Source organism: Rothia sp. HMSC069D01, assembly GCF_001810135.1.
Lineage (GTDB): Bacteria > Actinomycetota > Actinomycetes > Actinomycetales > Micrococcaceae > Rothia.
The window spans coordinates 113,526-171,196 of sequence record NZ_KV800076.1; the positions used below are offsets into that span (position 1 = coordinate 113,526).

Sequence of the window (57,671 nt, forward strand, 5' to 3'; positions counted from 1 at the left end):
GAGGTCCCGGGATCGATTCCCGGTCGGGGCTCAGATAAGCCTGTCTCTTCGGAGGCAGGCTTTTTTGTTTTACCTATTTTGTTTGCCTAAAGCCCGGTCTGCAGGCGCTTAGTGCACGGGCTCTATACCGGATATAGCAAAGCCCCCGAGAAAAACTCGGGGGCTTCGTCTTTATGCTCTGATCTAAGCGTTAGGAGGCGCGGCGCACCACCGGCAGCTGGGACAGCAGCTCGTAGGAGCGCAGGCGGTCCTCGTGCTCCCACGCCTCGGTCATGACGATAAGCTCGTCAGCGCCCGTGCGCGCCACCAGGTCCTCAATACGAGCCTGCGCGGTGGCGGGAGAGCCTACGATTGCCTCAGCGGTCATGCGTTCAACGTGCATCTTCTCTGCGTCGGTCCAGACGGCGTCCATATCTTCCACGGGAGGTGCGAAAGACAAATTGCCGCGCACCACACCCAGGAAATGCTGCTGCTGCGTCGTGTACAGGTAGCGTGCTCGCTCGTCGGTATCGGCGAGCATCGCGGTTGCACCCACCATGACGTAGGGCTGTTCCAGATGCTCCGAGGGCTTGAAGTTCGCGCGGTAGGTGTCCACTGCCTCCTGCAGCATTGCGGGCGCAAAATGCGAAGCGAATGCGTAGGGCAGACCCAGCTGTGCGGCAAGCTGCGCACCGAACAGGGAAGAACCCAGAATGTACAGGGGCACCTTCGAGCCCTGACCGGGAATGGCGTGCACGCGGTGCATGGGGGAGGGCTCGCCCAGGAAACGCTGCAGCTGCTGCACCTCGGCGGGGAAGCTCATGGCGGCAGAATCGTCGCGGCGTAGAGCGGCGGCGGTCATCGGGTCAGTGCCGGGCGCACGGCCCACACCCAGGTCAATACGACCGGGATGGAACGCGTTGAGGGTACCGAACTGCTCCGCTACCACGTAAGGTGCGTGGTTGGGGAGCATAATGCCTCCCGAACCCACGCGAATACGCTCGGTTGCGGCGGCAATCTCCGCCATGACCACGACGGTCGCCGAGGACAGCAGGGAACCGGCATTGTGGTGCTCAGCGACCCAGAAACGCTCGTAGCCGTAGGACTCAGCCGCGCGGGCGGCATCGATGGTGTTGAGCATGGTCTGGTGCTGACGCTGATCGGGGCGGTGCGGCATCAGGTCAAGCACCGAAATTTTTACGTTGGAAGACACAACTTTTCCTTCTTGATTGATTGCGGGTACCCATTCAGTCTACGCCTGCTCAGGCTGTAGGGGTAGGGGCGCGCCGGGCGCCTTCGCTAGAAGGTAAACAATGCTAAGAAATACTGCGTGCATCCATGCTGGCTGTTTGCTGATGCGTCCACTCTGCGCGTTCGAGCTGAACACTGTGCACAAGAACGGTAGACTGAAACCATGAGCATTAACCCTGAGATTGTGGGCAGGGTCTACCCGTCCGAGAACACCTACGTTGTCGGCCGTGAAAAGATCCGCGAATTTGCCCGAGCAGTTCACGCAGAAAACCCCCTCCACCACGACGTTGAGGCAGCCCGCGCGGCAGGGTACGCAGATGTGATTGCCCCGCCGACCTTCGCCATTATCCTGGCGCAGGCAGCTGACGCGGCACTCATCAACGACGATTCCGCCGGTATTGATTTCTCCCGCGTGGTGCACGCCGACCAGCGCTTCACCCACCACCGCCCCATCGTTGCCGGTGATGAGCTGCGCACCGAAGTTCACGTGGACTCCGTACGCGTCATGGGTGCCGGCGCAATGCTGACCACCCGCGAAGAAATCGTTGACGCGCAGGGCGAGCCGGTCACCACCTGCATCTCTTCCCTGCTGGTTCGTGCTGAGGAGGAAAACTAATGGTGCGTTTTGAAGATCTTGAAAAGGGCCAGGACATCGGTTCGCGTACCGTGGAGCTCTCCCGCGCTTCGCTGGTGCGTTACGCTGGCGCATCCGGTGACTTCAACCCGATTCACTGGAACGAGCGCTTCGCTCAGTCGGTGGGCCTGTCCGGCGTAATCGCTCACGGCATGCTGACCATGGGTACCGCAGTGCAGCTTGTGAGCGACTGGGTAGGCGACCCCGGTGCGATTGTGGACTACCAGACTCGATTCACCAAGCCCGTTCCCGTGGCGGATGCACCCGGCGGCGAAAACCCCGACACCCCCACGAACGCCCTGACCATCAGCGGTAAGGTGGGCGCCCTGAATGAGGAAGAGCGCACCGCCCGCATTGACCTGACCGTCACCGCTCGTGATGAGGAAGGCAAGGAACAGAAGGTTCTGATGAAGAGCCAGGCTGTGGTTCGTCTCTCGGCATAGATTTTTCTGTGCGGGTAGATAACCGCGTGAAAGTAGCTATGTGAAAGCCCTGGTGCTACCGCGATGCGGTGGTGCCGGGGCTTTTGCATGCTCGGCTGTGTGTTCGGCTGCGCGCTCGCCGGCGGGTGGTGGCGCTTCTTTTGTGTGGGAGGCGCGCCGGAAAATGAAGGCAAAATCACCATAAGGTTTTTGTGACTTTAACGCGTGGCGGGTGTTGACCCCGCACAACGACCGGTATTCTTAACCTATGACTGAAAAGCTGTTGAGCGAACTGACCACCGCCCAGGTAGGCGGCCCCGCTAAGACCTACGTCCGCGCCACCTCCGAAGCAGAAATTATCGAAGCAGTCTCCGCTGCAGACGCCGCAGGCGAACCCGTCCTCATCGTGGGCGGCGGCTCCAACCTGCTGGTTTCCGACGAAGGCTTCAACGGAACCGTCGTGCACATCGCCTCCGAAGGCGTAGAGGTCCTGCCCATCCCCGCATGCGGCGGCGCGAACGTGCGCGTGCAGGCGGGCACCATCTGGGACGACTTCGTGAAGCTCAGCATCGAGAACGAATGGGTTGGCCCCGCGGCTCTCTCCGGCATCCCCGGCACCGTGGGTGCAACCCCCGTGCAGAACGTCGGCGCATACGGCGTTGAGGTGGGTGAGTTCATCGCCTCCGTACGCACCTGGGATCGTGAAAAGAACACTCGGAAGACCTTCGCGAGCGCAGACCTGCGCTTCGGCTACCGCGACTCGGTGCTCAAGCGCGCAACCGTCAACGGCTCGCCCCGCTACGTGGTGCTGACCGTTGATTTCCAGTTCACCCTCGGTAGCCTGTCCTCCCCGATTCGTTACGCCGAGCTGGCGAAGAGTCTGGGTGTTGAGCCCGGTCAGCGCGCCGAATCCGCCCTGGTACGCGAAAAGGTGCTTCAGTTGCGCGGCTCCAAGGGTATGGTGCTCAACCCCGAGGATCGTGACACCTTCTCCACCGGTTCTTTCTTTACCAACCCGATCGTTCCGCGTTCTACTCTGGAGTCCCTGCCGGAGGGCGCCCCGAACTTCCCGGTGGTCGTGAAGACTTCCCCGTTTACCGCGGGTGTCGAGGACCCCGATCGCGTGAAGCTCTCGGCTGCTTGGCTGATTCAGCACGCCGGTTTCGAGAAGGGCTTCGGCCTGGAGGGTGAGTCTCGCGAGATCGCTCAGGGTCGTGCAAGCCTGTCGACCAAGCACACCCTGGCGATTACGAACCGCGGCGGCGCATCCGCTGAGGATATTTTCGCTATTGCCCGCGCTGTGCGCGATGGTGTGCGTGAACGTTTTGGTGTGACCCTGGTTCCTGAGCCTGTCGTGGTCAACGGCGAAATCTAAACGCTTAACTTCTCGCCTCTCGTAGCGCGAGGACGTATAGAATAAACGCTTCGGGCGGTCTCTGATAAAGAGGCCGCCCGAAGCGTTGTATTGACCCGCTGAGCTAGTGGCGAGGGGAGGAGATACGTGCCTGCCCCGGCAGGTAGGGCCTGCGCTTGGGCGCTGTGCGCGTTGCAGCCAGCGGAGCGGCAGGCAGGTGCTCCATCAGCACCTGAATCGCCAGGGGAAGCTTCTGAGGCGGGCAGGGGGCGTGGAAAATCGGCTTGTGGCGCGTGGGACGGTACGGGTAGTATTCCGCGTCCTCGCTGTGGGACCAGACGAGATTTCCAAACTCGCCGGGAACGGGGGAGAGCACGTTGGCGTAGTAGGCGCGCGTCTGCAGGTCGGCACGCTCGGAGGTGCCGGTAGATACGCCGCTGGGTACGCGGTCTTGCTCGATGATGAGGGCGCGGACCATGCCGCCTACGGTGCTGACCGCGTTCACGTGCAGGGCGAGTAGGTCCCCGTCCTTGTGGTCGATCTGTACCTGCCCGTCCGCGAGGATTCGGGTGCCCATCGTGATGCTGCTGGCGACTCCTTCGCAGAGGGCGCGGATGAGCGCCATGCGTGCCGGGTAGGGGTCTGCGATATCCCAGCCGATGAGGGTGGGCGCGGCGGAAATGCCGGCGTATTCCTCGCAGGATTCGTAGGAGGCGACGTCCACGTAGCCGCGGGCGATGGGCTCACGGTCGTAGGGGCGGCCGTCGCGCTGCTCCCAGAAGCTGAGGGCGGTTGCGGTGAAGACAGCTTGGCCGTCGCGTACGGCGACGGTGAACATAAAGTCCTGCGGGTAGCCGTTCTTAGTGCGCGGGCGCAGGGTGATTGCGCGGGTATATTCGTTGAATTCCTCGGGCCAGTCCAAGTAGTAGCTCATTTTTGCCCCGTCGCCACGGTGCACGGTGAGTTCGCCCGGTAGCAGCATGGCTTCGGGCACGCCGCCGGCGCGTTCTGTGGCGTAGTGTTCGCTCACGGGCCAGGGGCTGAACTCTGTGCGGTAGGGGTTGGAGAGGAAGGAATCGAGCATAGAACGTATCCTCTCATAGTTTGAGGTTGTGGCGCACGGTTAGAGGGCTTAAATGACAAATGGGCTGTCCCTTCTGATTGCTCGGAAAGAGCGTTCAGGAGGGACAGCTCATATTGTATGGCGTGCCGCTCGTTTAGAGGGATTCGCCGCGGCGTTCAGGGAGGAAGAACACGGTGGTTGCCGCTACCAGGAACGCGGTGGAGAAGAGCGCAAAGAGTAGCGGGGTTCCACCGAATGCGACCAGCGGCGGCACAATGAGCGGTGCCGCGATGGAGGCGATACGACCGATACCGGCGGCGGCACCGGTGCCGGTTCCGCGCAGGTGGGTCGGGAAGATTTCCGGGCTCAGGGCGTAGAGGGCACCCCACGCACCCAGGTTGAAGAAGGAGAGCATGCATCCGGCGAGGATGATGAATACCTCGGCGTGCGCCATGCCGTAGCCAGCCGCCGCCAGCGCGGAGCCAAGCAGGAAGGTCGCCAGGGTTGTGCGTCGGCCCCACTTTTCGATGAGGTAGGCGGCGACCGCGTAGCCGGGCAGCTGGGCAAGGGTCATGATGAGCGTGAACGCGAAGGACTTCACGAGGCTGAATCCCTGGGCGTTCAATAGTGCCGGAATCCAGATGAACGCGCCGTAGTAGGAGAGGTTGATGCAGAACCAGATGACGCACAGGGCGATGGTCTTGCGGCGCTGACCGGCAGCCCAGATGGAGTGGATTTTCGCGGATTCTGCGTTGTCAGCACTTTCTGCGGCACCGTGTGCGGAAGCGTCTTCGGTCTGCTTCTTACCGGCTCGGGAGAAGAGCGCGGGAGAGGCCTCGAAACGTTCGACCACCTGGCGTGCCTGATCGTGCTTGCCGACCGACTCCAGGAAGCGCACCGACTCGGGGGTTCCCATACGGATTACGAGCGAGTAGATGGCGGGAATCAGACCAATGGCAAGCGCCCAACGCCAGCCGTTCGCCTGCGGAACGACGAAGGTGCCGATGAGAGCGGCGAGGATCCAGCCCAGAGCCCAGAAAGCCTCCAGCGCGACCACGACGCGGCCGCGGATAGCGCGAGGTGAGAACTCAGAAATCAGAGTGGATGCCACGGGAAGTTCCGCGCCCAGACCCAGACCGACCAGGAAACGGAAGACGAGCAACACACCCAGGGAGGTCGCCAGGGCGGAGGCGCCGGTCGCCAGACCGTATACCAGCAGGGTGAGGGCGAAGATGTAGCGGCGGCCGAGCTTATCGGCGAGTAGGCCGCCGAAGGTTGCGCCGAGCGCCATGCCGGCGAATCCGATGGATCCGAGCCAGGAGGCTTCGGTGGGGCTGAGCTGCCATTCCTTGATGAGTGCCGCCATGACGAAGGAGATGAGGCCAACGTCCATGGCGTCCAGTGCCCAGCCGAGACCCGAGATACCCAGGAGCTTGCCGTGGGCGCGGGTGAAGGGCAGGTTTTCGAGGCGTTCGTTGAGAGTCGGGGCGGCGTTGCGTTCAGTAGCGGGTGCAGAGGTACCAGCGGGTGCAGCAGCGTTGGTGCGGGGTGAGTCCGTTGATACGGGACGAGGGGAGGACACGGTAGTGGGTCGCTTCCTTAGTGTTTAGGCGTAGTGCCGGGCGAATTGTTCCCTTACAGTGTATAAAGGTACTTTCGACTTGAACACTATTGAAACGAAAAAATTGTGAAGATGACGGAAAAATCTCAACATGAAGAAATCTTTCACAGCCGCCGCCCAGCGGTAGGTGCTATTCTCTAACCACCGCCGCCCGGTGAAACTCACCTACGGCACGTTTGGAAGGACCACCCCTGAAAACCATTGAAGATGAAGTCAAGGAAAGCGAGACCAGCCGCTTTCACCGCTGGCTCGAAGCCCGCAAGGAGCGCATGCACGCGCATCCGGTCATGCGTCATCTCTACAAGCCCCTCGTCATCGGCGTGGGCGCCTTCTGCTTTATCGCCGGACTGATTATGCTCGTCACCCCCGGCCCCGGCTGGCTGTTCATCTTCATAGGCCTGGGCATTTGGGGTACCGAATTCACCTGGGCACGCCGCGCCAATATTTTCATGAAGCACGTGGTGCTCACCGCCTGGTACCGCTACCGCGCCTGGAGACAGCAGCGTAAGGAACGCAAAGCCGCCGCAAACCAGCGCTAAACTAGCTCACGCTAACCCGGCCAGCGCTAACCCCACACGCGCTATACGCAGGCACAAAAAGCCCTCGCTCCCATCCGAAAAGAATGGTAGCGAGGGCTTTTATATAGCTTGTCAGTGAGCTTTAGAGCTTGCCAACAGCAATCTGCAGCATACGGCGAATCGGCTCAGCAGCACCCCACAGCAGCTGGTCACCCACGGTGAACGCGCTAATGTACTCGGGGCCCATCGCGAGCTTACGCACGCGACCAACCGGAATTTCCAGAGAGCCGGAAGCAGCCACGGGGGTCAGCTGCTCCATAGACGCCTCACGCTCGTTCGGCACGAAGCGAACCCAGGGGTTGTCCTCAGCGATGATGCGCTCGATCTCCTCGATCGGCAGGTCCTTCTTAAGCTTGATGGTCAGCGCCTGAGAGTGCGAGCGCATCGCAGCGATGCGGACACACAGACCGTCCATGGTGATCTTATCGTCTTCGGAGCGGCCCAGGATCTTGTTGGTCTCGACCTCAGCCTTCCACTCTTCGCGGGACTGACCGTTGCCCAGGTCAGAGTCGATCCAGGGAATTAGGGAGCCGGCGAGCGGCACACCGAACTGGGAAGAATCCAGCTCACCGGAGCGCTGCTTAGCAAGGATCTTGCGGTCGATGTCCAGAATTGCGGATGCGGGGTCGTTCAGCTCCTCGGAGACCTCGTTGCCCAGGTCGCGGAACTGTGCGAGCACCTCGCGCATGTGGCGGGCACCGCCGCCGGACGCTGCCTGGTAGGTCATGGAGGTAGCCCACTCGACCAGGTCGTTCTTGAAGAGGCCGCCCAGGCCCATCAGCAGGCAGGAGACGGTGCAGTTACCGCCGACAAAGTCCTTCACGCCGGATGCCAGGCCGCGGTCGATGACGTCGCGGTTGATGGGGTCCAGCACGATGATGGAGTCATCGTTCATGCGCAGGGTGGAAGCGGCGTCAATCCACAGGCCGTCCCAGCCGGCTGCACGCAGCTTCGGGTGCACAGCCTCGGTGTAGCTACCGCCCTGAGCGGTCACAATAATCGAGTGCTTACGCAGCTCATCAATGTCGTATGCGTCCTTCAGCTCGGACGGCTCAATTACGCCGTCGAAGGTGGGCGCAGCGCCACCAACATTAGAGGTAGTGAAGAAGATGGGGGTAATGCCCTCGAAGTCGCCTTCCTCAACCATGCGCTTCATGAGGACGGAGCCCACCATGCCGCGCCAGCCAACAAAACCTACAGAGTCACCGGGATTAAAGTTCATGGTTCCCAGTGTACTCTCAGGCTGGCGGGTGCGGACTAACACCGTACAAAAAATTTGATATTCGGAACGGAATACCGTGTGAAGAGGCGGGGCTTATTACCGGGGCACCGGGAGGCGCATTAAACACTCAAGCCCGCGGCGCTCCGGGTGGAGCAGCCGCAGGCCTGAAATGCATGTCTATATCAGCGAGTGAACGAGGGAAGCTTGAACTAGATACGTTCGAGCCGCTGGAACGAGAAGTACATGGGGTTCTTCGTGCCCGACTCATCGAGCAGGTAGCCCTTCTCACTATTCTCCCAGGCACTCTCGGAGGTGACCCGCCAGCACCCGTTTGGTGAGCTGCCCTCGCAACTGCCCGCAGAATTTGCAAGCTGCAGCTCGGGCGCTCGCGTATCGCCGGTAATCTCGTTGCCCTCCTGGCAGTAGAAGAGGGTCCGTTCCACCGTCTTCACCCGACCGAAAGCGGGCAGGTTGGTGCGGGAGAGCGCCTCCGCGTACACGGAGCCGCCGCCAAGAATCCAGGCGTCGACTGCGGGGGTATCCGCGGTAACGGTATCCGCGGGGGTATCCTCAACCGGCGCGCCCACGGCGTCACGAGCCGCGTACAGCGCCGCATCCAGCGAAGGAACCCACAGGGCGCCATCACGCTCTTGCGCCTCGGCCACAGAACGGCTAATCACAATATTCGTACGGCCCGGCAGAGGGCGAAAACGCGGCGGGAAGGACTCCCACGTGCGGCGACCCATAATCACCGGAGCACCCAGCGTCACCTTCTTGAAATGCACCAAATCCTCCGGGGCGCGCCAGGGCATATCCCCGTCACGACCAATGATGCCGGCATCGGTTTGAGCCCAAATAGCACCCAGACGATACATCATGCCTCCTAGAACTACCTACAGTTAGACCGCAATCGGTGCGGCAATACCGGGATGGTGCTTATAATCCACCAGCTCAAAGTCTTCATACTCGTAATCGAAGATAGAAGGCTTCTTGGTCTTAATAACCAGCTTCGGGTACGGGTAGGGTTCGCGCGGCGGGTAGGGGTTACCCTCCGGGTCGGTGCCGTAGCCCAGCTGCTTCTTCACCTGCTCCAGGTGGTTCGAGTAGATGTGGCAGTCGCCGCCGGTCCAGATGAACTCGCCCGGCACCATGCCGACCTCTTCAGCAATCAGGTAGGTCAGCAATGCATACGAGGCGATGTTGAAGGGCACGCCCAGGAACATGTCGGCACTACGCTGGTACAGCTGGCAGGACAGCTCCTTCACACCGTCCGGACGCTCGTACACGTAGAACTGGAACAGCGCGTGGCAGGGCGGAAGCGCCATGCTATCCACCTCGGCGGGGTTCCACGCCGAAACAATATGACGGCGAGAGCTCGGGTTGTTCTTCAGAGACTCAATAACCTTCGCAATCTGGTCAATCGTGCCGCCATCGGGGGTCGGCCACGAACGCCACTGCACGCCGTACACCGGGCCCAAATCGCCGTTCTCATCAGCCCACTCATCCCAAATGGTCACGCCGCGCTCCTGCAACCAGCGCACATTCGACGAACCGCGCAAGAACCACAGCAGCTCAATAGCAACCGACTTGAAGTGCACACGCTTGGTGGTAATCAGCGGGAACGACTCACGCAGATCAAAACGCATCTGACGGCCGAAAACACCGAAGGTGCCGGTGCCGGTACGGTCGGAACGCTGCGCATCCGCCGTAATGGCGTCCTTGTTCTCCTCGAGGATTTCGCGCAGAAGATCTTCGTAAGGGGTGGGGATTGCGTGAGTCATAAGAAAAACCTTGAATCCTGTTAGTAGACGTGAGAGACGGCCACAAATCAACCGCCCCTCTATTGTAAAACCCTCGAACGGGCGCAGGTAGAGCAAACGCGCTGAGCATAAAGCCCAGCGCGCTCACCGTTAGAAGATCAAAGTATATGGATGTTAGTCCAGAGCCGCGCGTACTCGCTCCACCGAGACAATACGCGGGTTATCGCCCTCGGTCACCTGCAGAACCAGGGCATCGCCAGGCTCCAGGTACGGGTCCTCAGCCGGAAGAACCTCCGCGGAGCCCTCCAACAGGTACTCGCGCAGAACATCCATCACCTGGGGCAGCACCGGGCGGTGAGTGCACAGCAGGGACGAAGAATCCTTATCGAACAGTGACGCCACGGTGCGGGCAGTACGTGCCGGGTGACGCTGAGCGCCCGCCTCCGATAGGGACTTCTTCTCCTTCACCGACACACCATAATCCACCGAGTACGGGGTCACGGTCTGAACGCAACGCAGCCACGGGGAAGAAATAATACGGCTCGGAGCCCACGCCGCAAAGAGACGGCTAGAGGCCAACGCCTGACGCTTGCCGGTCGCCGCGAGCGGACGGTCATCCTCAGCAGCAGCCCAGTTCGAACGAGGCTTAGCCTTCGCATGGCGGGCAATGAGAATCGGGCGGGTGCGCAGCGCATCCGCCTCAGCCAGAGCCTCCAGGGATTCCAGGGGTGCCAGGTCATCCTGGTTAGTCAGCAGCGCGCGAGCCACATCGGTGGTCACCCAGCGCAGCTCATCCACTTCACCCTCATCCGCCAGGGCGCGGGCACCGTCGGGCAGTTCAGCAGCCCAGTAGAAAACATCCTTCGGACGGCCACCCACCGGGTAGGAAGTCACCGCCAGGGGCACACCCAGAACAACCTGCAGACCGACCTCTTCGCGAATCTCACGAATAGCGGTCTCAGCAAGGGACTCGCCCGGATCCTGCTTGCCCTTAGGCCAGGACCAGTCGTCATAACGAGGGCGGTGAATGATCAGGACCTCAAGCGCACCATCGCGCATACGCCAAATCAGTGCGCCAGAAGCAACAATATCCGCAGTGTTCGCGGGGGAACGGTCAATGCTGTTGACCGCGTCAAAACGTCGTGCCGAGTAGTAGATGGAGGGGGAATCCAGCGGTGCCATATCTCTCTCTGAACCTCTTCGCTAGGCTTGTGCACAATGCCAGAGGGCACCATGCTCCGCGTCTAATTGTAGGGGAGAGAAGCGTCAAGTTGTAATCTCAACGTAACCTGTTGTTCACTTTTGCGCTAAGTGCACTAGTCCACCCCAAGATTTTGCACGACACGCGGCAAACCCCGCCTGTCCTACGCCATAAAGCGCGAGAACAGACGGGGTTCACAACCAGAAATCACCGGTAGGTCAGCGGCAAATCCTTAGACCTTATCCACCACGTTCTTACGGGAACGCGAGCTCAGGTAGTACGACTGCACATCCTGCAGCGGGTTGCCCTGGTCATCGGTATCGTGGCGGGTCCAGTTACCCTCAGAATCCAGGTGCCAGGTACGCGAAGAATCACTCATGTAGAGGGTGAACATATCACGCAGGTACTTCACGTGGCGCGGATCCTTCACAGGCACGAGCGCCTCAATGCGGCGGTCCAGGTTGCGGTGCATCATATCGGCAGAACCAATGTAGACAATCGGATCGCCACCATTCTCAAACGCAAACACACGCGAATGCTCCAAGAAACGGCCCAGCACGGAACGGACACGGATATTCTCGCTCAGCCCCTTAACGCCCGGGCGCAGCGCGCAGATACCGCGAACCACCACATCCACCGGCACACCAGCCTGCGATGCGCGGTACAGCGAATCGATGATGGCCTCATCCACCATGGAGTTGCACTTGAACTGAATCTTCGCCGGACGGCCCGCCTTATGGTTCTCAATCTCCTGATCGATGCACTCAATCAGGCCGCTACGCAGAGTACGCGGCGCCACCAGTAGCGACTGGTAGTTAGTCTTCGGTGCGTAACCAGACAGCTGGTTGAACAGGCGGGAGACATCCTCACAAATCTGCTCATCGCAGGTGATGATGCCCAAATCCTCGTAGAAACGAGCCGTCGACGGGTGGTAGTTACCGGTACCAATATGAGCGTAACGACGCAGGTGGTTACCCTCGCGGCGTACCACCAGAGACAGCTTGCAGTGAGTCTTCAGACCCACGATGCCGTACACCACATGCACGCCAGCGCGCTCCAGCTTACGAGCCCACGAGATGTTGGCTTCCTCATCAAAGCGAGCCTTAATCTCCACCAGCGCCACAACCTGCTTGCCAGCCTCAGCTGCCTCAATCAGCGCATCCACAATAGGGGAATCGCCACTGGTGCGGTACAGAGTCTGCTTAATCGCCTGAACACGCGGGTCAGCGGCAGCCTGCGCCAGGAACGCCTGCACACTGGTCGCAAACGAATCGTACGGGTGGTGCAGCAACACGTCGTGGTCGCGGGCGGCAGCGAAAACGTCTGCAGCCTTCGCAGTCTCGGTAGCATTGAGCCAGCGGGAAGTGTGCGCAATGTGCTTGGGGTAGTGCAGAGCCGGGCGGTTCGCGCGAACAATCGCACTCATGCCGCGCAGATCAAGCGGAGCCGGCAGGCGGTACACCTCGGACTCGTCGATGTTCAGCTCAGAAATCAGCAGATCCAGGATGGTCGGGTTGATGGTGTCCTCAACCTCCAGTCGGACCGGCGGACCGAAACGACGGCGCAGAAGCTCCTTCTCCAGAGCCTTCAGCAGGTTCTCTGCATCGTCCTCTTCCACCTCAAGATCCTCGTTACGGGTCACGCGGAAGACGTGGTGCTCCACAACCTCCATGCCCGGGAAGAGGGTATCCAGGTGCTCAGCAATGATGTCTTCCAGAGCAATGTAGCGGCTCTCGCGGCCCGCAGTGTTGGCGGCGCGCGAACCATCCACAGAGACCATACGGTCCAGCTGATCGGGCACCTTCACGCGCGCGAACAGCTCCTTGCCGGTCTGCGGGTTACGCACCAGCACCGCAAGGTTCAGCGACAGACCCGAAATGTAGGGGAAGGGATGCGCCGGGTCAACCGCCAGCGGAGTCAGAATCGGGAAAATGTCGCGCATGAAATCCTGACGCAGACGCTGCTTAGCATCCGCATCCAGGTCGTTCCAACCCACAATGCGGATGTTCTGCTCCTCCAGAGCCGGCAGCACCTGGTTGTGGAACACATCAGCGTGACGAGCCTGCAGCTGGTGAGCGCGTTCAGCAATCTCTTCCATCTGCTCCTCGGGGCTCAGACCGGCAGCCGAAGGAACCGCCAGACCGGTCGCAATGCGACGCTTCAGACCCGCCACACGCACCATGAAGAACTCGTCCAGGTTAGAGGCCACAATCGACAGGAAGTTCAGACGCTCCAGCAGGAACAGGTTCGGGTCCTCCGCCAGCTCCAGCACGCGGGTGTTGAAGTCCAGCCAGCTGCTCTCACGGTCGAAGAAACGCTCCGGGCCGAACTCCTCTTCCAGACTGAAGTAGGAGCGCTTCTCGCCCTTCTCAATGCGGTCACCGCGGGACTCGGCACGCTCAATCTTCGAAATATCGTGGCCAATGTGAATGACACCGGTCATGGGCGCAGGCTCAGACGGCTTAGGCTTAGGCGCCTTATTCAGGCCATTGGGGGCGGGTACCATACTGTACTTGCCTTTCTGATCGGGGATAAGTCGTGAAGAGGCACGCCAACTGTGGCGCACCAAAAACTAGGCGGCAGGCTCAGCCTGCTGGGCGGGGGCGTACATGCGGTCAACCGTCGCCACACCGAAACCCAACGACGTGTAGAGGGAGTATGCGGCGGTGTTGTCAGCATCCACGTACAGGTCGATGGCGCGCAGCGGCTCGCCGTTCTCGTCCTCAGCGCACGCCAGGTACGCCAGCGCGCGCAGGGTGAGGGTTCGGCCCAGGCCGCCTCCCTGAGCCTGCGGGTTCACACCCACCACGTAAATCTCGCCGGAGGGGGACAGCTCGCCCTGCTCCTGACCGGTCGGGATCTTCGTCCAGGTGAACGCCGCAATAGCGGAATCATCATCCACCTCGGAGGCGATGAAGAAACCCTCGGGGCGGAACCAGGGGGAGCCGGTGCGCTCGCGCAAATCAGCAAGGGTGAGTTTGCCCTGCTCCGGGTGGTGCGCAAAAGCGGCGGCGTTCACGCGCAGCCAGGGGAACTCGTCCGCGCCGGTGAAGGTGCGCATGCGCAGGTTCTCCGGCAGAGTGCGCGCATCGGAGCGTTCCACAAGCTCTTCGCGGGTCTGCGCGTCCAGGGGCAGAACCATCTTGTACAGCACACGCACCGGCTCGAAACCGTGCAGGGTTGCAAACGCGTGGGCGGGGCTTTCAATACCGGTGTCGGTGGCGCTACCGTGAACCCAGAGGCGGTAGCGGGTCGCGTCATCGCCCAGCTGGCGGACGGCGTGGTCGAAGAATGCGCTACCTACGCCTTGTCCGCGGTATTCGGGGGCGACGGCTGCCTCAATCACGCCGGTGTCTTCGTCGTTGGCGGGGGTGAGCGCCACAAAGACGGCAGCGAGGGTGCCGTTATCCTCGGCGACAAAGAAACGCGGAGGGGTCAGGGTGCTTTCGCGGAGTGCCTTACTCAGCTCAATGCGGGTCTGCTCAGAGAACGCCGAGACGCCGTCATGGCGGGCAACCTTCTGCGCGAAGGAATCGAAGCGTTCCAGCAGCTCTTCGGTGAGCTGCGGTTCTGCGTAGACCGGGGTGCTTGCAGTGGACAGGGTGGAGGAATCGGGTGTCTGGTTGTGTACCATCATCGCCTTCTTTCGTAGCCTTCTGATTCAACTCTACCGGGGATAGTTGCTCTTTGGAGAGTTTGTTCTCCGTCCTGGGCGAATATGACAAGAACCGGAACATTTACGCATTCTGGTACTCGGCGCAGCACCGGGGCAACTCGCAGAGCGGATACACCAAATGAGGGGTTGGCGCCGCGAAATTTAGCGGGTGCTATTGAAGGAATACCCCACATTACGCACGGTCGAAATCATCTGCTCGTACTCGGTGCCGAGCTTGGAACGCAGACGACGCACGTGCACATCCACGGTGCGGGTACCGCCGTAGTAGGAGTCGTAACCCCACACTTCGGAGAGCAGTTGGGCGCGGGAGAAGACCCGTCCGGGGTGTAGCGCCATGAATTTGAGCAGTTCAAACTCTTTGAAGGTCAGGTTCAGTGCGGTACCGGAAAGATGCGCGGAGTACGCCTGGGTGTCAATCACGAGGTTGCCTGCGCGTACCACTCGTTCCTGCTGGTTTTCTTCTTCAGCGGTTGCTTCCCTTTTGATGGCAAGACGCAGACGCGCATCCATTTCGGAAGGGGAGGCCTGGTCAGAGACAATATCGTCCACCTGCCAGGAGGCGGCAACAGCCGCCATGCCACCTTCGTTCAGGAGTGCGATGAGCGGCAGTTGCACACCTGCGGCGCGCAGTAGCTGGGCGCAGTGGCGTGCTTTGACGAGGGCGGTGCGGGCATCGACCATGAGCAGGTCGAATGTCTCGGTTTCAAGGGTGGTATGGGCGGTGTCGAGGGGGAAAACGTGTACCTTGTGGCTGAGTAGACTCAGCGAGGGGATCATATCCTGCGCGGCGGTATCGCTCAGAAGCGCAATACGGTACACACCCTCTCCTTTCCCGGTAAAATATTAGGCTCTTTCTAGTGTACTCGCCAGGCTGTGACGCGGCTGTGGGCGCCGGTGTAGACCGGGCCGAATATCGTATTCCGGACTGTTCGTACAGGCTTCTCAGCTGGCTATGATGGGGCACCTACCCGGATTCTGCGGGGCTAATATTTTGCTGGCGCCGGGTGGGGCGTATGCCTGTTGAGAATCGTGCTGTTCACTATGTTTCAGCCGTTGATTCTGCGCCCTTTCGGGGTGGGTCTGTGGTAGGTTTAAGGCATGGAAAACAATCTTATGGCTCTTGAAGCTCTCTTCATGTCGCTGATGGCTATTATCTCCGTGTGCATCGGTATCGGTGCATTCGCAGTGTTGCGTGGCCTCTTCAGCGGACAGAAGTAGTCTTCCCGCACAGAGCAGAAGCATCGCCCACACAGGGCTTTAGGCGGTCGTACGGTTCGTACCGCCTCGCCAATGGCGGCGTGAACCCCCACCCGGTCCCCTCCGGTTGGGGGTTTTCTTTATGTTGCCCGCCGTACCGTTTACTCTGCAGACGGCGGTGCTACCCCGTGCCGTGAGCGAACGAACAGGCTACTGTTGTACGCAGGATACTAAAATGGAAGGTATGGCTATTGAAATCCCTACCAACCTAACCCCTGAACTTGTTCCCTTCGCATGGTTGCTCGGCACCTGGGAAGGCACCGGAACCATGTGGTACGAAGGCCAGGAAAACACCCCCTTCGGCCAGATTATTACTTTTGAGCAGGATGGTCTGCCCTTCATTGAATACCGCGCTGAGTCTTTCCTGCTCGATGACGAGGGTCAGAAGCTGCGCCCCATCACCGTTGAAACCGGTTTCTGGCAGATTGACCGCCCCCTCACCGACGCTGACGGCGGCTTCGGTATCGTCCCCAAGGACGTTGTTCCCGCCTTCGCTGACGCGGCAAGCGTAGAGACTCTCCGCAACGCCGACGACGGCTTCTCCCTGCTGGCAACCATTGCGCACCCCGGCGGTATTAGCGAAAACTACGTGGGCATGGTTAAGGGTCCGGTCATCCGCATGCAGACCGGCAACCTACTGCGCGACGACATTTCCCACGAATACGCAGGCTCCGTGCGACTGTGGGGCCTGGTCAACGGCAACCTCATGTGGGACTGGGAGGTCGCAGACGCCGAGGGCAAGCTGCACAAGCACGCTTCCGCTGAGCTGCGTAAGACCTCTTCGATGACCGGCGACTCCCTGGGCACTTCGATGTTCGGTTCCCTGGACGGCGAAGAGCCCACCGGCGAGCCCGGCTCTGAGCCCACCGCCTAATAACTAACTTGTGTCTGCCCCGCTGGTCGGCGGGGCAGACTCTTTGCGTGAAAGGTGCACCTTCCGTGACTGAATCTTCGATTGAAGCGCCTCAGGCTGAGGCACCCCAGCCCGATGCCTCCCGCCCGGTGAGCCCCCTGCTGAGCCTGCACGGCGCTTTTGCCGCCTCCGGGCTGGATGCCGGCGTCGCCGCACACTACGGCAACCCCATGCTGGAGCAGCGCGCCCTCAGCTTCGACCGCTCCGCCGGTGCGGATGAGCCGCTAGTGTTAGTGGACCGCTCCTCCCTGGGCGTAGTGCGTGTTGCGGGTCCGGACCGCCAGACTTGGCTGACTTCCATCGCTTCTCAGATTCTGACCGGCATGACCGCCGGGGAGAGCCGCGAGTTCCTGCTGCTTTCGCCTCAGGGCCGCGTGGAGTATGCCCCGGCTGCTATCGAAGATGGCGAGGCGCTCTGGCTCATCGTGGAGGGCGACCAGGCTCAGCCGCTGACCGATTACCTGAACCGCATGAAGTTCATGATGCGTGTTGAGGTACAGAACCTCAGCGACGAGTACGCCGTGCTGGAGAGCGCCCGCAACCCGATTCTGCAGGACGGTTCGGTGCATCCGGCGCTCGCCGAGACTAAGCCGCTGGTGTGGGAGGACTCTTGGCACACTCCGGCACCTGGCAGCTACCGTTACGATGAGGCGGGTGACGCTCACCCTGGCGCGGACTACGTGCGTTTCTTGAGCATCGTGCCGCGCTCTGTTCTGCCCGCCCTGGCTGAATCTTCGGACGCGCGTTTTGCGGGTCTGTGGGCTGCGGAGGCTCTGCGTATTGAGGCGTGGCGCCCCCGCTATGGCACCGAGGCTGACGATAAGACCATCCCGCAGGAGCTGGATTACACCCGTACGGCGGTGCATTTTGATAAGGGCTGCTACAAGGGGCAGGAGACGGTGGCTCGTGTGCATAACCTGGGCCGCCCGCCGCGCCGCCTGGTGTTCTTGGATATTGACGGTTCGGAGCACACCCTGCCGGCGGCAGGTAGTGAGCTGTTCGTGGAGGGCAAGTCCCGCCCGGTCGGTCGTATTACCTCAGTGGCGTTGCATCACGAGGCGGGCCCGATTGCTCTGGCTGTGATTAAACGCGGCGTTGACCCGCAGGCGCCTTTGCGTGCGGTTGATGGCGGCGATTTCCTGCCCGATGGTTCGCCGGCGCCGGCGACCGAGTACGCGGTGGCTCAGACGACGGTGGTTTCGCCGGAGTCCGGTGAGGTGGCGCGTCGTTCTTTGGCGGGTCAGGACTTCCTGAAGCGCTAGGCGCTCCCCGACCCAAAACCGCCTGAACTAGAACCCATCCCAACTAGAACCGCGGAGGCGGACACTCGTTGCGAGTGCCCGCCTCCGCGGTTTTAGTATGAGTGCTCAGCGAGCTTGCTGAGCTTGCTGAGCTTGCGGGGTTTAGCGGCCGAAGAGGACGGCTGCTTCTTCCCAACGTTCCTGAGGTACGGACTTCAGACCGTCCAGTGCCTCTTCAAGGGGTACGTACTTGATCTCGGTGCCCTGAACGGAGACCATCTTGCCCCACTGCTTCTGAGCGACCATGTCGACTGCGCCCATGCCCAGGCGGGTTGCGAGCACGCGGTCGTAGCCGGTGGGTGCGCCACCGCGCTGGATGTGGCCCAGGATGGTGTTACGGGTTTCGACGCCGGTCATCTTCTCGATTTCGTGGGTGATGTACTCACCGATACCACCGAGGCGGGGACGACCGTCCTTCTCGGTACCCTTGTTTGCCATGACGTCGTCGAAGCCTTCGGGGATGAAGCCCTCAGCAACAACAACCAGGGGAGAGCGGCCGCGGTCGTGTACTTCCTTGACCCATTCAGCAACCTGCTCCATGGAGACCTTGACCTCGGGGATCAGGATTGCGTGTGCGCCTGCAGCCATACCGGAGTGCAGTGCGATCCAGCCGACGTGGCGGCCCATGACCTCTGCAACCATGCAGCGGTGGTGCGATTCACCGGTGGTGCGGATGCGGTCCATAGCCTCGGTTGCGATGGACACTGCGGTGTCGAAGCCGAAGGTGTAGTCGGTTGCGCGCAGGTCGTTGTCAATGGTCTTGGGGACACCGATGACGGGCAGGCCTGCGTCTGCCAGACGCTTTGCGCCTGCGAGGGTGCCTTCACCGCCGATAGCGACGATTGCGTCGATGCCGTGGCGTTCCATCATGATTTCGATGTTCTCGGGGCCACCGTTGGGGCCGTCGAAGGGGTTGGTGCGGGAGGTACCGATGATGGTGCCGCCCTGGGCTGCCAGGCCGCGGACCTTCTGGCGGGGCAGGTCCATGTAGTCGCCTTCAACGACGCCGCGCCAGCCATCGCGGAAGCCGACGAATTCGTAGCCGTACTTCTTGACACCGTTGAGCACGGCGCCGCGGATGACAGCGTTCAGGCCGGGGCAGTCGCCGCCGGAAGTAAGCAGACCGATCTTCATGGTTGGCTCCTAATGTCTGCGCGTTTTAGGTGTTGTGCGCGCGTATATAACTATGACCTCCGCGATTTTGGCACGGGAATGTGTGCCGGTCGGGAGGTCGTTCTCTTGGTCTCTATTTTAGCGGTGTTTGGGTTGTGTTGGTAGTGGTGGAAAGGCGTGGGAATGCCCAAATCGCGGCATAAAAGTTCAGGTTTTTGAAACCTGTATGTTTGGGTTTGAAACACAAATAGCCGCCGCTTCCCACCTATGGCACCGAAGAGGCAAACGAGGCCTCCGCGCATCCGAAAAGATGCGGGAGGCCTCGAACGTTTTAAAAATATTTTTAAATCTTTGTGGGATTCCCGGTTTTTAGGACATAAAACGGTCAATAGCCCTGTGTTTGATTGTTTTGTGCCGGTTCACCCAACACCTAAACCGCACCTCCCGCCGGGGCAAGAGACGCGGTCCGGAGAGCTGCGAACTAGTCGCGTGCCTGACCGAGGAACTTCTGCAGGCGTGCCAGGCCCTCCGCCAGGTCCTCGTCGCTCAGGGCGTAGGAGAGGCGCAGGTAGCCGCTGGGACCGAATGCCTCGCCGGGAACTACGGCGACCTCAGCCTTTTCGAGGATGAGCTCAGCCAGCTCTGCGGTGGTCTGCGGGCGTACGCCTTCAATTTCCTTGCCGAGCAGTTCGCGTACGTCCGGGTAGGCGTAGAACGCGCCGGTGGGTACGGGGCAGTGCACGCCTTCAATAGCGTTCAGGCCATCTACGATGGTGCGGCGGCGGCGGTCGAAGGCGGCGTGCATGATTTCTACGTCGTCCTGCGGGCCGGTCAGTGCGGCAAGGGCTGCGCGCTGGGCGATGTTGTTGACGTTGGAGGTCATGTGGGACTGCAGGTTGGAGGCTGCGGCGATGACGTCGCGCGGGCCAATCATCCAGCCCACACGCCAACCGGTCATGGCGTAGGTCTTTGCCACACCGTTGAGGATGACGCACAGGTCAGCGAGCTCGGGCACCGCCTTCAGGATGGAGACTGCCTGAACACCGTCATAGGTGAGGTGCTCGTAAATCTCGTCGGTCAGCACGAAAATACCCTTAGACAAAGCCCATTCGCCGATGGCGCGGGTTTCCTCTTCGGTGTAGACGGCACCGGTCGGGTTGGAAGGGGAGACGAAGATGAGCGCCTTGGTGGCGGGGGTGTAGGCTGCTTCGAGCTGCTCGACGGTGACCTTGTAGTGCTGGTCGCTACCGGCGAATACCTCGATGGGGTTGCCGCCGGCCAGGCGGATGCACTCGGGGTAGGTGGTCCAGTAGGGTGCGGGCAACAGGACGTCGTCGCCTTCGTCGATGACGGTTGCGAATGCCTGGTAGACCGCCTGCTTGCCGCCGTTGGTGATGACAACCTGGGAGGGGTCAATCTCTACGCCGGAGTCGCGCAGGGTCTTTTCCGCGATTGCCTTCTTCAGTTCGGGAAGACCGGAGGCGGGGGAGTATCGGAAGTTCTTGGGGTCGTTGAGCGCTTCGCGTGCGGCGTCCACAATGTGCGCGGGGGTGGGGAAGTCCGGTTCGCCTGCGCCGAAACCGATGACGGGGCGTCCCTGAGCCTTGAGTGCTTTTGCCTTTGCGTCGACGGCAAGGGTTGCGGAGGGTGCGATGGCACCGATGCGGCTTGAAATACGCGCCATGGGGCTCTCTTCTCTTTCTTCTTGTGCGCTGCCGGCGTGAAGTCGACAAGGAAATAGGTGATGGGAATGCACGTGTGGGACCAATCTGCGCCTGATGGGCGCGGGTGTGTGCGGCATTCCTCTTATTAGGATACGGTCCACTAGTAGTGATGCGGAACCCTTCGTCAAGGTATCTCAAGAGGTTTTTCGAAAAATATTACATTCTGAAGTTGCATCGGCCCCGAAAGATGGTTTACAGTTAGTTCTGCACCCGCAAGGGTGTAATTGTTTGCCCCTCTAAAGCCCACGGCTTAGGAGGCAATGGAGGAGTAGACAAGTGAGAAGCAACTCTCACACCTGAAGTTAACGCTTCAAAGGGTGGTGGCTCAATTGGTAGAGCAGCGGTCTCCAAAACCGCAGGTTGCAGGTTCGAGTCCTGTCCGCCCTGCTTTTATTGCCTCAATAACATCTTCGTACGCCCGTTCCCCGGGCGTACTTTTTTAGACTCAGAAAGGGGCAGAAGAAATGGCATCGTCTGCTACCGCCGAGAAGGTTGTTAAGCCCGGCGCATCGTCGAAGAGCGATAAGAAGCTCGGTTTCTTCGGCCGTATTTTTGCATTCCTCCGTGAAGTTATTGCGGAGTTGAAGAAGGTTACTACTCCCACCGGACGTGAACTGGTTGGTTACTTCTTCGGAGTTCTGTTCTTCGTCGTGGTGATGCTCCTTCTTATTTCTGGTCTGGATTATCTTTTCGGCCAGGGAGCATTCTGGATTTTCGGTAACGGAACCATTCAGCGTAACTAGTACTGGCTGCATCCTTATTCTGGGTGCCCCATCAGTGATTTCCCTCAGCGCATTGGTGAGTGGAAGTCCCCTCTAGATGATTAACGATAGAAAGTAGGAGCGACGTGTCCGAGCAGGAACTGGTATCCGAGATTGAAGAGGTCGAGGTAGCCGCTGCTGAGGCTACTGAGGAGTCTGCGGCTATTGAGCAGCAGGCTGAGGAAGCTACCGAGGCTGTCGAGGTGGCTGAAGCAGCTGCTGAGGCTGCTGAGGAAGTCGACGCTCTGGAAGAATTCAAGTCCAAGCTGCGCCGTCAGATGGGCGACTGGTACGTGGTGCACACCTACTCCGGTTACGAGAACAAGGTGAAGACCGGTATCGAGACCCGTATCCAGAACCTGGAAGCTGAAGATGAGATCTTCGAGGTTCAGGTTCCCATGGAGACCGTGGTTGAGTTCAAGAACACCGTGAAGAAGACCATCCGCCGCGTGCGTGTTCCCGGTTACGTTCTGGTTCGTATGGAACTGACCGACCACTCGTGGGGCGTTGTCCGCCACACCCCCGGTGTGACTGGCTTCGTGGGTCAGGATGCGTACAACCCGGTCCCGCTGCGCATGGACGAGGTCTTCGACATGCTCCTGCCGGTCTTCGAAGAGCAGCAGCAGAGCCAGGGCCTGCCCGTTTCCAAGCCCGTTATCGAGTCCGACTACACTGTGGGCGAGAACGTCCGCGTGAAGTCCGGTGCTTTCGAGGGCATGGATGCTACCGTTTCGGAGATCAAGGGCGAGTCCCAGCAGATTGTCGTGATGATTTCCGTCTTCGGTCGCGACACCCCGGTGACCTTGAGCTTCACCGAGATCGAAAAGATTTAACGCTTCTAGCGTGTGAATATGAGCCTCGCACTGTTGGTGCGGGGCTCATATTTTGTGTCGGCTTTGTAAGCGGCATTAGTTGTGCAGACGAGGTTTAATCTTTCTGTTAGCTGGGGCTGGATTAAGTCGCTGATTAACGCTAGAATGTTGGTTTGTGTATGCGCATGTCACGCTTTCATGTGGATGCACGGGTGACCGCGCCACGGTCACCGTCTTGCCGGCGTACGCTCCTGTGCGTCGGTTCCCAGCTAAGAAAAGGACCCTACATTGGCTCCCAAGAAGAAGGTCACTGGCCTCATCAAGCTGCAGATCCAGGCAGGCGCCGCTAACCCGGCTCCCCCCGTCGGCCCCGCACTGGGCTCGCACGGTGTGAACATCATGGAGTTCTGCAAGGCATACAACGCTGCAACTGAGTCGCAGCGCGGTAACATCATCCCCGTTGAGATTACCGTCTACGAGGATCGCTCCTTCACCTTCATCACCAAGACTCCTCCGGCTTCCCAGCTGATCAAGAAGGCTGCTGGCGTTGCTAAGGGCTCCGCTGTTCCTCACACCACCAAGGTTGGTTCGCTGACCGAGGCTCAGGTGCGCGAGATCGCTGAGACCAAGATGCCCGACCTGAACGCAAACGACCTGGATGCTGCATCCAAGATCATCGCAGGTACCGCTCGTTCCATGGGTATCACCGTCGAGTAATTTCGGTTCGCCGAATAGCCGAGTAATCGGCACCGTAGATTTTTCTACACAGAACTTGTAAATGCCCGTCGTATAGACGGGATGTGGCAGAGCCGAGCGCGGCTCACGAGACCACAACTGCATAAGGAGAAAAGCAGATGGCAAAGCGCAGCAAGGCGTACAAGGCAGCTGTAGCCAAGATTGAAGAGGGTAAGCTCTACACCCCCGCTGAGGCAGTTGCCCTGGCGAAGGAAACCTCTTCCACCAAGACCGACGCAACCGTTGAGGTTGCAATGCGTCTGTCCGTTGACCCCCGTAAGGCAGACCAGATGGTTCGCGGTACCGTGAACCTGCCCCACGGCACCGGTAAGACCGCTCGCGTGGTCGTTATCGCAGCAGGCCCCAAGGCTGCTGAGGCTGAGGCAGCTGGCGCTGACTACGTTGGTTCCGACGAGCTGATCGCAAAGATCGCTGGCGGCTGGACCGACTTCGACGCAGCGGTTGCAACCCCCGACATGATGGGCAAGGTCGGCCGCCTGGGTAAGATCCTGGGTCCCCGTAACCTGATGCCGAACCCCAAGACCGGTACCGTGACCATGGATGTCGCAAAGGCTGTTGCAGACATCAAGGGCGGTAAGATCGACTTCCGCGTTGACCGTAACTCCAACCTGCACTTCATCATCGGTAAGGCTTCCTTCACCGCTGAGCAGCTGGAGGAGAACTTCCAGGCAGCTCTGGAAGAGGTTAACCGCCTGAAGCCCTCTTCGGCTAAGGGCCGTTACATCTCCAAGGCAACCGTTGCTACCACCTTCGGCCCCGGCATCCCCGTTGATCCCGCTGCCGTTGCTGCCTAAGGTATGCACCTGTAGCTTCTAGCATTTAGCTAGTAGTCGCCCCCGACGTTTAGGCGTCGGGGGCGATTTTTATGCCTGCTCTCCTGCCGCTCTACCTGTATGTTCTGGAATATATCTGCGGCGAGCTCGTTAGAATAAACAGCACACACTTCGTTCTTATCATCCTAGTTCCGCCTGCCTGATGTGCGGGCTCAAGCAGACCTTAAGGATCTATTCATGACTCAGCCTTTACCGGCTTCTTCTACTCCCTCAGCGCAGGCTGCCACTCGTCCCTTCCCGATTCCCGTCAGCTACTTTGCGATGGCACTGGGTACCGGTGCCCTGGGCGCGGCATGGCGTGCCGCCGCCTCCGCGGGTATGGTTCCCGCTTGGCTGGGTGAGGCGATTCTTGCTTTCGCCGCTGTGGTGTGGCTGATTCTGATTGCCGCCATGGTTGTTGCGGTGTTGAATTTCCGCCCGTGGCTGCGGGAGCAGTGGGCGCATCCGGTGCGGTGCTGCTTCTTTTCGCTAATCCCGGCGACGACCGCGCAGATGGGTGCGACGGTTTTCCCGTACCTGTCCTACCTGGGTTACGCTTTGGCGATTCTTGGCGGTCTGGGGCAGCTGTACTTTGCCTCCCACCGCATTGCGGGTATGTGGCGCGGTACCCACGTGGCGGAGGCGACCACCCCGGTACTATACCTGCCGACGGTTGCGACGAACTTTGCGACGGCAACCGCGATGGGCATGATGGGATGGAAGGACGCGGCGATGCTTTTCTTCGGCGCGGGCCTGATTTCGTGGTTCAGCATGGAGTCTGCGATCTTGAACCGTCTGCGTAACCTGGCTCCGATGAACATTGGTGAGCGCGGTCTGATGGGTGTGCAGTTGGCTCCGCCGTTTGTGGGAGGCAACGCGTACCTGGCAGCTAATGGCGGCACGGTGGACTGGTTCTTCCTCATCATGACCGGTTACGGTATTTTGCAGCTGCTCTTTTTGATGCGTCTGCTGCCCTGGATTATGGAGGGCGGCTTCTCCATGAGCCTGTGGGGTTTCTCCTTCGGTATGGGTGCAATGGTTTCTAGCGGCGTGCATTTGAGCGCCGCGGGCGTGCTGAACCCGCTGGGTATTGTGCTGATGGCGATTGGTACTGGTTTCTTGGTCTTCCTGTGGGGCGGTGTGGCGTATGTGGCGTCGCAGGGTCGTTTGTTGGTGGGGCGGCGCTAGAGGCCTTTCGCTGCTTTAGGCATATGGTGTGAGCCCCGGATGTGATCCGGGGCTTTGCCGTGCCTAGACTTTCTTGTGTGGGCTTTTTTGTTTGGTTTTTCTTCAGGCAGCCGGCGTGGAGGCTGAGGCGGTTGTTTATGACGGCGCTTATCTTCTGTGCCCGTGCCGGGAGCGAGTTTCGGCGATAATGGGGGAATGACTTCTGCATCCTATTCTTCTGCTGCGGCGGAGCCTTTTGAAGGCCTACGTATTCGAGGTGTCGCTAAGACCTTTGGCACCGATACGACGGTTCTGAACGAGATTGACCTGGATGTGCACCCCGGCGAGCTGATTTCTCTGGTTGGTTCTTCGGGTACAGGTAAGTCCACTCTGCTGCGCATTATTGCCGGTTTGGAGGAGCCGAGCGCGGGTCGGGTGACCTATGCCGGTCAGCCTCTGGAACGCGGCTCGGTGGGTGTGGTTTTTCAGCGCCCTATTCTGTACCCGCACCTGAGCGTGAAGGACAATATTATGTTTCCGACCCGGCTGGGTGCGTTCGCCGGCCGGGTTGATATGGACTACTACCGTGAGCTGCTGGAGGCTTTGAAGCTTGAGGGGCTGGAGTCCCGTAAGCCTTCGCAACTGTCGGGTGGTCAGGCTCAGCGTGTGGGTATTGCGCGTGCTTTGATTCGTCGTGCCCCGGTGGTTCTTTTTGATGAGCCGCTGGCGAGTGTGGATGAGCAGATGAGCGCGAGTATCCGCGCCGATATTGTGCGCCTGCATGAGCGTTACGGTTTTACGGGCCTGTACGTGACCCATGATCAGAATGAGGCGCTCATGCTGGGGCAGCGTGTGGCGGTGATGGATGCTGGCTACCTGGTGCAGGTGGACACTCCGGAGCGGTTGCTGGCGCATCCGCATACTCTGCAGGTGGCGAAGCTTTTGGCGGCGCCCGCACTGAACCTTTTGAATCTTGAGGATTCGGAGTCGCTTCCTGCCGGGTGCGAGTTGGCGATTCGTGCGACCGCTTTGTGCCCCGTGGCGGCAGACGCTGCTCATGCTCTGCCGGTGCAGGTGCTCGGGTGCCGTCACCTAGTCGGTGGCATGCTGTACCGCGGGCGTCTGCTGGAGGCGGTTTCCTTACCTTTGAAATCCCCGCGGGCTCAGACGGAAACTGAGCTGAGCGCCCAAATGTATGCCCGTGTGCGTGCGGGTCAGGAACTTGAGTTCTTTATTCCCGATGCGCAGGGTGCTACCTTGAGCGGAACCTCCCCGAACAGTACTTTCCTGAGTGTGGGAGAGCGGGTGCACCTGGGTGTGGCAGCGGAGCGTTGCTTCTTGTTCTCAGGTGGAAAGCGCTTTTACCTCTAGAACACGGTTTCTGGGCCTTTCAATCGGGCCTTTTAGGCGGGAGAAAGAGCGGTTATTTGGCTTAAAAGGGGTCTTTAAGTGATTAATCCCACTTAATCACGTTTTTAACTTGCGACTCGGGCTTTAACCTGAGATGATGAATGAACCAAAGACCGCCGGTCTAGAACTATGTCCTTTATCGCCACCTCGGTGGAGACGAAGAACAGAGTTCTGATAAGAGCAGATTTCACTAGAAATCGCCGCCCGCGTAGGTAACTCGAAGTGAATAGTCGTTGCCCTGATTTAGGTGCCGCCTATCGTGCCTCGTACGCCTACGCGTCGGGGCATTTTTTATTGCTTGCAATAAATGCTTCGAGGCTCTACCGGCGACCTTACAAGAATCGGAAGAAGGAACTACCATGGCGACTCAGGAAAAGATCGCTGCAGTATCCGAGCTGAAGGAACTCTTCGAAGCTTCGAACGCAGTCATCCTGACCGAATACCGCGGTCTCACTGTTGCACAGCTCAAGGAGCTGCGCCGCGCACTCGGTGCAGAGACCGAATACGCCGTGGTGAAGAACACGCTGGCTGCTATCGCAGCTAAGGAAGCTGGCATCGACGCATTCGAAGGCCACCTCCAGGGTCCCTCCGCACTGGCATTCATCAAGGGCGACCTGATCGATGCTGCTAAGGGCCTGCGTGACTTTGCCAAGGCTAACCCCCAGCTGATTGTGAAGAACGGTTACTACGAAGGTGCCGCTCTTTCCGAGGACGACGTCAAGCGCTACGCTGACCTGGAATCCCGCGAGGTTCTGCTGTCCAAGGTTGCAGGTGGTGCAAAGGCTACCATCGCACGCATCGCACAGGTTGTGGACGCACTGCGCGTCAAGCTGGAGGAGCAGGAAGGCGCAGCTCCCGCTGCAGCCGAGGAGGCTTCGGAAGAGGCATAAGCCCCTTTCGTGCTACTGCACCAGCGCTGAGATACTCAGCAGCGTGAACGCAAACAGCGTATAACGCACCCTAAATTTGACCGACCCTTTCGGGTAGGTACTGAAGATTTACACCGCGGGCGTCAGCCCGCACCAGATAGTGAAGGAGCCAAACAATGGCTAAGCTGTCCATCGAAGAACTCATTGCAGCATTCAAGGAACTGTCCCTGGTTGAGGTTTCCGAGTTCGTTAAGGCATTCGAGGAAGAGTTCGACGTCACCGCAGCAGCTCCCGTTGCTGTTGTAGCAGGCGGCGCAGCAGGCGAGGCTGCTGAAGAGAAGTCCGAGTTCGACGTTATCCTGGAGTCCGCTGGCGACAAGAAGATCGCAGTGATCAAGGAAGTTCGTGCCCTGACCTCCCTCGGCCTGAAGGAAGCAAAGGACCTGGTTGACAGCGCTCCCAAGGCTCTGCTCGAGGGCGTTTCCAAGGAAGACGCTGAGAAGGCTAAGGAGCAGCTCGAGGCTGCTGGCGCAACCATCACCCTCAAGTAATCGACTTCTTCTCGATTCTTACGCGGGCGGTGCATCCATCGGATGTGCCGCCTCGCGGCATTTAACGGCCCCGAACCCGCCCGGTATGAAGACTGGGGAGGTTCGGGGCTTTGCCGCATCCGCTCTTTTCTCCTGTAGCAAACGGTGGTGCTGTCCTATCTGACCGCGCTCACCCGCAGAAGTCGCTGTGACCGCACTGTGCCCCGGATGAGAGAGGCTGAGAGCACTGTGGTGCCTCTCTCCTAGAGCCCGGCAACGGGGCAGAGGTGCCGTATGATGGGATGAGACAACCCAGACATTCCTTTGCACGAAAGCGGATAGACATGAGCGAGCAGAAGAAAAAGAAGAAGAGCGCAACCGAGCGACCCGCCCGCGACTTGGCGGCTGAAGCACAGCAGGTCCTGGACGCTTTCGGTGCCGGTGTTCGTGAAGACCGCGACTACCCTGCTCTGCACCTGGCGCCTCCCGTGGGCCGCCTGAATGACCCGAACGGCCTGGTCTTCGATGGTAAGCGTTATCACGCCTTCTACCAGTACTCGCCCCTGCACCCGGAGCGTATGGTCTACTGGCGTCATGCGGTCAGTGAGGACCTGACCCACTGGACCGATGAGGGTACCGCCCTGGTGCCCGATAGCCGCTACGACTCGCACGGCTGCTACTCCGGCTCCGGTATTAAGGTTCCCGGCGGTTTTGAGTTCTTCTACACCGGTAACGTGAAGGACGAGAAGGGCAACCGTGAAACCTACCAGATTCTCGCAACTGCGGGTGAGGACGCGAAGCCGACCCGTCAGCTGCCCCCGCTGATTTCCGGCCCTGAGAAGGGCTACACCGCGCACTACCGCGACCCGCACGTCTTTGAGCGTAACGGCGAGTGGTGGATGGTTATTGGTGCTCAGCGTGAAGACAAGACCGGCGCCGTGGTCGTGTACACCTCCGCTGACCGCCGCGAGTGGGCCTTCCGCGGCGAGCTGGACATCAAGGATAAGAGCCTCAAGGGCACCTACATGTATGAGTGCCCCTCCCTGCTGAGCATGCGTGATGAGCTGACCGGCGAGATTCGTGACGTGCTGATTTTCAGCCCGCAGGGCATGCATCCCCTCGGCGAGAAGTACAACAACATTTTCCAGAGCGGCTACATTGTTGGTTCGCTGGATAACAAGACCCTCAAGTTCACCGTGGAGACCCCCTTCACCGAGCTGGATGCAGGTTTCGAGTTCTACGCACCGCAGACCATCTCCGGTACCGGCCTGACCGCCGATCCGGAGGCACCGCACACCGTGAGCGGTGACGCCCCGGTAATGATTGCTTGGCTGGGCAATGCAGACCAGGACGACCTGCCCTCGTGGAGCCACCGCTGGGTGCACATGTTCACCTACCCGCGCGAACTGCACCTGCGCAACGGCAAGCTGTTCCAGCGCCCGGTTCCTCAGCTGAACGACGCGATGGAGATGACCCCGCTGTACCGCGAGGAGGAGAAGGGTAAGCTCGTCGAGCTGAAGAATGCCCTGACCTTCCGTCTGCGCGGCCGCGTGAACGTCTCTGACGAGTGCGTGAAGCTGAAGATCAAGGACACTCACGGCGTGGCACTGAGCATCGTTCTGGATAAGGACTTTGTGCAGATGGACCGTGGCGGTACCCGCTACACCGAGGGTGGCAGCCTGCGCCGTCGAACCCTGAAGCGTTCGAAGATTCGCGAGTTTGACCTGCTTGTGGACGGTTCGGCTACCGAACTGTACGTGGGTGGCAAGCTGGTTGCCTCCATGGGCGCTGAGGTTATGACCGCTCGCACCTTCTTCAAGGGCGATAAGCGCCGCGTCCGCCTGACCGGTGGCGAGGTGCTGTCCCTGGAGTATGGCCGCCTCTAAGCCATTTTCTAGGCGTTGGGAGCCGCCTATGCGGGTAGTTTCCGGTAATTTCTGAATATGTTTGAGAGCTCACTCTCCGTGTGGAGAGTGGGCCCTCGCTTTTAAGAACTTTCCCGTGATACCATGTTTTACATCTGATATGTCAAACGTATGACATATACATGACATGCACACACAGACATGTCACCCCACCCCATTTACAAAGCATCATACGGTGGTGCTCCAAACAAAGGAGAGCGAGCGTGGACCACAAGTCAGTGGCACAGCGCGTGCTGAAGGACGTCGGTGGCGCCGGCAACATCGTTGCAGCCGCACACTGCGCAACCCGCCTTCGCCTCGTCCTGAAGAACCAGGACAAGGTCGACCAGGCAGCAATCGACAACGACGAGGATCTTAAGGGCAGCTTCCTCAATGCTGGCCAGTTCCAGATTATCGTCGGCCCCGGCGACGTTAACGAGGTACACAAGCACCTTATCGCCGCTGGCGCACCCGAAGCATCTAAGGATGATCTCAAGGAAATCGCCTCCAAGCAGGGCAACATCGTTTCCCGCTTCATTAAGACCATTGCTGATATCTTCGTCCCGCTGATTCCGGTTCTGGTCGGTGGCGGTATGCTGATGGCAATCAACAGCGTGCTGACCTCCAAGGGTATCTTTGGTCCCGAGAGCTTCATCGCAATGCACCCCGAGTGGGCTGACTTTGCAGACATCATCAACCTGCTCTCCGCAGCTCCCTTCGCCTTCCTGCCCGTGCTGGTCGGCTTCTCCGCTACTAAGGTCTTCGGTGGTAACCCCTACCTCGGTCTGACCATGGGTGCCGCGATGGTTTCCCCGGCCCTAATGAACGGCTACAGTGTCGCAGCATCCCTGGCGGGTGCTGAAGGCACCGACCCGATGAAGTACTGGAACCTCTTCGGTCTGCAGGTCCAGCAAGCGGGTTACCAGGGTACCGTGCTGCCCATTATGCTGGTCGCCTTCATCCTGGCGAATATCGAGAAGTTCTTCCACAAGGTCCTCAAGGGCACCATCGACTTCATCTTCACCCCCACTCTGACCATCCTCATCACCGGCTTCCTGACCTTTATTCTGGTCGGTCCCCCGATGTTCCAGCTGGGTACCTGGTTGGGCGAGGGCGTGAACTGGCTCTACACCGTTGCCGGCCCGCTCGGCGGTCTGGTCTTCGGTACCTTCTACGCATTCATCGTGATGACCGGTATGCACCAGGCATTCCCGCCCATCGAGATGAGCCTGTGGGCTACCGGTGGTTCCTTCATCTTTGTTGTCGCGTCGATGTCTAACGTGGCGCAGGGTGCTGCTGCAGCCGGTGTTGCGCTGACCACCAAGAACAAGAAGATTAAGGGTATTGCTTCGGCATCTGCACCCTCGGCATTCCTCGGCATTACCGAGCCCGCAATGTTCGGTGTGAACCTGGCTCTGCGCTGGCCCTTCTACATTGCTATTGTTTCCGCAGGTATCGGTGCAATGGTCGCTTCCATCCTGAATGTGAAGGCAATTGCTCTGGGCGCCGCTGGTTACATCGGCTTCCCCTCCATTAGCCCCACTACCGGCGCGGGCTGGGCTGGCTTCTTCGGCTGCCTCATCCTGACCACCGTTATCGCTTTCGTTGCCTCCTTTATCTGGGGTAAGAAGGTTGAGGCTGGCAACACTGAGGCACCCGCTGCACCCGCTGCTGCCGCTCCCGTTGCCACCGTAGCTGCTGCCGCAGCTCCCGCCGCCGCTGTAGCATCTGAGGCTGGCGAGAGCGTCGAAATCGGTTCCCACATGGTCGGTTCCGTGGTTCTGCTGGCTGACGTCAAGGATCCCACCTTCTCCTCCGGCGCACTGGGTGCAGGCACCGCAGTGGAGCCCACCGAAGGTAAGCTCTACGCACCGGCTGACGGCAAGATCACCGTTGCATTCCCCACCGGCCACGCATACGGTCTGCGCACCGAGGACGGCCTGGATCTGCTGATGCACATCGGCATGGACACCGTTGAGCTCGACGGCAAGCACTTCGAGCCCAAGGTTGCTAAGGGTGACACCGTCAAGCGCGGCGACGTCATCGCTGAGTTCGATATCCCCGCCATCAAGGCTGCTGGCTACCCGCTGGCAACCCCCATGGTGATTACCAACGCCAAGAAGGCGGCTGCTTCGGTTGAAGATGTTCAGGCTTCGGGCGCATCGGTGACCAGCGCAGATTCGCTGCTGAAGGTTGCACTGAAGGCAAAGGCTAACGCATAGTCTGCACTCTTAATGAGTAGATAACCTCAACGTGATGTACACCCCGTACCCCTCTTCCTAGAGTTGGTGCGGGGTGTACATTTTTTCCTGCAAAGTAATGCAAAAATAACATGAATAAATATTCGTAAAATTTATGCATATTGGTGCAATATAAGCTGGCACACATTCGATGCATGGCTATGAAAAATGTCTTGATAAGGCAGAATTTATTAGCCAGGAGTGAATAATCCAGCTAATATTTATGTATACTTTCAAGCTTTTGTAAAGGGTGAATATGACCTTAGCTTCCTATACTGTCCGCACCGCCGAGCCTCATGAATATGCCGAAGCGCTCGAAGTCCTGATTGCCGCGTTTGACGGTGACCCTGCCATGATGGCAGTCATTGCAGGCGGTAGCCGCCGACAGGAACTCGCCAGGCTCCGCGCCATTATGACCCTTCAGGTCTACGGCAACTTCCAGGGTCGCGGCCGTATCGACATTGCTATTGACGACTCTACCGGCAAGATTGTGGGTGTTTGTCTCTGGAACACCCCTGAATCCCATGAGGGTTCCTTCGCTAACGAGCTCAAGCAGATTGGCGCCTACTACAAGGCACTCGGTTGCAAGACCCTGCTGAGGGCAGTCCTGATGGAGCTACACCTGCTCAAGTACCGCCCCGCGTACAAGCACTGGTACCTCTTCAACATTGGTGTCCTCGAAGAGTACCGAGGCCGCGGCATCGGCTCGCAGCTACTCGATTACGGTACCGAACGCATCGGCGACTACCCCGCCTACCTCGAAGCATCGACCTACGATAGTGCCCGTCTCTATGAGCGCCGCGGATTCTTCTCCCTCGGCCCGCTCCACGGAATCTTCTCCAAGGCACACGCCGTTGGTATGGTCTACCCCGGCACCGGTCCCACCGAGATTGTGCAGCGCACCTCCTAAACTTCCGGACGCGCACAAAACCGATAAATGTATATGCAAAATCCGCCCCACCGTGAGCACTCGCACGGTGGGGCGGATTTTTATCGTCAGAAGAGGAGCTTCTTATTGGAGCTCGTCTATTGGAGCTCGTCCGGGGCGGAGGTGTCAGGCTGAATCTGATCCAGATTCGGGATAGAACGCACCGTAGCCCCCAGATGGAGCTCAACCGGGAGTACATCCTCGGGCTGGGTAATTGGGGGAGTGGTCTTCTCTGAGGAATCCTCCTGCTGTAGCTCAATGAGCTCCAGCAGACGCTGCGCGGTACGCTCTGCCATGCCCTCAATCGGCTGAACCACGGTCGCCAACTCCGGCATGAGCAGCTGAACGCTCTGCGTGCCATCGTAACCAATCACCTGGAAATCCTCCGGAACACGAATAGCGCGTGCGCGCGCCCAGCCCAGCGCCAACGCGGCGTAATTATCGTTGGAGGCGAAGACCGCATCCACCGGCTCCGGGCTATCGGCGCGTTCGTCGAGGTGGCGGTAGAGCACCTCACGCTTAATGCCCAGGGAGGGGTGGAAGCCCAGCTCCAGGAACTCCGGCATGAGTCCGGCTTCGAGCATTGCCTCACGGTATCCGCGCTGACGCTCATTGTGCTTACCCAGGGTCGACGTCACGTGCACAATATTCTGCGCACCCGTGGCAATCAGATGCTCCGTGGCGGCGCGGGCGCCTCCGTAATTATCGGAGCGGACATTCGGGTAAAAGCCGCTTTCGAGGCGGTCCACGGTCACCAGGGGAGCCTGGGCGTGCGGAATATTGACCAGCGCGTCAGAGTGGGCGCCGCTGATGATGCCGTCCACCTGATTGGAGAAAAGCATCTCCAGGTAGCGCTTCTCTTGTTCGGGGTGGTCATCGCTATTGCAGAGAATGACCCGGTAGCCTGCTTCGGCAAGGTAACTTTCGAGGCGGTACACCATCTCCCCGTAGAAGGGGTTTGCGACCGTGGGGAAGATGAGGCCCACCATCTGCGAGCGCTGGCCCTGCAGGCTGCGGGCGATGGCGTTGGGGCGGTAGCCGAGTTCCCGCATTGCCTCGTGGACCTTGGTGCGGGTGCTTTCGCTCAGGTAGCCGCGGTTGTTGAGCACGCGGGAGACCGTGGTGGGGGAGACTCCCGCCAGGGCTGCAACGTCGCTGAGTTTGGGCTTAGCCACGGGGGCTCCCTTCGGTATGCTAAACGATTGACATATCTCTCTACTATACCCCGACCGCATACCGCATAAACATTTCAACGCCGGAAAATAGCGCCTTACTACAGCACCGGAATAATCGGAACCCGAGCTCCCACCTCATGGGCAGAACCCCGAACCGAAGAATCATCCAACACCGCACAATGAGTAGCCGCTGCCAACGACGACAACATATGCGACGCCGACTTCGGTAGAGGATACGCTACACCATCACGCACCGACACCGGCAACAGACGAACCCCCGCCGGCTTACGCAAAGTATCAACCGGCTCACCCAAAACAGCCGAATCCAGCTCCGGTAGGGGCATATCCCTCATACCAGCCAAAAGCGGCGGCAAATACGAATACAAAGCCGTGTACGCTGCCAAAGGATTACCCGGCAGACCCAACACAAAACGCTCACGACCAGAATTCGGGCCCGTCTCCGGAACCGGCAAACGCGCAGCCAATGCCGGATGCCCCGGACGCACATCCACCGACTCAAACAAATAGGTTGCGCCCATGTCGTTGAGCACCTTACGCACCAAATCAACACCCGAGGTGCTCGACCCGCCCGTAAACACCAGCACACGAGCCGTCGACGTGGACAAGAACGTGCGGAACTCAGACTCAACATCCGCCAAACGAATCGAAGGGCGCGCCTCGCAGCCAGCAGAAATAATCGCATGCTCCATAAAGCCGCCAAACGCATCACGCACCTGACCAGGCGCAGGCACACCAAAGGTAATGACCTCATTACCCGTAAACGCGCAACGTACCGGAATCGGGGCGTACACCGGCAACTCATCAAAACCATTCGTGCCCAAGAACGCCGCCATACGCGCAGAGATACGGTCGCCGTGGCGTGCCAACAGCTCGCCACGCTCTAGCTCAACACCAGCATGGCGAATATCAGCACCCGGCGCCGGAGGCTCAAAACCCTCCGCCATATCCAGGTAATGAATACTGGACTGAGTCTCCAAATGAGCAGCTACACCAGGGCGAGACGAAGCCTCCGCACCCTCATACAGGCGCGAATGCTCCTCGCGCACAATCGCTTCAGCGCCCTCAGGGAGCAAACCACCCGTCAAAATCGGGGTCGCCTCACCCGGAGCAATCGGCACCGTCAGACGGTGAATATTAGCGCGAGAATCCTCCGGATACGCCGGAGTCACCAGACGCCACGGAGGCACACCCGCCACAGCGTAACCGTCCATCGCGGAAGAGCTGTAGTGGGGCACCGGCATCACCGAATAAACATCATCCGCCAAATAGTGGTCAATTGTCGCCAGCAGCGGCAAAGACTCCGTCTTCACATGGTGTGCAATCTCCAGGCCCTGCTCATGCAAAATCTGGCGGGCCTGCTGCCACGAAACAGAAGGAATATGGTGAGACATCGTACCTCGTAAAAGTGTGTGCGGGACGCGCAACAGCGCGCGAGCTCAAAAACGCTACATGTACACGGCATCTAAAGCCAAGACTTATCACCTAGGGTACTCGTAGTCAGGCCCTAATATCACACTGCGGTAGCTCAGCTACTAATAGCTTGACCAAAGCGAAGTCGTATAACCCAGCGCCTGCGCCTGCTCCCACGTATCAACATCGGCGGTATCAGCGGCAGACATCTGAACCGCCACCGGGTTCAAACGGCGCAAAAAAGAACGAACAGAAGCGTTGGTGGTGCCGGCCGAAAAGACCGAACGAATTGCCTCAAAACGGTAAATACCCACCAGCGGCTGATAGATACCCTCAGAAACACCCCAGAAACCTGCAGATGATTCAGCACCCTCAAATGATTCCGAATCAGTAGGGGAGAAGCCCGCCGTGCGCTCAGCACTTTGCGCCGCAGTAATCAGCTGTTGAACCGCCGGGGCAATACGCGGAGTATCCACACCCAAAATCAGGCACCAGTCGGGCACAGGAATCTGCGAGCGCTCGCAATCGGCCGCAATGCACTCCAAACCGGCATGAATCGCCGCGGCAGGACCCGAAAACGGCGGATCCTCACGAGTACGCAACACCCCCGACGGCAAGGGTAGGCTCTCAGGACCCACCACCACGCGCGGGGATGCGGCGGCCACCGCCTCCAGAGCACAATCCAGCAGAGTATTCGTACCATCAGACAGGGACGCCTTCGGCACGTGGTTCAGGCGGCGAGAAGCACCTCCGGCAACAACGACCGCGGCGCACGAAAAATCGCCCCCAGCGGGAAGTACAGAACCGGGCATTTTATCCGCCCGCATTATCCACCCGCAAAGGGAGGCAGAACGTCCACACGGTCGGCATCCTGCAGAGGTGCCTGCGCATCCGAGCGGGCGCCGTTGACCAGGAACGAGCACTGCTCCATCACCTGCGCAAGAGTCAGACCCGACGGGGTCGTACCCTCCAAGCTCTGACCCAGATGCTCAACGAGCGCGCCAAGAGTTGCCGACGGTAACTCAGCCAAAGGTACCGACAGCTGCGTGGTACCCGCCGCAGAACGTGCGGCAGCGAAAAAATGAACCTGCATAATGCTCCTCAATCCTAAGTCAGGGGACAGCCGAAAATCACGGGCGCAAGATGCCAATAAAAAGCCTTATCCGCGCACCTTCGGCTGATGAATCAGCGGCTTTCCTAGCCACCAATAGCGCTCATCGAGCGGCTCGCCTTAGCGAACTCCTCAATATCGAAGTCAGCGTCTTCCTTACCGTGGGCGCGCGGCTTAAACCACATGCCCTCACGCCAGCGCAGAGCCAGCTGCTTATCGTCAGCACCGGAACGCAGAAGCTGCATCAAATCAGTCTCGGTGTCGGAGAACAAGCAGGAACGAATCTTACCGTCCGCCGTCAGGCGGGTGCGGGTGCATGCATTGCAGAACGACTCCGTGACCGAGGCGATAATACCCACACGGCCCAGCGACTCGGTACCGTCAGCAGGGAAGCCCGCCTCATCCAGGGCAGTACCGAGCGGGTACACCTCCCACAGCTGAGCGGGGGAGTCGCCGCGCGCCTCCGCCACCGAACCCAGAACATACTCAGCCGACAGTTTCTCGCGAATCTCAGCGGCGGTAATCGTGCCCTCACGGGTCCAACGGTTATCAGCATCCAGCGGCATCTGCTCAATGAAACGCAGCTGATAGCCGCCCGCCAACGCCCAACGCAGAAGCTCCGGAGCCTGATCATCATTCAGACCCGGCATCAGCACAGCATTAATCTTGATCGGCCACAGGCCAGCCTCCGCTGCACCATCGATGCCCTTGAGCACGGCGTCGAGCTTATCGCGGCGGGTCAGCTCGGCAAAGGTCTCACGGCAAATCGTATCCAGAGAAACATTGATGCGGGTCAGACCAGCCTCCGCCAGCGCGGCGGCACGCTTCTCCAAACCAATACCGTTCGTCGTAATAGCAAGCGGAACATCCGGATGCGCCTGGTGGATGCGGGAAATAATATCCACCAAATCGGCGCGCACCAGCGGCTCGCCACCGGTAAAGCGGATCTCCTCAACGCCCAGCTCAGTAATCGCAATATCGGCAAGGCGCGCAATCTCCTCGGCGGAGAGCAGATTCTCCTTCGGGAGCCACTGTAAACCATCCGCCGGCATGCAATAAATGCAACGAAGATTACATTTATCGGTCAGCGAGATACGAAGATCAGTCGCCACACGACCCCAACGGTCCAAGAGCGGACCGCTATTCGTAATATTCGGGAGCTTACGCTGTACATTTACGCCATTCTCAGATTTTTGGGGTGTCACAAAAGCAGCCCCGTTACCCTCCGCAGAAGATAAGGTGCTTAACGTTGGGCCCGCAATGAGCTCAGAAGAGGTCGAATTTGCCGTGTACGCCATGTAAAACCTATGTGGAAAATTTGCATATTTCAGGTGACAATATGATTATTCCATGTTCCGGCGCCCCTTACATAGTGTGTGAAGGGTAAGTTACAACTGCGCCACCGCAGACCACCACGAGGAAAACAACGTGTACAAGCTAGGGAAGTACACAAAACGTCATACAGAGCCCACACATGGACGCACCTCACCACCGCAAGAGTACGAAACCATCAAGGAAACAAATTTCATGAAGACCCCCCTCGCAGCCCTCAGCGCGCTCGCCGCCGCAACCCTCGCTCTCACCGGATGCGGCGCCCCCCAGAGCTCCTCCTCATCTTCCTCCTCGTCTGCGGCAAGCAGTCAGGCTGCCTCCGGCAAGGTCGAAGTCTTCGCCGCAGCCTCCCTGAACAACGCCGGCGCAGACCTCGAAAAGGCATACGAAGCCGCCAACCCCGGCGTGGACGTCACCTTCGTCTACGAAGGCTCCGCAAAGCTCGTCAACCAGATTGAGCAGGGCGCAACCCCCGACCTGCTCATCACCGCAGACACCAAGAACATGGACAAGGCAAAGAAACTCGACCAGTTCTCCGGCTCCGAAACCAACGTTCTGGTCACCAATAAGCTCGTGCTCGTCACCGCTGAAGGCAACCCCGGCAAGATCAACAGCCTCGACGACCTCAAGACCACCGACGGCGTCGTCGCAGTCTGCAAAGAAGACGTCCCCTGCGGCACCATCGCCCACCAGGAACTGAAGAAGCACGACATCACCCTCAAGAACGCAACCACCGAAAGCAAGGTCACCGACGTAGCAACCAAGGTCACCACCGGTAACGCCGATGCAGGCTTCATCTACACCACCGACCTCGCCGCAGCCAAGAAGAAGGGCGTCAACCTCGGCTCCGTCGAACTGACCGACGTGGAACGCAACGAATACCCCGCAGCGCTGAGCAAGACCGGCTCCTCCTCCGAAACCGCGAAGAAGTTCAACGAATGGTTGAAGAACTCCGACGAGGCGAAGAAGATCCTCACCGAGTACGGCTTCAACACCGCACAGTAATTCAACACAGTAGGGAACAACCCACGTCTCACCACCCATGACAGACACTACCGCTACCCGCCGCAACGCCGGAACCTCAAGCACACCCGGAAGCAGACTCTTCGCCTCCGTGCCCGTGCTCTTCCTGGTTCCGGCGTCGCTGGGTATTTTCCTCATTGCCGGACCGCTCCTCGGGCTCTTCCTCAACATCCCCTGGAGCCAGCTCGGCAGTATCTTCACCCCGCAGGTGCTCGGGGCGGCGAACCTCTCCCTCAGCACCGCCGCCGCATCCACCCTCATCTGCGGGCTTCTCGGCGCGCCCCTGGCGCTTGTGCTCTCCAAAGTGCTCAATCGCTCGCGGCTACACCGGTTTGGGTCGGTCCTCTACGCCATCATCTACACCCCGGTGATTCTCTCTCCGGTTGTCTCCGGCCTCGGGCTACTCTTCTTCTGGGGACGCAAAGGCATGATTGGCACCTACCTCTACCAGTCGGGAATCTCTATTCCATTCACCCCCAACGCGGTGATTATCGCCCAGGTATTCGTCGCCCTACCCTTCTTCGTTGCCACTGCGGTCACCACCCTGCAGGCTATTCCCCGCGAATACGAAGAAATTGCCCTCGTCGAAGGCGCTAAACCCGCAGAAATTACTTTCAAAGTGCTGCTACCCCTCGCTGCGCCCGGCCTTGCCACCGCTTTCCTGCTCTCCTTCGCCCGTGCCCTCGGCGAATACGGCGCAACCGTCACCTTCGCCGGCAACGTGCAAGGCAAAACCCAAACCATACCCCTCGCCATCGACCTGGCCATCAACAGCAGCGACATCCCCAGCGCCCTCGGAAGCGCCCTGATTCTCATCAGCCTCTACCTAGGAATCTTCGGGGTCCTCGGCCTGATCCGCGCTCTGAAAAAACTACGCGAAAGCACCCGATAAACCACCCCGTCGCTTGCCCCGCACACCACCGGGAGCATACCGGTCCTTAGGCGAAACTGCATTTACCAGCCCACAAAAACACACCTACACTAGTCATAACCGCCGCCGCACGATTGGAACCGCCATGATTGCCCCCGAATTCAACGGAACCCCCAGCACCGAGGAATACCGCGCCTACCTGGCGCTACTGCTGCGCGAAGTCTTCATCGGCACCGCAGAAACGGTTCCCCTCTACCACGCGGCAGGACGCATCCTCGCCCAAGACGTCACCGCACGCATGGACGTACCCAGCTTCGACAACTCCCAAATGGACGGCTACGCCCTCACCGCCGAAGCCGCAGAACGCGAAGACCGCATCTTCACCGTCGGACGCGAAATCCCCGCTGGCCGCCCCCTCCAACGTTCCCGCTCCTCTGACGACCTGACCTACCCCATCATGACCGGCGCGCCCATGCCTAAGGGCTACGACGCCGTCATCCCCGTCGAACAGTCTGAACGCATCGAATATCCCGACCTACCCGAGTCCTTCGGCCGCCCCAGCGAAAAGGTCAAACTCGCCCCCGGCAAGCCCGGACAATTCGTGCGCCGCCGCGGCGAAGACGTCGTCACCGGCCAGGTCCTCGCACGCGCCGGTGAACGCATCACCCCCGCCATGCTTGGTGCGCTCGCATCCCAGGGCTACGCACGCCTGACCGTTGCGGCTGGTCCTCGCGTGCTCGTGTGCACCGGCGGCGACGAGATCCTCTCCGGCGTTGAAGAAGATGGAAGCGCCACCACTCAGGAACTTGGCCAGGGCCAGATTTTTGACGCCAACGGACCCATGCTCACCGCCATGCTCCGCGAAGACGGAGCGGAGGTGCGCCGCATCGCTATCGGTGACGACCCGGTAGAGCTGGTGCACCGCCTCGTAGCAGAGTACGAGAGCTTCAAACCGGACATCATCATCACCTCGGGTGGTATTAGCCACGGCAAATACGAGGTGGTCCGTAACGCCATCGCCAAGGCACACGAAGCCGATATTCTGGTGCCCGTCTCCTGGTTTGGCCACGTCAGCCAGCAGCCCGGCGGCCCCCAGGGCGTGAACCTGCTCGACTTCAAGGGCCACCGCGTGCCCATGATCTCCTTCCCCGGAAACCCAGTGAGCACGCTCATCTCGTACGCGCTGATTCTGCGCCCCTACCTGCGTGCTGGCGGTCCCTACGGTGTGCCCTACGCGGTCGCCTCCGAACAAGCGACCTTGAATAACGCACCGCGAGGCGTGCTCGTCACCGAAACCCCGCTCACCGCACCGGCGGCCAAACGCCAGTTCCTGCGCGGCACCCTCGCCATGGTCGAGGTGGAACCCGGAACCTACCGGGTGGAGCTCTACCCGGACGTCCTCTCAGGCTCGCACCTGCTGCACCGCGCCGCCCAGGCGGATGTGCTCATCGAGCTGGCGCCCGGAACCACCTACACCGGGGGAGAAGCGGTACCCTACCACCGCATTCGCCTCACCGATAACTAAGCGAAACACACCCGCGTTGTTCCTTGCGTGAACGACAAGGAATAATTGAGACTCATACTAAGTAACGATTCGCGGCAGAAGAATACCGCGCTGAAGCCAGGAGAAACGATGACCTCTACCTCGCAGCCCAACCAGGAACTGACCCACGTGCGCGCCGACGGCTCAGCACACATGGTGGACGTTACGGAGAAGTCGGTCACCACCCGCACCGCCCTGGCGGAGGCAACCGTGCGCACCCGCGAAGACGTCATCGCCATGATTTTTGATGCAGACCTGCCCAAGGGCGACGCGCTTCCGGTTGCACGTGTTGCCGGCATTATGGGTGCTAAGCGCACCCCGGAAATCATTCCTCTCTGCCACCCGCTGCCCCTGGGCAAGATCACGGTGGACTTTGAGCGCGGTACCGACTTCGTGCGTATTGAGGCGTCCGTGAAGACCCGCGGCGTCACCGGCGTAGAGATGGAGGCGCTCACCGCCGTCTCCTCGGCGGCACTGACCGTTTTCGACATGATCAAGGCAGTCGATAAGTACGCCGTCATTACCGATATCCGTGTTCTGGAGAAGAGTGGTGGCAAGTCCGGCGACTGGTCCGTCCGCGAGGACTCCTAAGCTACGGCGGCACACCCCGTCACCTGATAGATACAGAAAAGGAAAGCCAATGAGTAGCGAAGACTACACCATGCCCGAGAACCTCACCGGCCTGGTTATTGTCGCCTCCACCCGCGCAGCCCGCGGCGTGTACGAGGATAAGTCCGGCCCCATCGCCGTGGAGTGGTTGCGCTCGCGCGGCTTTGACACCCCGGATGCCGTGGTCATTGAAGACCGTGAGATTGTCGAGTACTTCAACACCTTGGTGGCCGAGGGCAAGAAGAACGGTAACCTGCCGACGTTCATCCTGACCAGCGGCGGTACCGGCCTGAACTCTGACGACCAGACCGTGGAGGCGGTTCGCCCCCACCTGGATAAGGAAGTTCCCGGCGTTATGCATGCCTTCTGGATGAACGGTCTGAAGAACGTTCCCGCGGCTGTGCTTTCACGCGGCGTGGCGGGCGTGATTGACCGTACCTTCGTGATGACCCTGCCCGGTTCGCGCGGTGGCGTGAAGGACGGCGTGGCGACCCTAGACCCGCTTGTTGAGCACATTTGCCGTCAGATGGAGGACTACCATGACCACTAAGCCGCAGAAGGAAGAATCCCTGGACCACTCGGGTGCCCACGGTGCTGAGCCGAGCGGCTCGACCGTGGTGTTCACCGATATTACGGAGGCGCCCCTGGAACCGCTGTACGCGGCGGCTAAGGCTGAGGTCATGACTGACGCCATGGGTGCCCTGGTAATTTTTGACGGCATTGTGCGCAACCATGATCACGGTAGCGCGGTGCGCGGGCTGTCTTATAGCGCGCATCCGCAGGCTCGAGAGTATATTGCGGAGGTTGCTGCTGAGGTTGCCGCCGAGCTGGATGGCGTGCGTCTGTGGGCCGTGCACCGTGTGGGTCCGATTGCTATTGGCGAGTCGGCTCTGACCGTGATGGCTGCGGCTGCTCACCGTGGCCGTGCGTTTGATGCTTGCGAGCTGGTGGCTGACCGGGTGAAGGCTCGCGTGCCGATTTGGAAGGAACAGGAACTGCTCGATGGAAGCATCGAGTGGGTTGGCGTGGATACTTCGTCCGTCTAGCCTTCTGAATATTCTGAATATAAGCCTGTCAGGGGGATTTCTCTCGGGCAGGCTTATTCTCCTTGAAGCTTGGACCCCTAAAATTCAAACCATCTCTACTATTTGATGCGAGGAACCCCTATGTCTTCTCACACCTCTCGTAGCGCGAGCGAGCTCTCTGCCGCTGAGCGTGCGTTCTACTCTCGTCAGCTGATTCTGCCCGAAATGGGGTACGAAGCTCAGCTGGCACTCAAGCGTGCGCGAGTGGTGGTGCTTGGCGCTGGCGGTTTGGGTGCTCCCGCGCTGCTGTACCTGGCGGGTGCCGGGGTCGGTCAGATTGTGGTGGTTGATGATGACGTCGTGGATGCTTCGAATCTGCACCGCCAGGTGATTCATACGCACGCCAGGGTGGGTAATTCTAAGGCTGACTCTGCCGCTGAGTCTTTGCGCTCGCTGAATCCTTTTATTGAGGTTGTGCCGGTGCGTGAGCGTTTAACGGAGGCGAATGTTGATGATTTGCTGTCTGGCGCTGATTTGGTGCTGGATGGTAGCGATAATTTTGAGTCGCGTTATATGGTGTCGGCGGCGGCGGCGCGTGCTGGGATTGCGCATGTGTGGGCTGCGATTCTTGGCTTTGATGCGCAGTTGAGTGTGTTTTGGGCGGGACACGGTCCGGTGTATGAGGATTTGTACCCTCATGCTCCTGCTGCCGGTAGTGTGCCTTCGTGTAGTACTGCTGGCGTGGTGGGCGCTATGGCTGGTGTGGTGGGTGCTGCTATGGCTATGGAGGCCGTGAAGCTGTTGACCGGGGTGGGGGAGCCACTCATGGGTGAGGTTGGCCTATATTCGGCGTTAAGCGGGAGGTGGGAATATATACCTCTCGTAGCTAGCGTGCAAGCTGTACCTAAGAAAAGTGTCGTTTTGCCTCAAGAAACGAGTTATAAGCCCAAAAATTATGTAACAATTCGTAATATTTCTCAGGATTTTACTAGCTCTTCTACTGATTCGACGCCTCGTCCCATAAGTGCCCAGGACCTTAAAAAGCTGTCATCGGATGAAAATATTGCCCTTTTGGACGTCCGTGAGCAGGTGGAATTCGAAGCTTTTGCTATTGATGGGGCTATTAATCTTCCTCTGACTGAGTTGCTGGAGGCCGGTCGGAATAGTGTTTTAAAGGCCTTGATTGAGCGTAAAATCCCCGCAAATGCCCAGAAAATCGTTATTTACTGCACTGGATACGCTAGAACGGTTGAGGCGGCTCGCGAAATTGCCCCTTTGGTAGGGCGTTCTGTGTATATGTTGGAGGGCGGAATTTCTGCCTGGCTTACGGTCTAAAACACCCTTATTTCGCATGAATTAGGCAAGGTTTTTATCTCGTATTTTCCATGCCAAATTTCAGATATATTGGGCAGTATGGAACAAGCATCACAGATTAAGGGCCCGGATGGCCCCCTTACCGATCAGCTGATTAAGTTCGGTAAGTTCTTCTCCCGCTGGGATGAGACTGAAGACGGCCGCGCCGTCTTCCGTGAAGGCGGCCGTGAAGGTGACGCCTTCTACCGCGACCGTTGGAGCCACGATAAGGAAGTTCGCTCTACCCACGGCGTGAACTGCACCGGCTCCTGCTCCTGGAAGGTGTATGTCAAGGATGGCATTATCACCTGGGAAGCACAGGAAACCGACTACCCCACGGTTGGTCCCGACCGCCCCGAGTACGAGCCCCGCGGCTGCCCCCGCGGTGCAGCGTTCTCGTGGTACACCTACTCTCCCACTCGCGTTAAGTACCCCTACGTTCGCGGTCTCCTGCTGGAGATGTACCGCGAAGCGAAGGCAATCCACAACGATCCCGTGGACGCCTTCCACTCCATCGTGTCCGACCCCGCCAAGCGTGCACGCTACGTTAACGCACGTGGTAAGGGTGGTCTGGTGCGCTCGACCTGGGCTGAGGCTCTTGAGCTGATGGCTGCTGCTCACGTGCACACCATCAAGTACTACGGTCCCGACCGTAACACCGGCTTCACCCCGATTCCGGCAATGTCCATGACCTCCTTCAGCGCGGGTGTTCGCTACATCCAGCTGACCGGTGGTGTCATGACCAGCTTCTACGACTGGTATGCCGACCTTCCCGTGGCTTCCCCGCAGGTCTTCGGCGACCAGACCGACGTTCCCGAGTCCGGCGACTGGTGGGACGCTGCATACCTCATCATGTGGGGCGCAAACGTTCCGCTGACCCGTACCCCGGATGCTCACTGGGTCTCCGAGGTCCGCTACCGCGGTACCAAGGTTGTCACCGTGAGCCCCGACTACGCCGACAACACCAAGTTTGCTGACGAGTGGCTGCCCGCACAGGCAGGTACCGACGCGGCACTGGCTATGGCAATGGGTCACGTCATCCTCAAGGAGAACTATGTCGACCAGCGTGTCGAGTTCTTCGAGGACTTCTCCCTGACCTACACCGACCTTCCCTTCCTGGTCACCCTGGAAACCCGCGAAGACGGCGTGAAGGTCCCCTCCAAGTTCCTGACCGCTGCAAAGCTTGCTGGTGAGGCTGAGCAGCAGAACGCTGACTTCAAGCCTGTCCTGATGGACCGCGAGACCGGTGAGGTCTTCGTGCCCAACGGCACCATGGGTCACCGTTACGCTCAGGAAGACCAGGGCAAGTGGAACCTGGACCTGCAGGGTCGTAAGCCGATTCTGTCGATTCGCGACCTGCCCCAGGGCCAGACCGCAGCCGTGGAAATCAAGATGCCGACCTTCGATAACCCGAAGGGTCACGGCGACGTCATTACCCGCGGTGTGCCCGTAGCCTACGTTGAAGGCCACGAAGTCACCACTGTCTTCGACATCATGCTGGCACACTACGGTGTGGGCCGCGAGGGCCTGCCCGGTACCTGGGCTAAGGACTACGAGGACTGGAACGTCCAGAACACCCCGGCATGGCAGGAACAGATTACTTCTGTCCCCGCCGAGGCTGTTATCCGCGTTGCCCGCGAGTTCGCTAAGAGCGCCCTGGATTCCGGCGGCCGCTCCATGATCATCTTCGGTGCAGGTATCTGCCAGTGGTACCACGCTGACACCACCTACCGCGCTATCCTCGCCCTGCTGAACCTGACCGGTTCCCAGGGCCGTAACGGTGGCGGTTGGGCTCACTACGTGGGCCAGGAGAAGGCACGTCCGCTGACCGGTCTGACCAACATTGCTAACGCTCTGGACTGGAGCCGCCCGCCGCGTCACATGATTGGTACCGGCTTCTGGTACATGCACACTGACCAGTTCCGTCAGGATGCATACTCCACCGATTACCTGCAGTCCCCGCTGGCTAAGGGTGAGTTGCGCGATGTGCACACTGCTGACGTTGTGGCACGCTCCGTGCGCATGGGCTGGATGCCGTTCTTCCCGCAGTTCCCCGAGAACCCGATGGAACTGGCTGATAAGGCAGAGCAGGCAGTGGCACGCGGCGAGGCTTCCTCGAACGCGGACTACATTGCACAGCGCCTGAACTCCGGTGACCTGGAGTTCTCCGTTGAGGACGTCGACAACCCCGTCAACTGGCCTCGTACCCTGACCCTGTGGCGTTCGAACCTGTTCGGTTCCTCCGCTAAGGGTGAGAGTTACTTCCTGAAGCACCTGGTCGGTAGTATGGACAACGTCCAGGGTTCCGACGCGGAGAAGCACCCGAACGAAGTGAAGTGGGTCGACGACGCACCTCAGGGCAAGCTGGATCTGCTGGTCACCTCGGACTTCCGTATGACTACCACGACCCTGCTGTCTGACATCGTTCTGCCGACTGCTACCTGGTACGAGAAGCACGATATCTCCTCGACCGATATGCACCCGTTCCTGCACGCGTTCTCCCCGGCGATTGACCCGCCGTGGGAGGCAAAGACCGACCACGAGACCTTCAAGGCTCTGGCATACGAGTTCTCTCGCCTGGCTAAGAAGCACCTCGGCGTCCGCAAGGACATCGTTTCGGTCCCGCTGCTGCACGACACCCCCGGCCAGATTGCTCAGCCCGGCGGTCACGCACCCGACTGGAAGAACACCCCCGGTATGGTGGGCGTGCCCGGCAAGAACATGCCGAACTTCGTCACTGTCGAGCGTGACTACGGCGCAGTGTACGACATGTACACCACCGTTGGCCCGCTGTTCGATAAGCTCGGCGCCACCACTAAGTTCATCACTTACGATCTGAAGGACGAAGTCGCGAAGATGGCTAAGGAATTCGGTGTGATGGACTCCGGTAAGGGCGCAGGCCGTCCGGCACTGGATACCGACGTGAAGATTTCTGAAGCAATCCTCATGATTTCCGGTACCGCTAACGGCGCGGTCGCTGTCAAGGGCTTCAAGGAGCTCGAGAAGCAGACCGGTCTGCACCTGATGGACCTGGCAGAAGGTAACGAGGAACGTCGTATCACCTTCCCCATGACCCAGGCCGCACCGCAGCCCGTGATGACTTCCCCCGAGTGGTCCGGTTCGGAAACCGGCGGTCGCCGCTACGCTCCGTTCACCGTCAACATCGAGAAGAAGAAGCCGTTCCACACTCTGACCGGCCGTATGCACTTCTTCCTCGACCACGACTGGATGCACGAAATGGGCGAGGCTCTGCCGATTTACCGTCCGCCGCTGGACATGACCGGCCTGTACAACGAGCCCGAGCTCGGTACTACCGATGGTGTTTCGGTTGCTGTTCGCTACCTGACCCCGCACAACAAGTGGGCAATCCACTCGCAGTACTTCGACAACCACTACATGCTCAGCATGTTCCGTGGCGGTCCGGTTGCGTGGATGAGCCCGCAGGACGCTGAGAAGATTGGCGTCAAGGACGGCGAGTGGATTGAGTGTGTGAACACCAACGGTGTCTTCGTCGGCCGCGCGGTCGTTTCGCACCGTATGCCCGAGGGTGTCTGCTACGTTTACCACGCTCAGGAGCGTATGGTTAGCCCGAAGTCTGAAGTCACCGGTAAGCGCGGTGGTATTCACAACTCGGTGACCCGTATTCTTCTGAAGCCTACCCACATGATTGGTGGCTACGCTCACCAGGCGTTCGCCTTCAACTATCTTGGACCGACCGGTAACCAGCGAGATATCGTCTCGTACATCCGTCGCCGTAAGTCCCAGGAGGTAACTTTCTAATGCGCGTTATGGCACAAGTTGCTATGGTGATGGCGCTCGATAAGTGCATCGGCTGCCACACCTGCTCCGTGACCTGTAAGCAGGCATGGACGAACCGAGCCGGTACCGAGTACGTCTGGTTCAACAACGTTGAGACTCGTCCCGGTCAGGGTTACCCCCGCCGTTACGAGGATCAGGAGAAGTGGAAGGGCGGCTGGGTGCTGAACAAGCGCGGTCGTCTGGAGCTCAAGAGCGGTAACCGCTTCCAGAAGCTCTTCACGATTTTCGCTTCCCCGATTCAGCCCGAGCTGAACGACTACTACGAGCCCTGGACCTACGATTACCAGAACCTGACCAGTGCTCCTCTGGGTGATGACTTCCCGGCTGCTAAGCCGGTCTCCCTCATCACCGGTGAGGACACCAAGGTCGAGTGGGGTATGAACTGGGACGACAACCTGGCTGGTGCGACCGAGTACGGTCACCTGGACCCGCTGGTTGAGAAGGTTCGCAAGAAGGCAGAGGACAAGATTAAGTTCGAGTTCGAGCAGACCTTCATGTTCTACCTGCCTCGTATTTGTGAGCACTGCTTGAACCCCTCCTGCATGGCTTCTTGCCCCTCCGGCGCTATCTACAAGCGCGCTGAGGACGGTATCGTTCTGGTTGACCAGGACCGTTGCCGCGGTTGGCGTCAGTGCATCACCGGCTGCCCCTACAAGAAGGTGTACTTCAACCACAAGACGGGTAAGGCTGAGAAGTGTACCTTCTGCTACCCCCGTATTGAGGCTGGTATTCCGACCGTGTGTGCTGAGACCTGTGTTGGTCGTATGCGCTACATCGGTATCTTCCTCTACGATGCAGACCGCGTGACTGAGGCTGCTTCGGTCGAGGATGAGAAGGATCTCTACGAGGCTCAGCTGTCGCTGATGCTTGATCCTTCGGATCCGGCTGTGATTGAGCAGGCTCGTAAGAACGACATCCCCGATGCGTGGATTACTGCAGCTCAGAAGTCGCCCGTGTACAAGCTGGCGAAGGAGTGGAAGGTGGCTCTGCCCCTGCACCCCGAGTACCGCACCATGCCCATGGTTTGGTACGTGCCGCCGCTGTCGCCGATCGTTGACCTGCTCAAGGAGCAGGGCCACGATGCAGAGAACAGCAACAACCTGTTCGGCGCTATTGAGTCTCTCCGTATTCCGGTTGAGTACCTGGCTGAGCTGTTCACCGCTGGTGACACTGAGGTTGTTACTAACGTTCTGCGCCGCCTGGCTGCGATGCGTTCGTACATGCGTGACATCAACCTCGGTGGCGAAGGCAACGAGGAGATTGCTCAGGCAGTTGGCATGACCGGTCAGCAGGTGTACGAGATGTACCGCCTGATGGCTATCGCTAAGTACAACGAGCGTTACGTCATTCCGAAGGCTCACATGGAGGACGCCCACAACCTTGAGGAAATGGGTTGCTCCCTGAGCGTGGATGGCGGACCCGGCATGTACGGCGATGCGTTCAACGACATGGAGGGTCGCCCGACCCCCGTGTCCACCGGTGTCTACGAGGCTAACAACAAGGTCAGCTTGTTCAGCTGGGACGGTTCTTCCCGTCCTGACGGCCTCTTCCCGAATACCACCGGAAAGAAGTAATAAGTGGCTGGATTCTTTTCCAAGCTCATGGGCAAAGTCGGTTCCGAGGCTGCTGTCTCGGAGCCGGCTCAGCCGGAGAACCCGTTCGATATCGATTACGGTCCCGGCGAGGATAAGGACTCGGTAATCTACCAGGTGAGCGGTATGCTGCTGGGCTACCCCGATGAGGAAACTCTGAAGGTTTTGCCCGAACTGGTTGAGATTACCGCTTCCACTCAGGATGAGGCTTTCATTGCTGCCGTTGATGCGGTTCAGCAGTGGCTGACTTCTAAGGACCTGGAGGATGTGCAGTCCGAGTACGTGCAGGAGTATGACCTTTCGCGTCGTCATTCTCTGCACCTGTCCTACTGGACCGATGGCGATACCCGCCGCCGTGGTGAGACTCTTCTGCGTTTTAAGCAGATGTACCGCGACTCCGGTATGTTTACTGTTTTGAATGGCGAGCTTCCGGACTACCTGCCGCTGGTGCTGGAGTTCTGTGCGTTGGTGGATCGCCGTAAGGGCCGTTCCGCTTTGCAGGCGTACCGTCCGTCCCTTGAGCTTCTTCGTCTGTCCATGAAGGACGGAAATCTGCCCCACTACGGGTTGTTGCAGAGCATCTGCGATACCCTTCCTGGCGTCTCTCCGCAGACTCAGGAGGAGGTTCAGAAGATGGCTGGCTACGGCCCTCCCGTCGAGACTGTTGGCTTGGATGGTTACGCTGATCATCAGCTGCTCCAGCAGGCTTCGGCGCGTTCTAACTAGTTTTATCCCTTGTGAGGAGACAACACGTGTACGTACTTGCTTCTGAGAACGCAGGACATGCTGCACAGGCTGTAGCCGATCCGGGTATTGTGGACATCCTGCTGTGGGGCGTTCTGCCCTATGTTGCGCTGGTCGTTCTGATTGGTGGCACCATTTGGCGTTACCGTACTGACCAGTTCGGATGGACTACCCGCTCGTCCCAGGTCTATGAATCGAAGCTGCTGCGCATTGCTTCGCCCCTGTTCCACTACGGTCTTGCGGCCGTTTTCCTTGGTCACGTTGGTGGCCTGGTGGTTCCCAAGTCGTTTACCGACCTGGTCTTGTCGGAAGACGCTTACCACATGATGGCGCTGGTTGTAGGTTCTGCAGCCGCGGTTGCAACCATTGTTGGTATGTTCATTCTGATTGGTCGTCGCGCTTCGAACTCTCGTGTTCGTTCGGCTACCACCCGTAATGACGTTTTCATGTACGTCATTCTGGTCCTGGTGATTCTCGCTGGCACTGCGGCTACTCTGATTTCGGCGGTGAACCCCTCGGGCGGTTTGCCTCCGGTGAATGGTCACGAGGTTCACTTCAACTACCGTGAGACCATCGCTGTTTGGTTCCGTTCGCTGTTCTACTTCCACCCTGAGGTAGCTTTGATGGTGAATATTCCCGTGGCTTTCAAGATTCACATCGTGGTGGCTATGGTTCTGTTCATCATTTGGCCCTTTACCCGCCTGGTGCATGCACTGACTGTGCCCCTGCACTACCTCTTCCGCCCCTACACCGTGTACCGCACTCGTGGCGGCCAGCGTGTTGGTGCACGTCGAGGTTGGGATCCGGTAGGTACTCTCCCGCGTGAGCGCGCCGACCGCTAATACACATATCCATATTGCAAAAGAGGAAATATGAGCACCCCTGTTGCACCGAGCTACGACCTGAAGAATGGTCAGCTCCGTAACGTTCTGCTGGCAACGTTCATCTCGACCATCGGCTTCTGGGCTTGGACTATTGTTGGTCCGCTGGCCAAGCTGTACGCCAAGCAGATGCACTTGGACGCTGGTATGACCAGTGTTCTGGTGGCTATGCCGATTTTTATCGGCGCTATTGGCCGTATTCCCGTTGGTGGTCTGACTGACCGCTACGGTGGTCGTATTATGTTCACCGCTGTTCTGGCGATTAGCGCACCCCTGGTCTTCCTGGTTGGTGTTGCTGGTCAGATGAACTCGCTGCCCATGCTGCTTGTTGTGGCGTTCTTCCTGGGTATTGCGGGTACCGTGTTCGCTGTGGGTATTCCCTTCAGTTCCGCATGGTATGACGCTTCCAAGAAGGGTTTTGCGACCGGTGTGTTCGGTGCCGGCATGGTGGGTACTGCAATTTCTGCATTCGCTACCCCCCGCCTGGTGCAGGGTATTGGTTACTTCCAGACTCACGTTCTGATTGCTGTTATCTGTGCTGTAACCGCTGCTATCTCTTTCTTCTTCTTGAAGGATTCTCCGGCAACCATCGGCCGTGAGGTTACTCCGCTGATGCCGAAGATTGTTCAGGCATTCAAGGTGAAGACCACTTGGCAGCTGTGCTTCCTCTACGCTGTTGTGTTCGGTGCGTTCGTGGCATTCTCGAACTACCTGCCTACTTACCTGAGCAACATCTACAACTTCAACGCTAACGACGCTGGTATGCGTGCGGCTGGCTTTGCGGTTGCTGCTGTGATTGCTCGTCCCTTCGGTGGTGTGCTGGCTGATAAGTTCGGTCCGAAGATTATCACCCTCATCTCCCTGGGTGGTGTGGTGATCCTGGCAGTTATTACCGCGTTCCAGCCTGATGCTGAGCACGTGTATGGTGCTGTTTTCATCCTGATGGCTGCTCTTCTGGGTCTGGGCCACGGCTCGGTCTTCGGCTGGGTGGCTCGTGCGGCTGATCCAAAGAACGTTGGTGCGGTGTCCGGTGTGGTTGCTGCTGCTGGCGCTCTGGGTGGTTTCTTCCCGCCGCTGGTGATGGGTGCAACCTACAACCAGGCTGAGAACAACTACTTCATCGGTCTGATGCTGCTGGCCGTGACCGCGTTCCTCGCCTTTCTGTCGGCATTCCTCGTGCCGCACGGTGGCAAGCCCAACCACGCTAAGTAGGGTCTTCTAATACATCCTTCTGCGGGATGTATGTGAAGTTTGCTTTGACTGAGTCCGGCTCGTTTTCTCTTCGGAGAGAACGAGCCGGGCTTTGTGCGTTTCTGCTGTTTTTCCTCTAACAGGGAGGGAGCTTAGCGGGGCAAAAGACTTTGATGTTTAGGCATGTCAAATGTTGGTAAAGCTAGCAAAACTTTGTGGAGATGTGGGACACTTAAGATGTTCGACTCGTCGCAATAGCGCGACGTGACCCCTTTACGGTTTGCGCCGACTAATAGGAGAATCCTATGTCCTTTATTGATCGTCATCTCGGCCCCCGTTCCGCAGACGCAGAGCAGATGCTCGAAACCCTGGGATACTCTTCCCTGGATGCGCTGATGGACGCTGTTGTCCCCTCGCAGATTCGCCTTGACGGCGAATTGCAGTTGCCTGCTCCGCTGTCGGAGCATGAGGCTCAGGCAAAGATTGCCGGCTATGCTGCGAAGAATAAGGTTCTCGCCCAGATGATTGGTGCCGGATACTACGATGCAGTAACTCCCGCGGTTCTGCGCCGTAACATTCTGGAAAACCCCGGTTTCTACACTTCTTACACCCCGTACCAGGCTGAGATTTCTCAGGGCCGTCTGGAGGCTCTGCTGAACTTCCAGAACACCGTGATGGAGCTGACCGGCCTGGAGATTGCAAACTCCTCCCTGCTGGATGAGGCATCCGCAGTAGCTGAGGCAGCTGTCATGATGCACCGTGCGAACCGCAAGGTGAAGAATGGCTTCTTCGCGATTGACTCCCGTTGCCTGCCTCAGGTTATTTCGGTGACTCGCGGCCGTGCAGAGATGCTCGGCATTCCCTTCGTCATTACTGATTTCTCTGAGGGTCTGCCTGAGGGCGACCTGTACGGTATCGTCCTGGCGTACCCCGGCAATGAAGGCGATATTCGCGATATTGAGCCGCTGATTAAGGCCGCTAAGGAGCGTAACGCCCTGGTCACTGTGGTCGCTGACCTGTTGGCTCTGACCCTGCTGAAGTCTCCGGGTGAGCTGGGTGCTGATATCGCAGTTGGTAACACTCAGCGTTTCGGTCTGCCCTTCTTCTTCGGTGGCCCCCACGCTGCGTACATGGCTGTTCACAAGGGCATGGAGCGTACCATGCCTGGCCGTCTGGTGGGTGTTTCTAAGGATTCGGCTGGTAAGCCTGCGTACCGTCTGGCTCTGCAGACTCGTGAGCAGCACATTCGCCGTGAGAAGGCTACTTCCAATATTTGTACTGCTCAGGCTCTGCTGGCGATTGTTGCTGGTGCTTACGCGATGTACCACGGTCCTGAGGGTCTGCGCGCTATCGCGAACCGCCTGCACACTAATGCCGCTCGTGTTGCTACCGCGCTGAAGTCTGCGGGCTACGGTATCGCTCACGATACTTTCTTCGACACCGTCGTGGTGGAGGCTGCTGGCCGTGCCGACGAGCTGGTTGCGAAGGCTCTGGAAGCTGGCGTGAACATCCGCCGCTTCGACGAGAACCGCATCGGTATTTCCGTGGGTGAGTCTCACGGTGAGGAGCTGCTCAAGGGCCTGGTTGAGGCTCTGGGCGGCACCCTGGGTGAGGCAGATGCACAGTACGATCTGCCCGCTGAGCTGCTGCGTACCGATGACTACATGCAGCACCCGATTTTCCACAAGTACCGTTCCGAGACCGAGATGATGCGCTACCTGCGTCACCTCGCTGACAAGGATCTGGCACTTGACCGCACCATGATTCCGCTGGGTTCGTGCACTATGAAGCTGAACGCGGCCGCTGAGATGGAGCCCATCTCCTGGCCTGAGTTCGCGAACATCCACCCGCTGGTCCCGGAGAATCAGGCTGAGGGCTGGCACGAGCTGATTAAGGATTTGAGCGAGTGGCTGGTTGCTATTACCGGTTACGATGCTATCTCGCTGCAGCCGAACTCGGGTGCGACCGGTGAGTACGCTGGTCTGCGCGCTATCCGTTCCTTCCATGAGGCTAACGGTGACCACGAGCGCGATACCGTCCTGATTCCGCTGTCTGCTCACGGCACCAACGCGGCATCTGCTGCTCTGGCTGGTCTGAAGGTTGCCGGTGTGGCAACTGCGGCTGACGGTTCGATTGATGTTGACGACCTGAAGGCAAAGATTGAGAAGTACGGCCCCAAGGTTGCCGGCATCATGATTACCTACCCTTCCACTCACGGTGTGTTTGAGGAGCAGGTTGCTGAGGTTTGCCAGCTGGTTCACGAGGCTGGCGGCCAGGTGTACCTGGATGGCGCGAACCTGAACGCTCAGATGGGCTTCGCTCAGCCCGGTAAGTTCGGCGGCGACGTTTCGCACCTGAACCTGCACAAGACCTTCTCCATTCCTCACGGTGGTGGCGGCCCCGGTGTTGGCCCGCTGGCTGTTCGTGAGCACTTGGCGAAGTTCCTGCCCGGCGACGCATACCGCGCTGATGCTGAAGGTAAGCTCCCCAACGATGCTGCACTGCCGATTTCTCAGGCGTTCTTCGGTTCTGCCGGTGTTCTGCCGATTAGCTGGATGTACATTGCGATGACTGGTGCTCAGGGTCTGAAGGACTCTTCGCAGTACGCGGTGCTGAACGCTAACTACATTGCGAAGAAGCTCAACGACAAGTACCCGGTGCTGTACACCGGCCCCGGCGGTCTGGTCGCTCACGAGTGCATCCTGGATCTGCGTCAGCTGACCGATCAGTCTCATGTGACCGCTGAGGATGTCTGCAAGCGTCTGATGGACTTCGGCTTCCACGCTCCGACTCTGGCGTTCCCGGTTCCGGGCACCCTGATGGTTGAGCCGACTGAGTCTGAGTCGAAGGAAGAGCTGGACCGTTTCATTGAGGCAATGGAGACCATCTACGACGAGATTATCGAGGTGGCTGAGGGCAAGGTCGCTGTGGAGGATTCGGTTCTGCGCAACGCACCGCACACCGTTGATGTGGTAAGCGCTGATGAGTGGGATCGCCCCTACAGCCGTACCCAGGCAGCTTTCCCGGTTCCGAGCCTGCGCGCTAACAAGTACTTCACTTCGGTGGGTCGTATTGATGGCGCTGGCGGTGACCGTAACTTCGTGTGCGAATGCCCCCCGATGGAGGCTTTCGATCTGGAAGCATAAGGAGCCTATAACGCTCCTGGGTAGGCTGTAGCGGTCTACCCGCCTCACCCGTCCTCAGATTTCTGGGGACGGGTGGGGGTCGCCTCCGCAGCGTATCTCGTGTCTGTGGGGGTGAACTAAATCTACGACGATTGAACGATAACAGCACAAGGCTGTGCGTGAGGAGAACCTAATGTCCCCCAAGAAGACCTCCCTGTACCCGGTTCACGAGAAGCTGGGCGCTTCTTTCACCGACTTTGGTGGCTGGGATATGCCCCTGAAGTATGCTAACGACGTTGCTGAGCACGAGGCTGTCCGTACTCGTGCCGGTATTTTCGACCTGTCTCACATGGGTGAGTTCCGTGTGACCGGCCCGGATGCGGGTGCGTTCCTGGATTACGCTCTGGTGTCGAACATGTCCATCCTGAAGGTCGGTAAGGCAAAGTACTCGATCCTGGTCAACGACAAGGGCGGCGTGATTGACGACCTGATTACTTACCGTCTGGGCGATGAAGAGTTCATGGTTGTTCCGAACGCTGCGAACATTGACACTGACTTCGCGGCGATGAGCGAGCGCCTGGGTGATTTCAACGTTGAGTTTGTGAATGAGTCGGAGCAGACTTCTCTGGTGGCTGTTCAGGGTCCTCGTGCTGAGGAGATTCTGCTGGCTGCTGGCGTGTCTGATGAAGAGGCTGTCCGTGAGCTGAAGTACTACGCTTCGGTACCGCTGACTGTTGCCGGCGTTGATGTTTTGCTGGCTCGTACCGGTTACACCGGTGAGGATGGCTTCGAGCTGTTCGTTCCGAATGAGAACGCTGTTGAGCTGTGGGATAAGCTGGCTGCTGCCGGTGAGCCTTTCGGTATGATTCCTGCCGGTCTGGCTTCTCGTGACTCCCTGCGTCTTGAAGCTGGTATGCCGCTGTACGGTAACGAGCTGGGTCTTGAGATTACTCCGTTTGAGTCCGGTTTGGGTCGCCTGGTTGAGATTGCTCTGGAGAAGAAGGCTGCTAACTTTGTGGGTCGTGAGGCTCTGACTGAGTTGGCTAAGAGTGAGTCGAAGCGTATCCTGGTTGGTCTGAAGGCTCAGGCGAAGCGTCCTGCTCGTGCCGGTTCTAAGCTGGTGGATGCTGAAGGTAATGAGATTGGTGAGGTTACCTCCGGTATTCCTTCCCCGACTTTGGGCTTCCCGATTGCTATGGCGCTGGTGAACCGTGAGTTCTCTGAGGTTGGCTCTACTGTGGATGTTGATATCCGCGGTAAGCGTGCTCCGTTTGATGTTGTGGCTCTGCCGTTCTACAAGCGTGAGAAGTAAGAGTTTTTCTGCAGATAATCTGTAGGGTAGAGGCGTCGTGTCCCGTGTGGGCACGGCGCCTTTTCTGCGCCGTGAGGTGGGCGTTGAATAGCGAGGGAGGGCGTGAGGTGTTCTGAACCTTAGTTTGTGATGGTTCTGAAGTGCGTTAGGATTAGAGCGGCCAGTCAAGGGTGATTGTCCGCACTTATAGACCGCAGATTGATGTGTGGTTCCTCCATTCAGGGGCGCGTATCTTTTGGTGCGGTGCACAGACATTATTTATTTGAAGGACAGAAT

The 57,671-nt window shown here is 59.2% G+C and carries 48 protein-coding genes and 1 tRNA gene; 32 read left to right on the forward strand and 17 right to left on the reverse strand.

The features are described 5' to 3' along the window. Positions 1-190 precede the first annotated feature (190 nt). A complete protein-coding gene (locus HMPREF2710_RS00535) occupies positions 191-1,192 on the reverse strand; it encodes an LLM class flavin-dependent oxidoreductase (RefSeq protein WP_049347348.1) in 1,002 nt (333 codons plus the stop codon). A gap of 201 nt (positions 1,193-1,393) precedes the next feature. Between HMPREF2710_RS00535 and HMPREF2710_RS00540 the strand changes: the two genes are divergently transcribed. From HMPREF2710_RS00540 to HMPREF2710_RS00550, 3 genes are all read left to right on the forward strand, one after another. Then, positions 1,394-1,846: a MaoC family dehydratase N-terminal domain-containing protein gene (locus tag HMPREF2710_RS00540; protein ID WP_005504824.1), complete on the forward strand. Its 453-nt coding sequence runs from the start codon at positions 1,394-1,396 to the stop codon at positions 1,844-1,846. Next, complete coding sequence (locus tag HMPREF2710_RS00545) at positions 1,846-2,307, forward strand: MaoC family dehydratase (RefSeq protein WP_005508334.1); 462 nt, start codon at positions 1,846-1,848, stop codon at positions 2,305-2,307. Before HMPREF2710_RS00540 ends, HMPREF2710_RS00545 begins: the two co-directional genes overlap by 1 nt. Positions 2,308-2,554: 247 nt before the next feature. Further along, positions 2,555-3,661, forward strand: coding sequence for a UDP-N-acetylmuramate dehydrogenase (locus HMPREF2710_RS00550; RefSeq protein WP_070598991.1), 1,107 nt, complete (start codon positions 2,555-2,557; stop codon positions 3,659-3,661). Positions 3,662-3,764: 103 nt separating this feature from the next. Here HMPREF2710_RS00550 and HMPREF2710_RS00555 read toward each other — a convergent pair whose 3' ends face one another. Both HMPREF2710_RS00555 and HMPREF2710_RS00560 read right to left on the reverse strand, forming a co-directional pair. Further along, positions 3,765-4,724 carry a histidine kinase gene (locus HMPREF2710_RS00555; RefSeq protein ID WP_070598993.1) on the reverse strand — a complete coding sequence of 320 codons (960 nt, stop codon included), beginning with the start codon at positions 4,722-4,724 and terminating at the stop codon, positions 3,765-3,767. 133 nt (positions 4,725-4,857) lie between these two features. Beyond that, positions 4,858-6,285: an MFS transporter gene (locus HMPREF2710_RS00560; RefSeq protein ID WP_070506988.1), complete on the reverse strand. Its 1,428-nt coding sequence runs from the start codon at positions 6,283-6,285 to the stop codon at positions 4,858-4,860. Between the two features lie 215 nt (positions 6,286-6,500). On the opposite strand from HMPREF2710_RS00560, the gene HMPREF2710_RS00565 reads away from it, so the two are divergent. Continuing rightward, complete coding sequence (locus HMPREF2710_RS00565) at positions 6,501-6,863, forward strand: PGPGW domain-containing protein (protein WP_070598997.1); 363 nt, start codon at positions 6,501-6,503, stop codon at positions 6,861-6,863. 121 nt (positions 6,864-6,984) lie between these two features. Here HMPREF2710_RS00565 and asd read toward each other — a convergent pair whose 3' ends face one another. The 7 genes from asd to HMPREF2710_RS00600 all read right to left on the reverse strand — a co-directional run bounded on the left by asd (position 6,985) and on the right by HMPREF2710_RS00600 (position 15,580). Continuing rightward, positions 6,985-8,124: an aspartate-semialdehyde dehydrogenase gene (gene asd, locus HMPREF2710_RS00570; protein ID WP_070598999.1), complete on the reverse strand. Its 1,140-nt coding sequence runs from the start codon at positions 8,122-8,124 to the stop codon at positions 6,985-6,987. Positions 8,125-8,333: 209 nt separating this feature from the next. Beyond that, on the reverse strand, positions 8,334-8,999 hold the full coding sequence (locus HMPREF2710_RS00575) for a dihydrofolate reductase (RefSeq protein WP_070506982.1): 666 nt from the start codon (positions 8,997-8,999) through the stop codon (positions 8,334-8,336). Positions 9,000-9,023: 24 nt separating this feature from the next. Beyond that, a complete protein-coding gene (locus HMPREF2710_RS00580; protein WP_049341085.1) occupies positions 9,024-9,905 on the reverse strand; it encodes a thymidylate synthase in 882 nt (293 codons plus the stop codon). Positions 9,906-10,058: 153 nt separating this feature from the next. Then, entirely contained in the window at positions 10,059-11,066 is a 1,008-nt protein-coding gene (locus HMPREF2710_RS00585) for an NUDIX hydrolase (RefSeq protein WP_070506976.1), read from the reverse strand. A 251-nt stretch (positions 11,067-11,317) separates the two neighbouring features. Further along, on the reverse strand, positions 11,318-13,591 hold the full coding sequence (locus tag HMPREF2710_RS00590) for an RNA degradosome polyphosphate kinase (RefSeq protein ID WP_083303470.1): 2,274 nt from the start codon (positions 13,589-13,591) through the stop codon (positions 11,318-11,320). Positions 13,592-13,657: 66 nt separating this feature from the next. Beyond that, positions 13,658-14,722 (reverse strand): mycothiol synthase, encoded by a 1,065-nt coding sequence (gene mshD / locus HMPREF2710_RS00595; RefSeq protein WP_049360528.1) that lies wholly within the window; start codon positions 14,720-14,722, stop codon positions 13,658-13,660. A gap of 180 nt (positions 14,723-14,902) precedes the next feature. Beyond that, complete coding sequence (locus HMPREF2710_RS00600) at positions 14,903-15,580, reverse strand: winged helix-turn-helix transcriptional regulator (protein ID WP_080976894.1); 678 nt, start codon at positions 15,578-15,580, stop codon at positions 14,903-14,905. A 622-nt stretch (positions 15,581-16,202) separates the two neighbouring features. Between HMPREF2710_RS00600 and HMPREF2710_RS00605 the strand changes: the two genes are divergently transcribed. Together HMPREF2710_RS00605 and HMPREF2710_RS00610 are read left to right on the forward strand one after the other, a co-directional pair. After that, positions 16,203-16,892, forward strand: coding sequence for a nitrobindin family protein (locus HMPREF2710_RS00605; protein ID WP_049349557.1), 690 nt, complete (start codon positions 16,203-16,205; stop codon positions 16,890-16,892). A gap of 65 nt (positions 16,893-16,957) precedes the next feature. Next, on the forward strand, positions 16,958-18,193 hold the full coding sequence (locus HMPREF2710_RS00610; protein ID WP_070599003.1) for a CAF17-like 4Fe-4S cluster assembly/insertion protein YgfZ: 1,236 nt from the start codon (positions 16,958-16,960) through the stop codon (positions 18,191-18,193). A gap of 141 nt (positions 18,194-18,334) precedes the next feature. Here the strand turns inward: HMPREF2710_RS00610 and HMPREF2710_RS00615 are convergent, their stop codons facing one another. Continuing rightward, the gene (locus tag HMPREF2710_RS00615) at positions 18,335-19,366 is read right to left on the reverse strand and encodes a 6-phosphofructokinase (RefSeq protein ID WP_005504866.1); all 1,032 of its coding nucleotides are present in this window, start codon (positions 19,364-19,366) and stop codon (positions 18,335-18,337) included. A 460-nt stretch (positions 19,367-19,826) separates the two neighbouring features. Further along, positions 19,827-21,029, reverse strand: coding sequence for a pyridoxal phosphate-dependent aminotransferase (locus tag HMPREF2710_RS00620; RefSeq protein ID WP_005508355.1), 1,203 nt, complete (start codon positions 21,027-21,029; stop codon positions 19,827-19,829). A gap of 354 nt (positions 21,030-21,383) precedes the next feature. Here HMPREF2710_RS00620 and HMPREF2710_RS00625 point away from each other — a divergent pair. The 12 genes from HMPREF2710_RS00625 (at position 21,384) to HMPREF2710_RS00680 (ending at position 33,240) form a co-directional block, all read left to right on the forward strand. After that, positions 21,384-21,456: transfer RNA gene (locus tag HMPREF2710_RS00625), tRNA-Trp, on the forward strand. A 77-nt stretch (positions 21,457-21,533) separates the two neighbouring features. Next, on the forward strand, positions 21,534-21,812 hold the full coding sequence (gene secE, locus HMPREF2710_RS00630) for a preprotein translocase subunit SecE (RefSeq protein WP_012903011.1): 279 nt from the start codon (positions 21,534-21,536) through the stop codon (positions 21,810-21,812). 104 nt (positions 21,813-21,916) lie between these two features. Further along, positions 21,917-22,663, forward strand: coding sequence for a transcription termination/antitermination protein NusG (gene nusG, locus HMPREF2710_RS00635; protein ID WP_049338063.1), 747 nt, complete (start codon positions 21,917-21,919; stop codon positions 22,661-22,663). 267 nt (positions 22,664-22,930) lie between these two features. Further along, positions 22,931-23,359, forward strand: coding sequence for a 50S ribosomal protein L11 (gene rplK, locus HMPREF2710_RS00640; protein ID WP_005504870.1), 429 nt, complete (start codon positions 22,931-22,933; stop codon positions 23,357-23,359). Positions 23,360-23,496: 137 nt separating this feature from the next. After that, entirely contained in the window at positions 23,497-24,192 is a 696-nt protein-coding gene (gene rplA, locus HMPREF2710_RS00645) for a 50S ribosomal protein L1 (RefSeq protein ID WP_005504876.1), read from the forward strand. 216 nt (positions 24,193-24,408) lie between these two features. Continuing rightward, complete coding sequence (locus HMPREF2710_RS00650) at positions 24,409-25,398, forward strand: SLAC1 family transporter (protein WP_070541406.1); 990 nt, start codon at positions 24,409-24,411, stop codon at positions 25,396-25,398. 195 nt (positions 25,399-25,593) lie between these two features. Next, a complete protein-coding gene (locus tag HMPREF2710_RS00655; protein ID WP_070599009.1) occupies positions 25,594-26,748 on the forward strand; it encodes an ABC transporter ATP-binding protein in 1,155 nt (384 codons plus the stop codon). 398 nt (positions 26,749-27,146) lie between these two features. After that, positions 27,147-27,677 (forward strand): 50S ribosomal protein L10, encoded by a 531-nt coding sequence (gene rplJ / locus HMPREF2710_RS00660; RefSeq protein ID WP_044150180.1) that lies wholly within the window; start codon positions 27,147-27,149, stop codon positions 27,675-27,677. A gap of 155 nt (positions 27,678-27,832) precedes the next feature. Continuing rightward, the gene (gene rplL, locus HMPREF2710_RS00665; RefSeq protein ID WP_005504884.1) at positions 27,833-28,207 is read left to right on the forward strand and encodes a 50S ribosomal protein L7/L12; all 375 of its coding nucleotides are present in this window, start codon (positions 27,833-27,835) and stop codon (positions 28,205-28,207) included. A gap of 323 nt (positions 28,208-28,530) precedes the next feature. Then, positions 28,531-30,072: a glycoside hydrolase family 32 protein gene (locus HMPREF2710_RS00670; protein ID WP_049363153.1), complete on the forward strand. Its 1,542-nt coding sequence runs from the start codon at positions 28,531-28,533 to the stop codon at positions 30,070-30,072. Positions 30,073-30,314: 242 nt separating this feature from the next. Then, on the forward strand, positions 30,315-32,312 hold the full coding sequence (locus tag HMPREF2710_RS00675) for a PTS sucrose transporter subunit IIABC (protein ID WP_049349209.1): 1,998 nt from the start codon (positions 30,315-30,317) through the stop codon (positions 32,310-32,312). 274 nt (positions 32,313-32,586) lie between these two features. Further along, a complete protein-coding gene (locus HMPREF2710_RS00680; RefSeq protein WP_070541418.1) occupies positions 32,587-33,240 on the forward strand; it encodes a GNAT family N-acetyltransferase in 654 nt (217 codons plus the stop codon). 116 nt (positions 33,241-33,356) lie between these two features. Here HMPREF2710_RS00680 and HMPREF2710_RS00685 read toward each other — a convergent pair whose 3' ends face one another. The 5 genes from HMPREF2710_RS00685 to moaA all read right to left on the reverse strand — a co-directional run bounded on the left by HMPREF2710_RS00685 (position 33,357) and on the right by moaA (position 38,273). Further along, a complete protein-coding gene (locus HMPREF2710_RS00685; RefSeq protein WP_070506951.1) occupies positions 33,357-34,433 on the reverse strand; it encodes a LacI family DNA-binding transcriptional regulator in 1,077 nt (358 codons plus the stop codon). A gap of 98 nt (positions 34,434-34,531) precedes the next feature. Then, positions 34,532-35,845: a molybdopterin molybdotransferase MoeA gene (locus HMPREF2710_RS00690; protein WP_070506949.1), complete on the reverse strand. Its 1,314-nt coding sequence runs from the start codon at positions 35,843-35,845 to the stop codon at positions 34,532-34,534. A gap of 141 nt (positions 35,846-35,986) precedes the next feature. Beyond that, on the reverse strand, positions 35,987-36,691 hold the full coding sequence (locus tag HMPREF2710_RS00695) for a molybdenum cofactor guanylyltransferase (RefSeq protein WP_049338070.1): 705 nt from the start codon (positions 36,689-36,691) through the stop codon (positions 35,987-35,989). Continuing rightward, on the reverse strand, positions 36,691-36,957 hold the full coding sequence (locus HMPREF2710_RS00700) for a MoaD/ThiS family protein (RefSeq protein ID WP_049338071.1): 267 nt from the start codon (positions 36,955-36,957) through the stop codon (positions 36,691-36,693). The genes HMPREF2710_RS00695 and HMPREF2710_RS00700 overlap by 1 nt, the downstream gene beginning before the upstream one ends. A gap of 104 nt (positions 36,958-37,061) precedes the next feature. After that, complete coding sequence (moaA, locus tag HMPREF2710_RS00705) at positions 37,062-38,273, reverse strand: GTP 3',8-cyclase MoaA (RefSeq protein WP_012903023.1); 1,212 nt, start codon at positions 38,271-38,273, stop codon at positions 37,062-37,064. A 229-nt stretch (positions 38,274-38,502) separates the two neighbouring features. Here moaA and modA point away from each other — a divergent pair, with 229 nt between their 5' ends. The 14 genes from modA (at position 38,503) to gcvT (ending at position 57,395) form a co-directional block, all read left to right on the forward strand. Further along, on the forward strand, positions 38,503-39,312 hold the full coding sequence (gene modA / locus HMPREF2710_RS00710; protein WP_044150191.1) for a molybdate ABC transporter substrate-binding protein: 810 nt from the start codon (positions 38,503-38,505) through the stop codon (positions 39,310-39,312). Positions 39,313-39,349: 37 nt separating this feature from the next. Further along, entirely contained in the window at positions 39,350-40,222 is an 873-nt protein-coding gene (locus HMPREF2710_RS00715) for an ABC transporter permease (RefSeq protein ID WP_012903025.1), read from the forward strand. Between the two features lie 124 nt (positions 40,223-40,346). Continuing rightward, positions 40,347-41,726 (forward strand): molybdopterin molybdotransferase MoeA, encoded by a 1,380-nt coding sequence (locus HMPREF2710_RS00720; protein ID WP_044150194.1) that lies wholly within the window; start codon positions 40,347-40,349, stop codon positions 41,724-41,726. Between the two features lie 108 nt (positions 41,727-41,834). Further along, positions 41,835-42,335: a cyclic pyranopterin monophosphate synthase MoaC gene (moaC, locus tag HMPREF2710_RS00725; protein ID WP_005508376.1), complete on the forward strand. Its 501-nt coding sequence runs from the start codon at positions 41,835-41,837 to the stop codon at positions 42,333-42,335. 49 nt (positions 42,336-42,384) lie between these two features. Further along, entirely contained in the window at positions 42,385-42,903 is a 519-nt protein-coding gene (locus tag HMPREF2710_RS00730) for a MogA/MoaB family molybdenum cofactor biosynthesis protein (RefSeq protein WP_070541425.1), read from the forward strand. Next, positions 42,893-43,399: a molybdenum cofactor biosynthesis protein MoaE gene (locus tag HMPREF2710_RS00735; protein WP_070599011.1), complete on the forward strand. Its 507-nt coding sequence runs from the start codon at positions 42,893-42,895 to the stop codon at positions 43,397-43,399. Before HMPREF2710_RS00730 ends, HMPREF2710_RS00735 begins: the two co-directional genes overlap by 11 nt. 120 nt (positions 43,400-43,519) lie before the next feature. Continuing rightward, positions 43,520-44,713: a ThiF family adenylyltransferase gene (locus HMPREF2710_RS00740; protein WP_060824413.1), complete on the forward strand. Its 1,194-nt coding sequence runs from the start codon at positions 43,520-43,522 to the stop codon at positions 44,711-44,713. 78 nt (positions 44,714-44,791) lie between these two features. Continuing rightward, complete coding sequence (locus tag HMPREF2710_RS00745; protein ID WP_070541428.1) at positions 44,792-48,511, forward strand: nitrate reductase subunit alpha; 3,720 nt, start codon at positions 44,792-44,794, stop codon at positions 48,509-48,511. Further along, entirely contained in the window at positions 48,511-50,124 is a 1,614-nt protein-coding gene (narH, locus tag HMPREF2710_RS00750) for a nitrate reductase subunit beta (protein ID WP_005504921.1), read from the forward strand. Before HMPREF2710_RS00745 ends, narH begins: the two co-directional genes overlap by 1 nt. A gap of 3 nt (positions 50,125-50,127) precedes the next feature. Continuing rightward, positions 50,128-50,868, forward strand: a complete 741-nt coding sequence (gene narJ, locus HMPREF2710_RS00755; protein WP_070599012.1) for a nitrate reductase molybdenum cofactor assembly chaperone — start codon at positions 50,128-50,130, stop codon at positions 50,866-50,868. A gap of 26 nt (positions 50,869-50,894) precedes the next feature. Next, positions 50,895-51,728: a respiratory nitrate reductase subunit gamma gene (narI, locus tag HMPREF2710_RS00760; protein WP_070599015.1), complete on the forward strand. Its 834-nt coding sequence runs from the start codon at positions 50,895-50,897 to the stop codon at positions 51,726-51,728. A gap of 30 nt (positions 51,729-51,758) precedes the next feature. Then, complete coding sequence (locus HMPREF2710_RS00765; RefSeq protein ID WP_049363181.1) at positions 51,759-52,979, forward strand: MFS transporter; 1,221 nt, start codon at positions 51,759-51,761, stop codon at positions 52,977-52,979. 284 nt (positions 52,980-53,263) lie between these two features. Further along, complete coding sequence (gcvP, locus tag HMPREF2710_RS00770; protein WP_012903038.1) at positions 53,264-56,104, forward strand: aminomethyl-transferring glycine dehydrogenase; 2,841 nt, start codon at positions 53,264-53,266, stop codon at positions 56,102-56,104. 172 nt (positions 56,105-56,276) lie between these two features. Continuing rightward, on the forward strand, positions 56,277-57,395 hold the full coding sequence (gene gcvT / locus HMPREF2710_RS00775; RefSeq protein ID WP_049341124.1) for a glycine cleavage system aminomethyltransferase GcvT: 1,119 nt from the start codon (positions 56,277-56,279) through the stop codon (positions 57,393-57,395). Positions 57,396-57,671 lie beyond the last annotated feature (276 nt).

Bases quoted from the DNA above. Each gene is read 5' to 3' on its own strand.
- HMPREF2710_RS00540 (WP_005504824.1), top strand. From the start codon at position 1,394: ATGAGCATTAACCCTGAGATTGTGGGCAGGGTCTACCCGTCCGAGAAC.
- HMPREF2710_RS00545 (WP_005508334.1), top strand. From the start codon at position 1,846: ATGGTGCGTTTTGAAGATCTTGAAAAGGGCCAGGACATCGGTTCGCGT.
- HMPREF2710_RS00550 (WP_070598991.1), top strand. From the start codon at position 2,555: ATGACTGAAAAGCTGTTGAGCGAACTGACCACCGCCCAGGTAGGCGGC.
- HMPREF2710_RS00555 (WP_070598993.1), bottom strand. From the start codon at position 4,724: ATGCTCGATTCCTTCCTCTCCAACCCCTACCGCACAGAGTTCAGCCCC.
- asd (WP_070598999.1), bottom strand. From the start codon at position 8,124: ATGAACTTTAATCCCGGTGACTCTGTAGGTTTTGTTGGCTGGCGCGGC.
- HMPREF2710_RS00575 (WP_070506982.1), bottom strand. From the start codon at position 8,999: ATGTATCGTCTGGGTGCTATTTGGGCTCAAACCGATGCCGGCATCATT.
- HMPREF2710_RS00580 (WP_049341085.1), bottom strand. From the start codon at position 9,905: ATGACTCACGCAATCCCCACCCCTTACGAAGATCTTCTGCGCGAAATC.
- HMPREF2710_RS00585 (WP_070506976.1), bottom strand. From the start codon at position 11,066: ATGGCACCGCTGGATTCCCCCTCCATCTACTACTCGGCACGACGTTTT.
- HMPREF2710_RS00590 (WP_083303470.1), bottom strand. From the start codon at position 13,591: ATGGTACCCGCCCCCAATGGCCTGAATAAGGCGCCTAAGCCTAAGCCG.
- mshD (WP_049360528.1), bottom strand. From the start codon at position 14,722: ATGATGGTACACAACCAGACACCCGATTCCTCCACCCTGTCCACTGCA.
- HMPREF2710_RS00605 (WP_049349557.1), top strand. From the start codon at position 16,203: ATGGCTATTGAAATCCCTACCAACCTAACCCCTGAACTTGTTCCCTTC.
- HMPREF2710_RS00615 (WP_005504866.1), bottom strand. From the start codon at position 19,366: ATGAAGATCGGTCTGCTTACTTCCGGCGGCGACTGCCCCGGCCTGAAC.
- HMPREF2710_RS00620 (WP_005508355.1), bottom strand. From the start codon at position 21,029: ATGGCGCGTATTTCAAGCCGCATCGGTGCCATCGCACCCTCCGCAACC.
- secE (WP_012903011.1), top strand. From the start codon at position 21,534: ATGGCATCGTCTGCTACCGCCGAGAAGGTTGTTAAGCCCGGCGCATCG.
- rplA (WP_005504876.1), top strand. From the start codon at position 23,497: ATGGCAAAGCGCAGCAAGGCGTACAAGGCAGCTGTAGCCAAGATTGAA.
- HMPREF2710_RS00650 (WP_070541406.1), top strand. From the start codon at position 24,409: ATGACTCAGCCTTTACCGGCTTCTTCTACTCCCTCAGCGCAGGCTGCC.
- HMPREF2710_RS00655 (WP_070599009.1), top strand. From the start codon at position 25,594: ATGACTTCTGCATCCTATTCTTCTGCTGCGGCGGAGCCTTTTGAAGGC.
- rplJ (WP_044150180.1), top strand. From the start codon at position 27,147: ATGGCGACTCAGGAAAAGATCGCTGCAGTATCCGAGCTGAAGGAACTC.
- rplL (WP_005504884.1), top strand. From the start codon at position 27,833: ATGGCTAAGCTGTCCATCGAAGAACTCATTGCAGCATTCAAGGAACTG.
- HMPREF2710_RS00670 (WP_049363153.1), top strand. From the start codon at position 28,531: ATGAGCGAGCAGAAGAAAAAGAAGAAGAGCGCAACCGAGCGACCCGCC.
- HMPREF2710_RS00680 (WP_070541418.1), top strand. From the start codon at position 32,587: ATGACCTTAGCTTCCTATACTGTCCGCACCGCCGAGCCTCATGAATAT.
- HMPREF2710_RS00690 (WP_070506949.1), bottom strand. From the start codon at position 35,845: ATGTCTCACCATATTCCTTCTGTTTCGTGGCAGCAGGCCCGCCAGATT.
- HMPREF2710_RS00695 (WP_049338070.1), bottom strand. From the start codon at position 36,691: ATGCGGGCGGATAAAATGCCCGGTTCTGTACTTCCCGCTGGGGGCGAT.
- HMPREF2710_RS00700 (WP_049338071.1), bottom strand. From the start codon at position 36,957: ATGCAGGTTCATTTTTTCGCTGCCGCACGTTCTGCGGCGGGTACCACG.
- moaA (WP_012903023.1), bottom strand. From the start codon at position 38,273: ATGGCGTACACGGCAAATTCGACCTCTTCTGAGCTCATTGCGGGCCCA.
- modA (WP_044150191.1), top strand. From the start codon at position 38,503: ATGAAGACCCCCCTCGCAGCCCTCAGCGCGCTCGCCGCCGCAACCCTC.
- HMPREF2710_RS00715 (WP_012903025.1), top strand. From the start codon at position 39,350: ATGACAGACACTACCGCTACCCGCCGCAACGCCGGAACCTCAAGCACA.
- HMPREF2710_RS00720 (WP_044150194.1), top strand. From the start codon at position 40,347: ATGATTGCCCCCGAATTCAACGGAACCCCCAGCACCGAGGAATACCGC.
- moaC (WP_005508376.1), top strand. From the start codon at position 41,835: ATGACCTCTACCTCGCAGCCCAACCAGGAACTGACCCACGTGCGCGCC.
- HMPREF2710_RS00730 (WP_070541425.1), top strand. From the start codon at position 42,385: ATGAGTAGCGAAGACTACACCATGCCCGAGAACCTCACCGGCCTGGTT.
- HMPREF2710_RS00735 (WP_070599011.1), top strand. From the start codon at position 42,893: ATGACCACTAAGCCGCAGAAGGAAGAATCCCTGGACCACTCGGGTGCC.
- HMPREF2710_RS00740 (WP_060824413.1), top strand. From the start codon at position 43,520: ATGTCTTCTCACACCTCTCGTAGCGCGAGCGAGCTCTCTGCCGCTGAG.
- HMPREF2710_RS00745 (WP_070541428.1), top strand. From the start codon at position 44,792: ATGGAACAAGCATCACAGATTAAGGGCCCGGATGGCCCCCTTACCGAT.
- narH (WP_005504921.1), top strand. From the start codon at position 48,511: ATGCGCGTTATGGCACAAGTTGCTATGGTGATGGCGCTCGATAAGTGC.
- HMPREF2710_RS00765 (WP_049363181.1), top strand. From the start codon at position 51,759: ATGAGCACCCCTGTTGCACCGAGCTACGACCTGAAGAATGGTCAGCTC.
- gcvP (WP_012903038.1), top strand. From the start codon at position 53,264: ATGTCCTTTATTGATCGTCATCTCGGCCCCCGTTCCGCAGACGCAGAG.
- gcvT (WP_049341124.1), top strand. From the start codon at position 56,277: ATGTCCCCCAAGAAGACCTCCCTGTACCCGGTTCACGAGAAGCTGGGC.